Raw genomic sequence first — 57671 nt, 5'->3', positions numbered from 1 at the left:
TCGGGCCAGCAGCGGGCCAACCAGCATGATGGAACCCCGAAGGCTCCGTCCGTCGGTCTTAAAGGCATCGCTCTGGAGGTAGTCCAGGTTGATGTCGTCGGCACGGAAGGTAAAGGAACCCTTGCCTTTTTTCTGGATTTTGACGCCCAGGTCTTCCAGGATGGCAATGAGTTTGTTGACATCGACGATGTCCGGGATATTGTGGATGGTAACGGGTTCAGCAGTCAGCAATACGGCGCAGAGTATCTGCAGGGCCTCGTTTTTGGCCCCCTGGGGGGTTATTTCGCCCTGCAGGCGGTGCCCTCCTTCAATTCTGAATGTTCCCATAGGATTTAGTAGCGCTTTTTGCCGCGGTTGCCGCGTGAACCCTTCTTGCCGGAATTGCTTCGCCCTCCCGATTTGGTGGTGCGAGGCTGCTGCTGCTTCAGGAACTGGCCGCTCTCGGTGAGGTTCTCCCCATCTGAGGCAAGGTCGATCTGCCCGTCACTCAGTTCAAAAAGGTGGTTGAATATCACCTTGTCGTCAACGGTGTCCTTGTTCCAGTTCAGGTAGCACTTTTTCATGTGGTTGGCAATGGCATACTCCAGGCCGTCACGCTTGTCGCCTTTTTCCCATTGTACCGCCTGGTCGATCATCCTTTTGATATTGTTTCCGTAGAACCGGTATTTCGGGTGGTTCTGCGGATAATCCAGGGGTTCGGGGCGCTGCTGGAGCGTTTCCTTGGGCGTGATCGGGAAGGGGGAGTCCACATCCAGTTTAAAATCGGACATGATAAAGAGCTGGTCCCATAGTTTATGCTGGAAATCCGGGACATCCCTCAGGTGGGGCTGCATGTTGCCCATCACGCTGATAATGGCCTGGGCGATCCGGTTCCGTTCGTCCCGGTCTTCGATGCTGACGCAATAGTCAACCATCTTCTGGAAATGTCGCCCGTATTCCGGGATATGAAGTTGCGGGCGTTCTGTATTGTATTCGAGTTGATCTACTTGATTCAAGGGGATAGAGGCTAATTAAATGAATAGGACGTTTCCCGGGAAGTTCCGGAGGGTGCAAATTACTGAAATATTATGAGAATACCATATTCAGAGTGAAATGACCCCAGGGATCTCCCCTACCCGGCGATAAAAAGAAATGACTGCATCCGGATCCCTGAGGTTCACGGTGACTGAAAGGCTCGTGTACTTGCCCTTGCGGGACTGCCTGGATTCGATCACAGCTCCGGTGTTGTCGAACACGGCCTGGATGCGATTGATCTTTTCGGGGTCGGACGGGACGATGAACTTGTACAGGTAATCGGAGGGCCAGGTGGTGGATTTTAGCAATTCCTCCCTGAGGCGGTCGTAAAATGCTGCGCTATCGTTCTTGTCCATGCCGCTTTTTTTGCAAATATAAGGCTCCTGGGGCATTTCCCGCTCCCGGTGGGAATACGTACTTTTGTTTGAGGCTGTAGTTGCCCTTTATGAAAAAGAGAATCGTAATAACAGGCGGCCCCGGCACGGGGAAGACTGCTTTGGTCCGGAGGCTCGAAGAACTCGGGCATACGTGTTTCCACGAGGTCATCCGGGAAATGACCCTGAAGGCCCGGCAGGAAGAACCGGATGCCGGACACCGGACCAACCCGCTGGCTTTTGTGCAGGACCCCCTGGCATTCAACCAGAAAATCCTGGAAGGCCGTATGGAACAATTCCGGGCTGCATCGGACTTACAGGCCTCCCTGGTATTTTACGACCGGGGGCTCCCTGACATCATCGCCTACATGGATTATTTCGACCAGCCCTATGATGGCCAGTTCACGGATCCCTGTGACGAACTGCGCTACGATATGGCGGTTGTGCTGCCACCCTGGAAGGAAATTTACCGACAGGACCACGAACGCCTGGAAAGTTTTGAGGAAGCATGTGAAATCCACCGGCATTTGGAACGGAGCTACCAGGAATGCGGGTACAGGATCAAGGCGCTGCCGCCGGGTCCGGTGGATACGCGGATCAGGGATTTACTGGATATGATCGAAAAGGGGACATGACGGAATTATCGGGCATCCTGGAGAAGTACTGGGGCTTTTCGGAATTCCGGGGGTCTCAAAAGGAGATCATCCAGGCCGTGCTGGAAGGCCGGGACGTGGTGGGCCTGATGCCGACCGGTGGGGGCAAATCGCTTTGCTACCAGGTCCCCTCCCTGATCAGGGAGGGGGTATGCATCGTCGTCTCCCCCCTTATCGCCCTGATGGAAGACCAGCTGGCCTCGCTGAAGGCGCGTGGCATCAAAGCCATGGGGCTCTATGGAAGGCTTTCGGAGGAAGACCTGCTAAGGAGGCTGGACAATGCCGCCTTCGGAAGTTATCAATTCCTATACCTGTCCCCGGAACGCCTGCAACAGGAGCTGGTACGACAACACCTGGAACGCCTTCCGGTTTCCCTCATCGCCATAGACGAAGCGCACTGCATTTCCCAGTGGGGTTTCGATTTCCGGCCTGCCTACCTGGATTGCATCCGGCTGCGGGAAATGCACCCGGGGGTACCGTTGATTGCGCTGACCGCCACGGCCACCCCGGAGGTCCTGGACGACATCACCACCCACCTCGGGCTTGAAAACGCGAGGGTTTTCCGGGATTCCATCCGGCGGGGAAACATCGCCTATTCCGTCAGGCAGACCGAGGACAAGGCCTACCGGCTGCGGGCGCATCTCGAAGCGGTTCCCGGAAGCGCCATTGTCTACGTGCGCACCCGGCGGGCCACTGCCGCCCTTGCCGCTTACCTGAACAAACATGGCATCCAGGCGGGCGCCTTCCACGGCGGTATGCCGCAGGAAGCCAAATCCAAAGCCCTTGGTTCCTGGCAGGCAGGCAGTTTACGGGTGATGGTAGCCACCAATGCGTTCGGCATGGGCATCGACAAGGCGGATGTGCGCACGGTCATCCATTACGAAATACCGGAAACCCTTGAACAGTATTACCAGGAGGCCGGGAGGGCCGGGAGGGATGGAAAACCGGCGTCCGCCCTCCTGCTGGTCAGCCCCGGCGACCAGAAAAAAACGACCGATTATTTCCTGGGCAACCAGCCGGCCATCGAAGACCTGATCCGGGTGTATCGAAAACTCAATGCCTATTTCGGCATCCCGTTCGGGGAACTGCCGGAAGCCCCGCTTCCCTTCAGTTTTGAGCTTTTTTGCGAAACCTACAAGCTGCCGGCAGCAAAAACGTACAACGCCCTGGAGGTACTGGACCGGCAAGGGGTCATTTCCCTGCTCAAAGTATTCAAGACCACCCTTAAAATGCGCCTTACCTGCACCAAGGCAGCCTTGTGGCAATACCTGGGGACCTACCCGGAATTGCAAGCTACAATCCAGCTGCTGCTGCGCACCTATGGGGGGCTTTTTGACTACGAAACCCCGGTGGGCATGCGGCTCCTTTCCCTGAAGATAGGGGTTTCCGAATCCGAATTGCTCAAACGGTTGCAGCGGTTGGAAAAGGACGGCCTGGCGGAGTTGCAGGTGCGGCAGGGAGATATGGAGGTACATTTCCTGGTGCCCAGGGAGGATGCGCGCACCATCCATGCATTTGCCAAGGCATTTGACCGGCGTATGGAAGTCCGCAGCCGGAAACTGGGGCAAATGCTGGATTATGTGCGGAATGAGGAGGAATGCCGGCAGGCAACCCTGATGCGTTATTTCGGGGAGAAACCCCAGGCGCCATGCGGTCAGTGCGATGTATGCCTCTCCACAGCGGCCTCCCCGGTTGCCGGGATCCGCGAAAAGGTCCTGGCCGAGCTGCAGATGGGCCCCAGGACATCCAGGGAATTAACCATGGCCGGTTGCCGGCCGGAAGCACAACTTTTGCGTTGCCTGCAATACCTGCTCGAAGAAGGTCGGCTGCGCCTGGACAATAAAAACCAATACCAGTTGACATGAAAGACTTGCGCATCGCCTTTATGGGTACCCCGGACTTTGCAGTAGCCTCCCTGCAGGCCCTGATACAGGAAGGGTTTGCAGTGGTAGCTGCGGTAACAGCCCCCGACCGGCCTGCCGGCAGGGGGCAGAAACTAAAAGCCCCGGCAGTGAAAACCTTTGCCGAGGCCAACGGCATCCCCGTGTTGCAGCCGGCCAACCTGAAGGATCCGGAGTTTGCACAGCAACTGCGTTCCCTGGGCGTAAACCTGCAGGTGGTCGTGGCATTCCGCATGCTGCCCCGGCAGGTGTGGGCCCTGCCCGAATACGGCACCTTCAACCTCCATGCCTCCCTCCTGCCCGATTACCGGGGCGCCGCCCCCATAAACTGGGCCCTGATCAGGGGGGAGACCCAAACCGGGGTTACGACTTTCTTCATAGACGAACACATTGATACGGGAAATATCATCCTGCAGGAAAGCCTGGAAATCGGGCCGGAGGAAAATGCCGGTCAGCTCCACGACCGGCTGATGGCCCTTGGGGCAAAACTGGTGGTGGAAACCGTGAATCGGATAGCCAAGGGTTCCGTCGAAACAACGGCCCAGCCGGAGCCGGATCCGGACAAACAGGCCCCCAAGCTCTTCCGTGAAGATTGCCGGATCGAGTGGAATACCAAAGCCTCCCGGGTCTTCAACCTGATCCGCGGGCTCAGTCCCTACCCTGCGGCATGGACCATACTGCATTCAGGCGCCGGGGAATCCACCTGTAAGATCTACGCTTCCCGGCTTACTGACAGGCCATCTGACGGCCAGCCCGGCCACCTTAAGGTCCAGGACCGGGAACTCTTTGTGAGCACGACGGATTTACAGCTGCAGATCACCGAAATCCAACCTGAGGGGAAACGCCGGATGAGTGTTTCGGACTGGTTGAACGGCACAGTGCTTGAACAAAATGATCAGTTTCGCTGAAGCCCCGTAAACGCGGGGCTCCCGAAATGGGCAATGAATTTTCTCACTTTATTAACAAAGCTCCGAAGTTATCAACAAAAACGCGGATTTCCCCCGAATTTACTTGCGTCGACGGCAAATCCGTATAATTTTGTTTGCGCTTTGCAATATGTATAACATCATTTAACGTACTAACATTATGAACAAAACAGAATTAATCGATGCCATGGCAGCTGATGCCGGAATCACTAAAGCTGCTGCCAAGAAGGCGCTGGAATCCTTTCTTGGAAATGTAGAGAAATCTCTTAAAAAAGGAAATCGCGTTTCTTTGGTTGGATTCGGCTCTTGGTCTGTCTCCAGAAGGAATGCCCGCGAAGGCCGCAACCCATCTACCGGGAAAACCATCCACATCCCGGCTAAAAACGTCGTTAAGTTTAAAGCAGGTTCCGAACTGGGAGATGCGGTAAACTAAGCCGGACGAACGTTCCGAACTATAAATTATTCAGCCCCGGCCATCGTGCCGGGGCTGGTTTTTTTCAGGCCTTTTGATAATTGGGGGAATTGTCCTATTTTTAAAATTAAGGTAACCTTCCGCTTATGTTAGGTCTCAAACCAAAGAAAGGTAAACTGCTCATCGCAGAGCCTGCGCTTACCGGCGATGTTTCTTTTAACCGGTCCGTGGTACTGCTGGCAGAGCACAACCAGGAAGGTTCCGTGGGCTTTATCCTTAACAAGCCCCTTAACTACAGCATGAGCGACCTGGTAGAAGAAATCCAGGTGCCGTTCCCCGTTTACAATGGCGGCCCGGTAGAACAGGATAACCTCTACTTCATCCACAAGGTCCCTGAGCTGATCTCCAATTCGGTGGAAATATCCGATGGCATTTTCTGGGGTGGCGATTTTGACGCAACCGTAGCCCTGATCAACGACCGGAAGATCAACCAAAGTGATATCCGCTTTTTCCTGGGTTATTCCGGATGGGCCTCCCTGCAGCTGGACCAGGAACTCCTTTCAAAATCCTGGATTGTGGTCACCAATAAATACGAGAGCGACATCATCCGGAAATCCACTCAGGCCTTTTGGCGAGAAAAAATGATGGAACTGGGCGGGGATTACCTGCTCTGGTCTAATGCGCCTGAAAACCCCAGCCTGAACTGATTCTGGTCCAATGCCACTGACCACCCCGGCCTGAATTGATACTATTCCAAAGCCCCCGATAACCCCAGCCTGAAGGGATTACGCAGCGTCCCTGGTGCCCCAGCGCATTACTTAAGTGCCCCTACGGCCGCCAGGTTCAGTTTCCCGGTCAAATATTTTGCCGCCTCCGTTTTGAACGACGCCTTCCTGTAAGCTGTGATCGGCCGGATGCCCACAATTGCATTGGTATAAAACATTTCGTCGGCCTGCTGGAGTTCAAAGGGGGAAATCGAATCGGTTTCCACCTGGTAGCGATCCGGGCTTTTGCCCAGCCTGAGGAGTTGTTTACGCAGGATGCCATCCAGGCAACCGCTTTCGATCGGAGGGGTCCGTATCCGGTCGCCTTTGCGGATGAACAGGTTGCCGCTAAGGGCCCCGGTGACCTCTTTTTTGTCATTCAGCAAGATACAGGTCTGCAGGTCGTTTTCTGCCGCGTAGATGCTCCCCAAAACCTGGATGAGCCGGTTGGAATGCTTGATTCCCGAAAGGCGATCAGCCTGAACAAAATAGTCCCTGAACAGGTCGGCCCGGCAGGCGTCGACAGGCACCGAAAATCCCGGAGATTCCAACGGCTCGCTCTCGATGATGTAGCCGATTTCCAGGCTGTCGGGCCCATACCTCCCGCCGGCATCCCGGAATACGGTAATCCGGATGCGGGAAGGCCTTTCCGCCTGCCCGCCGGCAACCAGCGTTTTGCGAATTTCTTCCTCCAGGAATTCCATGTTGAACGCCATGGGAATTTCCATACGAAGCTGCCGCATGGAGGCCATCAGCCGGAAATAGTGGTCCTCCCAGAAGAACAATTGCTTCCCGTTGTACCGGAGGGTTTCAAAGAGTGCGTCCCCGTAGCGAAGGCCGCGGTTGGTATGGTTTAAAAAATGCGCCGATTCGGGAAGGAGATCCCCGTTGAAGTTAATCATTTGACTTGCCTTGAAATTCGGGGCAAAGATACGATTTCCCCTCCTGGCTTCAGGTAGACCCCAGGACCTGCTTCAAATCGGCAACCTGATTGTGCCACAGCATTTTAGCTTCCTCCAGCTCATCTTCTTCCGCAAAGTCGGAGATGAAAAGGGAAACGTCCTTGGTTATCTCGTCAACGATGATGCGCATCTCAAAATAGGTGTCATCCTCATTGTATTCCCAGGCAAAGCGAACGAATTCGTCCGTTTTCCGCTTGAGCAAACGCGCCACTTCCTCGGCGCCGTCCCAGATAAACGTAAATCGTTCGCCCCGGGAATTCACATTGTCTGCAAACCATTCGGACAACCCGGAAGGCGTTGCGAGGTACTGGAACAGCAGCTGAGGGGAAGATTGTATGACAAATTCAATCTCAAACTTTGTTTTCTCGTCCATTCCGGGGTGGTATTTACTTATTTTCCCAACCAATTATATGCATTGGGGCCGCGGGCAATATATCGAAATATAGATGATAAAAAAATAATTCCAAAAAACTTTTTGGCCCGTCGATATTGACTGTACGGGAATTAAAAACTATATTTGCAGCCGTTTTAAAATGAGTCGGCGAGGTAGCTCAGGTGGTTAGAGCGCAGGATTCATAACCCTGAGGTCGGGAGTTCAAGTCTCCCTCTCGCTACGCGGCCGAAAGGCCTTTTCCACAACGGTTTGTGCATGCACAAACCGTTTTTTTATTCCTGCTTCGCGGCCCCTTCATCGGTCCCTGTTTGGGACCCGGTGCGGTTACCTGCCACTATCTTTTTTTTGTACTTTGTCTGACCAATGCAACGCGGGATGATACGCAAGCTACTATTTTACCTTTGTCCGTTCTGTATCTGCTGCCTGTCCGGCTGTGGCGAAAAAAAGGAATCCGAAGCCGCCGTGGCAGACCTGCAACTGGCAGCATACCATACCGACGAATTTTCAATCCAAAGCGGGATGGCCCTTTTCAACACCCATTGCGCCGGTTGCCATAATTTCCAGCAGCAGGAGATTGGCCCCAACCTCTCGGGCATTACCCTGGAGGCGGATAAGGAGTGGCTCAGTGCCTTCATTCGCAATCCCGCGGGAATGATAGAGAGCGGGGACGGGCGCGCAACGGAAAGTTTCGAAAAATACGGGATCTACATGCCTGCTTTCAGCTTCCTGGAGGACGAGGAGATGGAGCAACTCCTCGGGTTTATCCACGTCTTTTCCAAGGCAGAAAAACGGAACACCAGCAACCGGACAGGGGGATTACTGAACCCGGTTCCCGAAAAAATCCCGGAATCCGGGCTGACCCTGGTCATCGAGGACGCCTATCTCATACCTGCGACTGCGGACAACCCGCCCCTAACCCGGATCAATAAAATGGAACCCCAGGCTTCCCGGGGCTCCCAGCGGGTATTCGTATCAGACCTCCGAGGCATGCTGTATCGCCTGGAACGGGATTCCGTATTTCCTTATCTGGATGTAGGCGGCCGGTTCCCTGATTTTATAGACCGGCCCGGGTTGGGTACCGGGTTCGGAAGTTTTGCCTTTCACCCCGCTTTTGAAGAAAACGGCCTCCTGTACACCACCCATACCGAATCCGCAGGATCGGCCCTGGCGGATTTCAGGATGCCGGACAGTGTGGGAACAGCGCTGCAATGGGTCCTTAGCGAATGGCAAACCAAAAACCCCCACTCGGACACTTTTCAGGGAACCCAGCGGGAGGTCTTGCGGATCGATATGCACTCAGCAGTCCACGGGGTACAGGAAATCAAGTTCAACCCAAACGCAAAACCGGGGCAACCAGACTATGGCTTGCTCTATATCGGCGTGGGTGACGGGGGTACCGGCCAAACCGACAAGAACTATCTCGCCTCCAGCCATGAATGGGTTTGGGGATCCGTCCTCAGGATCGACCCGCTGGGAACCAGCAGCCGGAACGGAAAATATGGGATCCCCCCGGATAATCCACTGGTGGAAACACCGGGGGCGCTTCCGGAGGTCTGGTGCCGGGGCTTCCGCAACCCCCACCGTTTTAGCTGGGATACCTCGGGGTCCGGGAAAATGTTTATCTCCAATATTGGTCAGCACAGCGTGGAAGAGATCAACCTGGGCAAAGCGGGTGCCGATTATGGGTGGCCCCGGCGGGAAGGCACGTTGCTTTTCGACCCGGCGGCCAACACGGAGCTGGTGTACCCCCTGCCCGCCGATGACCAGGGGTTCACCTACCCGGTGGCCCAATACGACCACGACGAAGGCAATGCCGTTTGCGGGGGATATGTCTACACCCGGGATGATATCCCCCTCCTGAAGGGAAAATATATCTTCGGGGATATCCCGAGGGGTTCCCTGTTTTTCGCCAACCTGGCCGAAATGCAGGAAGGCTCCCAGGCCCCGGTGTTCAGGTTCGGCCTGGAATACCAGGGACGGCCCGTGAAACTGGTTGACCTGGTGCCCGGGCAACGGGTGGACCTCAGGCTCGGACTGGGCCCCGGAAGGGCACTTTACCTCTTTACCAAGGCGGATGGCAGGATCTATCGGGTCAACGGATGCAAAAAAATGCAAGAGGCCGTAACTGCCCCTTAAGTCGTACATTTATTGGAAAAACCTGTGCATGAGCAACCGTATTTCAGAGCGGGTCGCTGATTTCCTGAGGCAGTATCCGCCTTTCGATGAATTGACGGACAAGGACCTGCAGTCCCTGTCCCTGGAAGTAGATATCCTCTACCGGGAAAAGGGCAGTGTCATTTTCCGGGAAGGCGAGGAAACCCACCCGGTATTCTATGTGGTCCACAAGGGGGCGGTTGACCTGCGGGAAGCCACCGGGGGCGAATTGATCGATATCTGTGACGAGGGTGACATCTTCGGACTCCGGCCGCTCATGGCGGGGGAAGCCTACAAGCTGGAGGCCAAGACCCGGGAGGAATCCCTCCTGTATGCCATCCCCATTTCCGTATTCCGGCCATTTGTGGAATCGTACAGCGAAGTCGGGAATTTCCTGTTGGAAAGTTTTGCCTCCAATACCCGCAACCCTTACACCAAGGGACAGGAAGGGAAACTGGTCTCCGCCCCCAGGTCCGAGGCATCCCAGACGGGCCGCGGGTTGCGGTACAACGAAGTTATCCCGGTAAGCCCCGGGAAGCGGGTGGTCAGTTGTTCCCGGGATACGCCGGCCAGGGACATCGCCCGGCTGATGACCGAAAAGCGGGTGGGTTCCGTACTGGTACTCCATGAGGAATTGCCCGTGGGGATCATCACCGACAAGGACCTGCGCAACAAGGTCGCGACCGGTCAATTCCCGATTACTGCGCCTGCATCTGAGATCATGTCGTCCCCGGTAATCACCTATCCGCCCAGGCTGAGCCTCACCCAGGCACAACTCGCCATGATGAAAAACGATATCAGCCACCTCTGCCTGACGGAAGACGGGACTTCGGATACCCCTGTGGTAGGTGTGCTCTCCAAATACGACCTGGTACTGGCCATGGGCAACAACCCTGAGGTATTGATGCGTGCCATTAAGCGCACCCGCAAGACCACGCGCCTGAAGGCAATCAGGGCCCGGGTGATGGAACTGTTGCGGAGTTACCTGGATGCCAATATCCCCATGTCCATTACCATGAGGCTCATTGCCGAACTGAACGACGCCTGTGCCAAACGGGTCATCGAACTGGCCGTGAAAAAGGCCGGGGAACCCCCGGTTTCCTTTGCCTGGCTGGCCATGGGCAGCCAGGGCCGGGGCGAACAGCTCCTGCAAACCGACCAGGACAATGCCCTGGTCTTCGCAGACGTGCCCGAAGAACGACTCCCCGAAACGTTCGGGTATTTCCGGGAACTTGCGGAGCGGGTGAACCGCAACCTGAAACGCATCGGTTACGAGTATTGTCCTGCAGAGATGATGGCCTCCAACCCGGATTGGTGCCTGAGTCTGAGCGAATGGAAACACCGGGTCTCCCAGTGGATTATCAACCCGGGAAAGAACGAGGTGCTGCTCTCCTCCATATTCTTTGATTACAACCGGACATTTGGCAGCGCGGAACTCGCAAACAAGCTCTCAGAACATATTTTTGAAAATGTGCGGAAATACCCTATGTTTTTCTACCACCTTGCCGCGGGGGCCCTCCAGAACCCCTCACCTACCGGCTTTTTCAGGCAATTCCTGGTAGAACAGGACGGCAAGCACAAGGATTTTTTTGACCTGAAGCTTCGCGCCCTGATGCCCCTGACCGATGCGGCCCGGGTGTTGATACTTTCCCACGAAATCAAATCCATCAACAATACGGCCGAACGCTTTGCCAAGCTCGCCGAACTGGAACCCAACAACCGGGAGCTATTCCTCTCCTGCGGGTATGCCACCAAGGCGCTATTGAAGTTCCGTGCCAAACAGGGGCTGCTCCATGGAGACAGCGGTCGGTACATCGCTTTGGACAGCCTCACCAAGGAAGAAAAGATCAAATTGAAACGCACCTTCAAGACCATCAAGGAGGTGCAGGAACTGATCGCTGTCCGGTTCAAGGTATCGAACCTGCTGGTATGAGCGGCCTGACAAACATAGGTGACAGGATTCTGGAATGGCTCAGCCCGGAAAGGCGGTTTGCCATGAAGCTGCCCGAGGATTTGGAAGAGGTGCCCTTTGTGGTGCTGGATACGGAAACGACGGGCCTGAACCCCATCCGTGACCGGATACTCAGTATTGGCGCCCTGCGTTTGCTGGGCGGGCGGATCCGCGTGAATGAAAGCGTGGAGTATTTCCTGGCTCAGGACCATTTTGACCGGCTTTCCGTCCCGATACACGGGATACTCAAAACCGGGAGCAGTCCCAGGATGGACGAGAAGGAGGGACTGAAGTCCATACTGGAATATATCGGGGATTCCCCCGTAGTCGGGCACCATATCTCCTTTGACCGCACCATGATTCAAAATGCCTGTGACCGCCACGGCCTTGGGAAGTTTCGAAACCCGCTCCTGGACACCGGAACGCTGTACCGGAAAAGCCTCATCAAAAGCCCGCTGCTCCGCAAAAAAGACCAGTATTCCCTGGACGACCTGGCCCGCAAATACGACCTGTCCTGCAAGGACCGGCATACAGCCCTGGGGGATGCCTATATCACCGCGATGGCCTTCCTGCACATACTGGAACAACTCACAAGCAAGGGACCCCTGACCACCCGGCAACTGCTCAAATTGGGAAAACCCGGGGCAGGAAATTGAATTCGATGTATTTCATCGAAAATAACATGCCTTTTGTCGGTATTCCAACCAGCCTGTGTATTTTAGGTATCCCCAATCTTACGTTGCTTGCAGTACCTGGTTGGTTGCTGCAAATAAGGCAGCCGCCCCGATCGTCGATCGCTGGCGGCTGTTTTTTGTAGTTGCAGGCCCAAGGATTCCGCCATGCCGGTTCATGGGTGCCTTCCAGGTTAAAGGCCCTTTAAGTAGGCAAGTACGTTTTGCCGGATCCGGCCGGGAATATCCGAGGTGTCGGCTTTCTCAAAGGTAGCGCCGGTAATGTTCTCGTATAGCTCAATATACCGGTTGGAAACCGATTCGATGTACGCGTCGGTCATATGGGGTACCTGTTGTCCGGGTTTCCCCTGGAACCCCTCGGAGATCAACCACTGGCGGACGAATTCCTTGGAGAGTTGTTTCTGGGGTTGCCCTTGCTCCTGGCGGGCCTTATAGCCGTCGGCATAAAAATAGCGGGAAGAATCCGGGGTGTGGATCTCGTCGATCAATACGATCCTGCCGTCCGGCGTTTTGCCGAATTCGTATTTGGTATCCACCAGAAGCAACCCCCGCCCGGAAGCGAGTTCGGATCCCCTTTTGAACAATTTTCGCGTGTAATCTTCGAGTATCGCATAATCTTCCGGACTTACCAGCCCGCGCTGAAGGATCCCCGCTTTGGAAATATCTTCATCGTGGTCACCCTTTTCGGCTTTGGTGGCCGGGGTGATGATCGGTTCGGGGAAGGGATCATTTTCCCGCATGCCCTCCGGAAGGGAGACCCCGCACAGTTCCCGTTTCCCGGCCTTGTATTCGCGTGCCGCATGGCCGGCCAGGTAGCCCCGGATCACCATTTCCACCTTAAACGGCTCGCACCGCACGCCTACGGCCACGTTCGGGTCCGGCGTGGCCACCAGCCAGTTGGGGACCAGGTCCCGGGTGGCCTCCATCATACGGGTGGCAATCTGGTTCAGGATCTGCCCCTTGTAGGGGATGCCCCTGGGCATCACCACATCAAAGGCCGACAAGCGGTCGGTGGCGATCATCACCAGCAGGTCGTTCTCCAGGTAATACACCTCCCGGACCTTTCCCTTATATACGCGTTGTTGCCCGGGGAAACTGAAATCGGTATCTGTAAGGGTGCGTACCATCCTAGTTCTGGTGTTCAATGGTTTTGTAGGCATCGATGACTTTCTTCACCAACTGGTGGCGGATCACGTCCTTGTCGTCCAGGTAGATGATCTGGATCCCCTTGACGTTCTTGAGGATCAGCAGGGCTTCCTTCAACCCGGATATGACCCTGCGCGGCAGGTCGATCTGCCCGGGGTCGCCGGTGAGCAGGAACTTGGCATTCTTGCCCATACGGGTAAGGAACATTTTCATCTGGGCATGGGTGGTATTCTGCGCCTCGTCCAGGATGACGAACGCATTGTCCAGGGTGCGTCCCCGCATAAAGGCCATGGGGGCTATCTGTATGGTGCCGTCTTCCAGGAATTTGGCAAGTCGTTCCGCGGGGATCATATCCCGCAGCGCATCGTAAAGCGGCTGCATATACGGGTCGAGCTTTTCCTTCAGGTCGCCCGGGAGGAACCCCAGGTTTTCCCCTGCCTCCACCGCAGGTCGGGTCAGGATGATCCTGCGGACCTGTTTCTCCTTCAGGGCCTTGACGGCCAGGGCTACGCCTGTGTAGGTCTTTCCGGTTCCCGCAGGGCCGATGGCAAAGACCATGTCGTGACGGGCCATGGCATCCACCAGGCGGCGCTGGTTTACCGTTTGTGCCTTTACCAGGCGGCCATTGACCCCGTGAACAAGCACATCCCCGCTGTTTTCCGGTGATGCGTAGTCCTTGGAATCATTGCTGTCGAGGATCCTCTCGATGACGTTTTCGTCCAGTTTGTTGAATTTGGTGTAGTGCTCGGTGAGCATGCCGAAGCGCCTCTCGAATTCCTCGAGCTGGGTGGGCTCCCCATATACCTTGATGCGGCTGCCGCGTGCGACGATCTTAAGTTTCGGAAAGGATTTTTTAAGCAGTTCAATATTGGAATTCCGTTCCCCGAAAAAATCCCTGGGGCTTATATCCGTTAGTTCCAGGCTGAGTTCGTTCAAAAAGCAGGTGTTTGAAAATGAGGTTGCAAAGACGGATTGCCTCCGCTGTTTTTTTGCTTAATTTTGTCTGACAAACTTACGTAAAATTCAGTTTGGACTGCTAAAAAAAATATCAACAGCACCGGATGCCAATCATAACCCTGACTACAGATTTTGGCCTGAAAGACCATTTTGTAGGGACTATCAAAGGAACCATCTATAAGGAGCTCAGGGAGGCTGTTATCGTGGATATATCCCACCAGGTCAATCCCTTTCACATACAGGAGTGCGCCTACCTCCTCAAGAACGCCTACAAGGCGTTCCCGGAAGGCACCATCCACATCGTGGGCGTGGATTCAGAACGAACACCTGAAAACACCCACCTGGCAGTCAAGGTGGACGGGCACTATTTTATAACTGCCGACAACGGGGTGGTCAGCCTGATCGTAGAGGAGGTGAAGCCAGAAAAGGTAGTGGAAATCAGTCTGCCCGGGTCCGTGCAGGATGCCTTCCCGGTACTGAGTGTTTTTGTGCCGGCCGCATGCCACCTGGCGCGTGGCGGGACCCTCGAGGTGATCGGGAAACCCTTCGCCCGGCTGCGCCATTACAAGGAATTCGCACCCCGGGTGGCCAATGACGGAGACACGATCATCGGGAGCGTCATTTACCTCGACAATTACGGCAATGTGGTGACCAATATTGAGCGGGGGCTTTTTGATGCCTACCGGAAGGGCCGTAAGTTTACGCTGGAAGCGCGCAACCAAAAGGTCAGCGCCATCTATGACCGCTACAGCGGCTTTATCAATTTTGACCTGGAAAGGTCCCAAAGGCGTGGCCCGGGTGACCTGGTCGCCCTGTTCAATTCGTCGGGCTACCTGGAACTGGCCATTTACAAAAGCAACCTGAACACGGTTGGGGGTGCTGCAACCCTCCTGGGCCTCGACTACCGGGATACCGTTTTAATCAATTTTCACTGAATGCTGACGCGAATCGTGCAAATGACCTTCAAAACCGAAAATATTGCTAGTTTTGAGCGTATTTTCAAAGCATCCTCCGAAAGGATCCGCGCAACCAAGGGTTGCAGGCACCTGGAACTATACCGAGATATGAACCACCCCAATGTGTTTTTCACATACAGCATCTGGGAAACCGGAGAGGATCTGGAAAATTACCGGGCCTCGGATTTCTTCCATCAGGTATGGAGTGAAACACGAAAACTATTTGCAGACAAGCCCAGGGCATGGAGTTTGCAGAAACACGCTGTCCTTTAAACCCCCGGCGAATGTTCGCGATCTTCAGAAAAGAGTTTTCTTCCTTTTTTTCCTCCCCGGTTGGCTACCTGGTGGCGGGGATTTTCCTCGTGCTCACTGGCCTCTTCCTCTGGGTATTCCGAGGGCCCTACAACATCATCGATTACGGCTTTGCCGACCTGAGCCTGTTTTTTTTGCTGGTCCCCTGGGTGTTCTTGTTGCTGATCCCGGCGGTTTGCATGAAAACCTTTGCCGAAGAGCGGAAACTGGGCACCCTGGAATTGCTCCTGAGCAAACCCATTCCGTTGAACCAACTGGTCCTGGGAAAATTCTTGGGGGTCTGCGCCCTTATCGGGGCCACCCTCCTCCCCACCCTCCTGTACGTATGGGCCATCCATGACCTCGGAGCCACAGCGGGCAACCTGGACTCCGGGCTTGTTTGGGGTTCCTATATTGGCCTGGCCCTGTTGATGTGCGTTTACGCAGCCGTCAGCTTGTTTGCCTCCAGCCTGACGGACAACCAGATTGTAGCTTTTATGCTGTCGGTGGTGGCCTGTTTCCTGCTATACCAGGGGCCCGAAAGCCTGGCTACGCTCATCCTTGATGGGGATATGGCACTTTTTGTTAGGGAACTGGGGGCCCGGGCCCATTATGAAACAATCGGCCAGGGCATCCTGGACAGCCGGGACCTCATCTATTTTATCGGGCTTACTGCATTCTTCCTCTTCCTGGCGGCCAGCCGGTTAAAGCTATACCGCCAATGAAGAAGCCAAACCTGCTACGCAGTGCCCTGATCGGCCTTGCTCTGCTGATCCTGCTCAACCTGGCGGCCAGCCTGGCCTTTACCCGGTGGGACCTGACCGAAGACGGCAGGTTTACCCTGGCCCCGGAAAGCGTGGCGGCTGTAAGCGGCCTGGAAGGAACCGTCGTCATCGATATCCTGCTCGATGGGGATCTGCCGCCTGAATTCGTGCGCCTCAGGCGGGAAACCGGATTGCTCCTGGAACAATTTGCCTCCAAAAACCCGGGGCTGCGCTTTGATTTTGTCGATCCCCTTGAGGGGGGCGATGCCGGTCCGGAAATATTGGACCAACTCCAACAGTTCGGCCTCAAACCGGCGAGCGTGACCACGGAGGAAAACGGCCGGGTTTCCCAGGAAGTCGTCTTCCCTTGGGCCGTTGTCAACTTCGGGGAGCGGTCCGAGAAGGTTGCCCTCCTCCGAAATCAATTGGGAGCAAGTACCCAGGACCGCGTCAACCGGTCCATTCAGAACCTGGAATACGCCTTTGCCGATGCCTTTGCCAAACTGGGCACCACCCAGCCCAGGCAACTGGCTGTCCTCAAAGGGAACGGGGAATTGCCGGACAACCGCCTGGCGGACCTGCTGGGGGCCCTGGGCAGCTACTACCGCATCGCCCCCTTTACGCTGGATTCGGTTGCCTCCGACCCTTCCGGGACGCTCAGCGACCTGCAAAAATTCCAGGCAGCCCTCATTGTAAAGCCCACGGAGCCCTTTACCGAAGCGGAAAAACTGGTGCTGGACCAGTACATGGTGGGCGGCGGCCGTACCCTTTGGCTGATAGACCCCGTGGCAATGCAATTGGACAGCCTGCAGAATGAGGACGGACAGGGAGTCGCCATCGCGCGCGACCTGAACCTGGATGACCTGCTCTTCCGCTATGGGATCCGGGTCAACGCAGACCTGGTTGCCGACATGTATTGCACCCAGATCGTACTTGCGACCGGCAGCGGTTCCGGTTCCGAATACAACCCGGTACCCTGGATTTACCACCCCATGGTGTTCTCGCGGGATGACCACCCTATCAACATGAATCTGGAAGCCCTGCGGATGCAGTTTGCCAGTTCCATCGATACCCTGGAAAACGCCTATCGCAAAACCGTCCTGTACCAGTCATCCCCCCGTTCCCGGGCAGAGGGCACCCCGAAGCTCATCAGCCTGGATATCGTGCGGGAGGCGCCCAACCCCGAGCGCTTTGCCCCGGGGAATTTCCCGCTCGCCGTACTGGTGGAAGGCGACTTTACCTCGGCCTACCGGAACCGTATCCGCCCTGTGGAATTAACGGGATACCGGGAGCAGGGACCCGAAAACCGGATGATCGTTGTCGCAGACGGCGACCTGGCCACCAACCAATTGCAAAACGGACGCCCGCTGGAACTGGGGTACGACCAATGGACGAACAATTTTTACGGGAACAAGGAATTCCTGGTCAATGCGGTGAATTACCTCCTGGAAGACGACGGACTTATAAACATCCGCAACAAGCAGGTGGCCATCCCCCTGCTGGACCCCCAAAAAGCCGCTGAAAGCAAAACCCGATGGCAACTCCTGAATATCGGGCTTCCGGTACTGCTATTACTGGTGGCAGGCGGCTTGTTCGGCCTGGTGCGGAGGCGCAGATTCCGCTGATTCCTGTTAATAAGTTTGTTTTCCTTCGACCTACATTTGGGATATATTTGTCAGAACACCCAGAATAGCCAAACCTCCCGGGATTCCCGGCGTTTTAAAGCATTTGATTCATGAAATTTATAGTTTCAAGCACGTATTTACTGAAGCAGCTCCAGGTTCTCGGGGGCGTAATCAGCAACAGCAATACGCTGCCCATACTCGATAATTTCCTTTTTGACCTGGACAAGGGCAAACTCACTGTTTCCGCTTCTGACCTGGAGACCACCATGAGCTCCGAACTCGAAGTGGATTCGGAGGATAAGGGGGCCATTGCCGTTCCCGCCCGTTTGCTGCTGGATACCCTCAAAACCTTCCCGGAACAGCCGCTGACCTTCGTGGTGGAAGACAACAATACGGTGGAAATCAGTTCGAGCCACGGCAAATACGCCCTGGCGTACGCAGACGGGGCCGAATTTCCAAAGGCTGTTGAGCTACCCGACCCGAGCAAGACCGAGATCATGGGGGATATCCTGGCCACGGCCATCGACAAGACCCTTTTTGCCGCCGGGAATGACGATTTGCGGCCCGTGATGAGCGGGGTATTCTTCCAGTTTTCGCCCGAGGGCCTCACCTTTGTTGCCACGGATGCCCATAAACTGGTTAAATACCAAAGGACGGACGTCCAGGCCTCTGAGGTTGCGGAATTCATCATGCCCAAAAAGCCACTGAACCTGCTGAAGGGGATCCTGGCAGGCAGCGAGGAATCCGTGACCGTTGCCTACAATGACAGCAATGCGAAATTCCTGTTCGCCAAGACCGTACTGGTATGCCGCCTGATCGACGGGAAATACCCGAACTACGAAGCGGTGATCCCCAAGGAAAACCCCAACAAACTGGTCATTCAGCGGGGGCAGCTCCTGAGCTCCGTCCGCCGCGTCTCCATTTTCTCGAACAAAACAACCCACCAGATCCGACTGAAGATCGCCGGGGCCGAGCTGAATATTTCTGCAGAGGATGTGGATTACAGCAACAAGGCGGAAGAACGGCTTACCTGTTCCTACCAGGGGGACGACATGCAGATCGGCTTTAATTCCCGCTTCCTCGTGGAAATGCTGGGCAACCTCGATTCGGACGATATCTCCCTTGAATTGAGCCTGCCAAACCGCGCCGGTATCCTGACCCCGGCCGACGGCCTGGACGACGGGGAATCCATTACCATGCTCGTGATGCCGGTGATGCTTAATTCCTGATATTCAAATAATTAATTTCGAATACCAGGGGTTGGACAACTCTTTTAGCCGTATGTCGGTCAATGCATAAAGTTGATCGACATTATTAAAATTTAATGGATTAATTGGGTAATTTTAACTGTTAATCAAAACACAACCCCAATTATGAAAAAATTAATTCTCGGAGCGGCGGCCTTCACGCTCCTTTTCTCGTTAGCCTCCTGTGAAACAGAACCCATTTCAGAGGAGAACCTCTTTGCCGTTGATGGTAAGACCAGAGTAAATTCAGATAAAGAAGAAGATGACAACGGATGCGAAACCGCTTATGGCCGGATCTGTGATTGTGCGGAATTCAATTCATGCTTTACCGACTTCGGGAATTTCGGCAGCAACAACTGGGGATGGTCCGTTCGACTTCCAGAACCCGGTTCAGGACCCTTCAACCTCTTTGCAGGGGCTGGCCAATGCCAGATGGAAAAGGGTACCTATGTGGGCTATGTGAATGTAACCTATCATGATGATGGAAGTTTGACGTATGGAGATGTTATGCTGATAGATGGTTACGAGTTGGAGGATTTCCATTTCTATTCCGGCGATTTGCCTATGCCGATGAAAAAGAATGGAACGTATTCAGCGGCTCCAGGGCAGTACACGAATGAAGGCAGCACCGATGGCAATCCTGAGGTTTATGTCATTGTACATGCATCAGTCTGTAAAATAGATAGTTAGTTTGTCCAATACAAATTCAGCCAAAAGGGGGTGGTCTAAAAAGATCACCCCCTTTTGATTGAAAACATGATCATGATTTATGTAAAAAACCGGATGGTCAGGAACTGGCTTGGGGCTTCCCCGTTGCTGGCCCGGACCGCATTGACTATCGGCATCACAAAGCCCAGCACCGCCGTGGCCACCAGGATGAGGATCCCAAGCCCCAGCAAAAGGATGGCAGGGATTCCGACAATGATATAGACGATCAGGCTCAACTGCAGGTTCATGATCGCCTTCCCGTGGGCATCCATGTCCAGGACGGTATTGCGGGAGGTCAACCAGATGATCAGCGGCACAATGAGGCTGCCAAAGCCGACCAGGTACCCCAGCAACTGAGTCAGATGGGTGATGGTGAGGAGCTGCCGGTCCTCCCGTAGCGAATGTTGCGAAACGATTTCCATTTTTTGCTTTGATTGAGGATTCATTAAATAGGTCGTGAAATCCTTCAGTTTGTTACACAGCCAGCTGACCGCCGGGGAACACCCGGAAAGGACGGAGCAACCCGTATGTAAAGGAAACCCCGAAATGCATCATTAATCGTATTTTTGTCGGGGCTGGCGGAAAAGTATTCCGCAGCTCCCGAGTATATGATGGAAAAGGACACCATAATTGCACTGGCAACCCCGGCGGGCTCAGGGGCTATTGCCGTCCTGCGGCTTTCAGGCGCGGAGGCGATTGCTATCGCGGCAGAAAAGTTTCAGGCCGCCAGCGGCAATTTGCTGTCCGAATGCCCGGGGCATACCGTGCACCTCGGAACCATCAACAAAGGCGGTCGCATCCTGGACCAGGTGCTTGCTACGGTGTTCCGTTCACCCCGTTCCTACACGGGGGAAGACGTGGTGGAGATTTCCTGCCACGGATCCATATACATCCAACGGGAAATCCTCAATCTCTTTTTGGATTCCGGTTGCAGGATGGCGAAACCCGGGGAATTTACCTTGCGGGCTTTCATTAATGGGAAAATGGACCTCAGCCAGGCGGAGGCAGTTGCCGACCTGATCGCTTCCGAAAACAAAGCCAGCCACCAGATAGCACTCCAGCAGATGCGGGGCGGGTACAGTACTGAAATTGCCAGGCTGCGGGAGGAACTACTGAATTTCGCCTCCCTGATTACCCTGGAACTCGACTTCTCGGGAGAAGATGTGGAGTTTGCGGATCGCGGGGCCTTTTATGAGCTGCTGGACCGGCTGGGGGAACTGCTGAAGGACCTGATCGACAGTTTTGCCCTGGGGAATGTCCTGAAGAAGGGGATCCCCGTAGCTATTGCCGGGGCCCCCAACGTGGGGAAATCCACCCTGCTCAATGCCTTGCTAAAGGAAGAACGCGCCATTGTCAGTGAAATCGCCGGGACCACCCGGGACGCGATCGAAGACGAGATCGTGCTGGAGGGCATCGGTTTTCGTTTTATCGATACGGCAGGCATACGGGAAACCTCCGATCAGGTGGAACACATTGGCATCCAAAAGACCTTTGAAAAGATGGAAACCGCCCGGGTGATCATCTATATGGTGGACGGAAGCCGGACCGACCCTGCCCATTTCGCTTCTTGGAAAGCAGAGACAGATACGCTACGGGAACGCCACCCGGACAAACCCATCATCCATTTGATCAATAAAACGGACCAGCTGGGTGACCAGGCGCGGAAGCAACTGGCGGAGGCCTTCCCCAATGCCCTGGGTATATCGGCCCGAACCGGCGAAGGCCTGGAACAGCTGCAGGCAGCCCTACTCGGTTTGGTCAACCGGGGACTGCTGGAAAACAACGACCCGGTTGTGAGCAATTCCCGCCACTACCAGGCGCTGGTAAAAGCCCAGGAGGCCATCGGTAACGTGCGGGAAGGCATGGAATCCGACGTTCCGTCCGACCTGGTTTCCGTGGATATCAATGAGGCGCTGCACCACCTGGGGGAGATCACCGGTCAGATCAGCACGGATGACCTGCTCGGGAACATCTTTTCGAATTTCTGCATCGGGAAATAATTTCGCTGTTTCCGGATCTCATTCCCTCCCATTCAATTCTTCATCGATCAGTCCGATGACGCGGTCAATTTCTGAAAGCGCCTGGCTGTAAACAGAATCTTTCCAGGAGGAAAGGCCGATAATCTCAAAGAAGATGTTCTGTAATTCCACGCCGTAGAGCCTCTCAGGTTTAATCACCTCGAAGTCTGTGTAGTTGATGACCCCTTTCAATTCCGGGGAGACCTCGTCGGTGATCAGCTCCCAATGCATCGTTTCCAGTTGGTTGGCAAAATTATAAGTGGTTTCTAATTGCTGAATGGCGCTGGTAATTTCCGTGTTTTTTAAAATTTTCAGTTCCCCACTACTGGCGAGGGTTACGTAAATAGTGCCGCTGCGGTGAAAGTCTGAAAATTGCGATAGCATCATAGCGAAATAGGCCAGTGAATCCGTTTTGACCCGGTCACCGGAGGAGATGATTTTACTCGCGTATTTGTAAACCTCTGAATAATAAGAGTTGAAGTCCTTTACCTTAACCAGTTCTTTTCGGTCGTCCAGAAGCTGCTGGCGAATATTCCCGTAGGAAATCTGCTCCTCTTTTCGTTCCTTTCGTTCGTCGTTCCAATTGTTGATCTGCAGGGCGATCAGGATCCCCACAACAACAAGGAAAATCTCACCAACGGCATATACCAGGTACCTGCCCATGTTGTTTTCGGCTAACAGGCGCCTTCTCAAACGCCTGAGCAGGGTCAGGCCGAAGGCCCTCTTATTTTCTTCTGTTCCCGATGTCATTGGCACACCGCATCAAATTAGCGCCTTCAAGTTAGCCAAGCTACCCAACGGAGGAAATGACGGTTATCATGATTGATCGATTCCTACCCTTGAATGCCCCTCGGTGACGTGGATCATGTTTTTCGATTCTGATTCTCATTACCTTTTGGGTCAAAACATGGTCGGTCACCAACCATAACCGGGCTGCAATCAAACCCGGACTGCAACCAGAAATTAGCGGAGTCTCCTGAATGGAACTGCTTCGCCCAACTGGCAAAGGTCTGAATGTTATAATTTTACCCATGAAAATCATCCTATTTGTTTTTGCAATCTCTCTGTTACTGGGGATAACAGCCTGTACCCCCTGCAATTCCAGCTTCCGCTATTCCCAACCGGAGAATATCGGGGATGGCTTCAATACCGGGAATCTCGAGGAGGTCGGGATCGACACAGCCCTGATTTCAGAGGCAATCCGGGAAATCCATTGCGGCCGCTTCAATGAAATTCACTCCATGCTGATTTACAGGGACAGCCTCCTGGTTCTTGAGCAGTATTTCGAAGGGTATAAGTACCAGTGGGATGCACCCGGTTACAGGGGCGAACAGGTCCAGTGGGAAAAGGACATGCTACACCCCACCATGTCCTGCACCAAGAGCTTTGTTTCGGCGTGTATCGGTATGGCAATTAACCAGGGGTATATAAAAGATATTAAAGAACCCATCTTTAACTACCTGCCGGACCATCAACAGTACAAAACCGGCGGGAAGGAACATATTACCATCGCGCATCTTTTGACGATGACCTCGGGTTTGGCGTGGGATGAATGGGGGGCGGCCCATGGAACGTCCGCCAATGATATCGACCGCCTTTATTTTGATTGTTCCAATGACCCGATAACCTGTGTATTGGAAAGAGACCTGGTTCACAAACCTGGTGCCGTATTCAACTACAACGGGGGTGGCGTGGTCTTGCTGGGGGAAATCCTGAAAAACGCTACTCAAAGAGATTTCGCAGCCTTCTCCAAAGCGGAATTATTCGAGCCCCTGGAAATTGATTCGGTGGCCTGGTATCAATTCAACAATGGGGTCTACGCAACTGATGGGTCCATGTACCTGACACCCAGAAGCATGCTTAAATTTGGCGTACTCTATCAGAATGGAGGAAAGTGGCGTGGCAAGAATATCATCCCGGAAACCTGGATAGAAAAAAGCACAGCCGTATTCGGGAACAACAGGGATATCCGGATACCCATTGAGGACTCGGGAAAAAATGACTACGGGTACCTTTGGTGGATAAGCCATTTGGCTCACAAGGGAAAGCAGGTAAATATGTACCGCGCGAACGGCTGGGGCGGTCAAACCATCATGGTGTTTCCGGAACTCAATATGACCGTCGAATTCACCAGCGGCAACTATGCCACCGGTTCCAGGCTTTTCCGGTTGGTGGAAAACTATGTGCTGCCTGCCGTGGAATAACGTTCCCGGGGGACTTCGGACCGACCTTTGGCGGCCGCATATTAAATAAAGCTTATTGCTGCCTCAGCCTCAGGTTGAGTTGTACTTCGATCTGATCATCTACCTTAATCATCCCCAACACCTTGCTTGGGGGCTCCAGGTCAAAATCACTGAGCTGCATGGGAAAGTTTCCATAGATGCACAGGTCCGGGTCGAAATTGCAGATCACATCGGTTTCAAAGTCGCGCGTCACGCCGGCGAGCGTTATCCGAATGCCTGCCCGAACGGCTTCTGAAAGGTCTTCCGGCACCTGAGCATATAGCAATTCAAGATGCACCTGTGGATAAGCCTCAGATCGGAGGAGCTCCCTGAAATCCCGGTTGATCCCCCTGCCCCCGCAGTCAAAACAGGAATTTTGCAGCAGGAGCTGCGCCCTGCTGAAGATGTATTTAGCCCCCGTTTTTTCATAGACCACATGTACCGGGGATGTTTTTTCCTCGAGGTTGTATCGGCAGTTGAAGGAATTCAGGTTGGTCGTTCCCGAAATAATTACCTCACTGTCCGGGTGGATGCGCACCAAGGTTTCCCGCACCGGCACATCCCCCTTCCAGGTCATCCCGAACAGGGCGACAAAGGAAAAGGCTTTCGTGAGATTGGTGATTGATAGAAACATGATTTTAATTTAATAAACCCCGGGGCAAGCTCCAAATTTTAAGCAGGCCCCGGGGTTTCAGGTTACTTTTCCTTTTAGAAGCTGATCACAGCTTCCATCATGACTCCTTTGAAAGCACCTTCGTTGAAGATACTCGTCGTGTCATATCCGTCGTACTGCTGGTTCACATACTCCAATTTAAGCAGGATGTTTTTGGTCATGAAGGCACCTGCACCCAACTGGAACCGGTCGATGGTGATATCCGATCCGGAGGGATCTTCGCTATCCACTGTATTGTAGCGGGTTCCGACATAGAAATTCTCGTTAGAACCAAACCGGTAGATGATTTCCCCGGCCAACTGGGTAGCTACCCGGCTGTCCGCCTCTGTATCTGCCTTGCCCCTGGCACTTTCAATGGTGCCGAAGAATTCCAGCCCCTTATATTTCAGGAAAGGGTTGAACATGAAGGCCGTGATTTCATTCCGCATGCCGGGGTCGTATCGGCCGGACCGGAAATTGCCTGAGGTTGTAGCCTCGGTATCTTCCATGACCAGATAATACCTGGACCCGGTACGGTCTGCGCTGTAGAGGTAGACCCTTCCGGATTTTCCCGTGGTATACAGGGATCCTGTCAGGCGCAGGCGAAAGTCCTCGTTGAGTTGCTTGTCATACCCGACTTTGGCCAGTACGGAAGCGCCTGTTGTGCCGGGGTTGGTCACCGCCTGGTTGAGCTTGCCATTGGAAAGCCCGAACATCCCCATGAACCCGTTGCTCCGATAATATACCTCACCCCCCACTTCCGTGGTAAAGGCATCCATGATCAGGTTGCCGACAAACGGGTTGTAGATGGTCTGGGCATTATCGCTGCGTCGGAAGTGCGCGTCCCCGTAATTGTTCTCCATGTGGCCGAGCTTCACGGTAAGGTGTTTCATGGCCTCTTCGAGTAAGCCGGGACTGATGAAGTCCAGGTTGTCGATTTGCAGGTAACCCCCTTTTACATAGGGTTCCGGGTGGTGCCTGGAGGAGAGGTAGGTCCTGAGGTGCATCCGAACTCCCTTGGCCAGGGCCACGTCCAGGTCGAGGTTGGCCGTTGCCAGGTTGAAATTATCGCCAATCTCGATCAGCTCCACAGCACCGGAATTCTCGTGATTTACAGCTTGGAACTGTAGTGTGGATGCTCCCCCCACCCGTACCTTGATACCGTCAAAGGTATAGATAGTATCCTTTGGGCTTTCAAATTGGTTGATCCCATTCTTGTCAGGAGGCCTGAAATTATCAAGGTTCCTGTTCTGTGCGTATGCTGACAGGCTCGTCAGGGCTATCATTGCGAATACCAGGATGTTTGCAATCGTTCTCATCAGTATAAAATTTAGATTAATTATTAAGTATTAGCGTTTCCAGTGGGTGTTGAAATGGATCTCCACGTCGTCACCGGTTTTAATGGTCCCCAGAAGGGCTTTTGGCGGGTCAATGCCATATTCGGTCATTTTAAGGGGTTCTTTTCCTTTCAGGCTTGCCCTTCCCTCCCCCAGCGTGAGTACGCACTCCAGGTCGATCCGTTTGGTCTTCCCTGCTATGGTCAGGTCACCTTCCAGCAGCGCCTTGTAGCGTTTCTCAGAGGAAACCACGGGTTTGATTTCCTTCACCTTTACCATCCTGAAAACAATTTGTTCGTATTTATCGGTTTCCAGGGCTTTATAGGTGTTTTTATCCATGCTTTCCTTGCCGCTTTTCAGACTTTCCGACACCACGCTGAAATGGAGGTTCTTCAAGTTTGGGAGTTCCCCGGTGGCATCGACCTGCAGGCTTCCTGCCGGATCTTCAGCTACGATTTCCCAGTCGTGCAGCGTGGATGTGCCGGTGATCAGCAATTCACTGCCTTCCTTGGTCAGGCGGTACTCCTGTGCAATTGCTTCCCAGGTACAACCGGGCAAGATCAACAGAAAAACGAGTATCCGAATCCAGCGTCGAAATGGAAATGGTTTTGATTTCATGGCTTCTTGATTTTGTACAGCAAAGTTCCATCGAACAGACAAACAAAAAAGATGATAAATATCAGATTATTTTATAACTATTTGATTACCTGTTATTTAAATATAAAAAAATACAAAAATAAAACTCGGGGCCATGTCAGGACCCGGGTTCGAGGCCACCCCGTTTGCAAAGCATGACTAATATCATATTCCCTGCAATGGGAAGCCGGTAACTTAGCGCTGTAAACTGACCGAATAGCCCCTGTTGTATATAGGTCAGGGTAAATGATTCCATTATGAAAACAATCACAGAAAAAAAACAAGGCGTTTACACCTTTGGTGCCAAAACGGCCGACGGTAACCGAAACATGAAAAACCTGCTGGGGGGCAAAGGTGCCAACCTTGCCGAAATGAGCCGGATCGGTATCCCGGTACCCCCGGGTTTCACGATTACCACGGAAGTCTGCACACAGTACAACCAGGAGGGGAAAAAAGCAACTATCGCACGGATTGAGGAGGAAGTGCGTGCGGCCATTGCCGGGATTGAGGCCACAATGGGTACCACCTTCGGGGATAACCAGAACCCCCTGCTGTTATCGGTGCGGTCCGGGGCCCGGGTTTCCATGCCCGGGATGATGGACACGGTGCTCAACCTGGGGCTGAACGACGATTCCCTTCAGGGCATTATCCAGATGACCGGCAATGAGCGCTTTGCCTGGGATTCATACCGTCGCTTCATTCAGATGTACAGCGGGGTAGTCCTCGGTTTGAAGCCCGAGACCAAACAGGATTTGGACCCCTTTGAGGAAATCATCGACCACCTCAAAGACAAGCGCGGCATCCTCCATGATACGCAGTTCAGCGTACAGGACCTGAAGGACCTGGTGTACGACTTTAAGGATATCGTGCGAAAACGGTCGGGTCAGGAGTTCCCGACCGATCCATGGGATCAACTATGGCGGGCCATCCTGGCGGTTTTTGACAGCTGGAACGGGGAACGGGCGGTGTACTACCGCAAAATGAACGGATACCCGGAGGACTGGGGGACTGCCGTCAACGTACAGGCCATGGTTTTCGGGAATATGGGGGAAGACTCCGGTACCGGGGTTTGCTTTACCCGGGATGCCGGAAGCGGTGAAAACAAATTCAACGGCGAATACCTGATCAATGCCCAGGGAGAAGACGTGGTGGCCGGGGTCCGGACCCCCCAGCAAATTACACTGCTGGGTTCCAAGCGCTGGGCGCAGCTTGCCCAGGTGACCGAAGAGGAGCGGAAGGAAAAGTACCCGTCCCTCGAAGAGCTTATGCCGGTGAGCTACAGGGAACTCTTCGAATACCAGCGCATCCTGGAAAACCATTACCAGGATATGCAGGATATGGAATTTACCATCCAAAAGGGTAAGCTCTGGATCCTGCAGACCCGCAATGGGAAACGCACGGGTTTCGCCATGGTAAAAATCGCCATGGACCTGCTCAAGGAAGGCCTTATCGACAAGGAAACAGCCCTGTTGCGCATCGACCCCCCGAAGCTCGACGAACTCCTGCACCCGGTATTTGACCCCGAAGCCCTGAAGGAAGCCGAGGTGGTAGCCCAGGGGCTGCCGGCCTCCCCGGGAGCGGCTACCGGGCAGATCGTCTTTTTCGCGGACGAGGCCGCAAAGTACAAATACAGCATCCTGGTCCGGGTAGAAACCTCCCCGGAAGATGTGGAGGGGATGCACCTCGCAAAGGGCATCGTCACGGCACGGGGCGGGATGACCTCACATGCCGCGGTAGTGGCACGTGGCATGGGGAAATGCTGCGTGTCCGGGGCCGGCGCGCTGAAAATCGATTACAAGAACCGGACCCTCTACGCCGGAGGCCATGAGTACCACGAAGGAGACTGGATTTCCATCAACGGATCCACCGGGAATATCCTCGACGGCAAAGTGGCTACCCGGGAACCGGAGCTGAGTGGTGAGTTCGCTGAAGTCATGGAGCTGGCAGATTCCTTTGCCCGGATGGAGGTACGAACCAATGCGGACAACCCCAGGGATGCGGCCGTGGCAAGGAGTTTTGGCGCCCGGGGTATCGGCCTTACCCGGACCGAACACATGTTCTTTGAGGTGGACCGGATCAAGGCCATGCGGGAAATGATCCTGGCGGATACCGTCAAGGGACGCAAACAAGCGCTCAGGGAACTGCTTCCCATGCAGCGGTCCGATTTCGAGGGCATCTTCCGCGCCATGGAAGGCCTCCCGGTCACCATCCGTTTGCTGGACCCACCCCTCCATGAATTCGTACCCCACCAGCTGGCCACGCAGAAGGAGCTTGCCGAGGATTTGCACATATCCCTCGCCTCGGTGAAAAGCAAGGTGGCCGAACTCGAGGAATTCAATCCCATGCTCGGGCACCGGGGTTGCCGGCTCGGGAACACGTACCCGGAAATTACGGAAATGCAGACACGGGCGATCCTGGAAGCTGCGCTCAACCTGAAAAAAGAAGGGATTACCACACGGCCTGAGATCATGATCCCCCTGGTGGGCACGGTGGAAGAATTCACCCAGCAGAAAGCGATTATCGACCAGACGGCCAGCGATGTGTTCAAGCGTCGGAAAGACACGGTGGAATACCTGGTGGGTACCATGGTGGAAGTGCCCAGGGCAGCGCTCCTGGCAGACCGTATTGCCGAACACGCCGAATTCTTTTCCTTTGGCACCAACGACCTGACCCAGATGACATTCGGGTATTCCCGGGATGATTCCGGTAAATTCCTGCCTGTCTACCTGGCCAAAGGCATCCTTAAGGAAGATCCCTTCGAGGTCCTCGACCAGGAGGGCGTCGGCCAGCTCGTTAAAATGGGCACGGAGCGCGGACGCCAAACCCGGTCCCACCTCAAGGTGGGTATCTGCGGGGAACACGGGGGAGAACCATCTTCTGTGGAATTCTGCCACCGTATCGGGCTGGATTATGTAAGTTGTTCGCCCTACCGGGTACCGATTGCGCGGGTCGCTGCCGCCCAGGCGGTTATCCGGGGTTAGGGCGGATCGTCCGGGGCTTTTGGACCCCGTTTCAAACAGACAAACCCCGGCCAGAAATGGCCGGGGTTTTCATTTTTACGGGAAGGTAACGCGGTATCTTCCGCAACCTCCCGTAGCACTTAATCAGCCGTTTTATACGCGGACGTGTCCGTCCCCGTAAACAAAGTATTTGTTGGTCACCAGTTCATTGAGGCCCAGGGGCCCGCGGTGGTGCAGTTTGTCCGTGCTGATGGCCAGTTCGGCCCCAACCCCCATCTGCCCGCCATCCGTAAAACGGGTGGAGGCGTTGCGGTACACGGCCGCACTGTCGACCTGCTGCATGAACTGTTCGGCTCGCCCGTCGTCCCGGGTCATAATGGTCGCCGAATGCCCGCCGGAATAGGTGTTGATGGCACCGATGGCATCATCCATGGAGTCTACCAAACCGATGCAACATTTCATGGCCAGGAACTCCTGGTACCAGACCGAATCATCTTCAATGACTTCTTCTTCCGGCAGGATGGTCCCCACCCGTTCAGAAACCAGGATGCTGACCTCATGGGATTTGAGCACCTTCTGCAACTGCTTGAGTTTGTCCTCATAATCGGGGATCCCGGAGCTGATCAAGATCTTATCCAATGCATTGCATGCCGAAATTTTATCCGTTTTGGCATTGAGGATCACTTTCAGGCTCTGGTCCCAGTCGGCGTCATCCGCTACATACAGGAAATTGTTCCCCCGTCCGCTGACAAGTACGGCACAGGTTGCGTGCTCCTTGACAAAGGCAATCAAACGTTCGCCCCCGCGCGGGACGATCAGGTCAATGGGCTCCGGCGGGTTCATGAGGAACTCCCGGGTGGCCATGCGGTCGAGCTTCAGCAAGCGGATCCAGTCCGGGGAAAGATCGTTTTCCTTAAGCGCCTTGTGCCAGCAGGCTACCAGGGCCACATTGCTGTGGTAGGCTTCCTTCCCGCCCTTGAGCAGGATTTTGTTGTTGGATTTGAAGGCCAGCACGGCCGCCTCCACGGTTACGTCGGGCCGGGATTCGTAAATGATCAGGATGGTGCCGAAAGGCGCCGTCCGGTTGATCACTTCAAGGCCTTCGGAAACGGTCCGCCGGCTGATTTCCCGGTTGACCGGGTCCTGCTGCTCCAGCACCTCCCCCACCGACCGGATCATCCCGTCTATTTTGGCGGAATCCATGACCAGCCGGTCATACAGCGCCTGGTCGTCCTTATCAAAGGCCTCCAGGTCCTTTTTATTGGCCTCCAGCAATGCCTCCCGGTCTTCTTCCAGGATGCGCATCATGGATTTTAATACATTGTTTTTAAGCTTGGTATCTAGTAATTGCATTTTTTAGTTGAGTGTGATTTTGGTTCCTACGTTCTTTCCTTCGATAATGTCGAGTATGACATTCGGCTTCTTGCCGTTGGCGATGAATGTCGGGATGTTCTTGGCCGCCGTCTTCTGGGCAAAGTCCAGCTTGGAGCCCATTCCCCCGCGGCCTTCAGCCTCTCCCTTGCCGTTTTCCTTGATAAACTTATCCACGTCGTCATTGGACGTAACATGCTTGATAAGTTCGGTGCCCGCATCGTCCGGGTGTCCGGTATACAGCCCATCCGTATCGGTGAGCAGGATGAGCTTGTCCACGTTGAGCAGCTCGGCCACGAGCCCGGCGAGCTCGTCGTTGTCCGAGAACATCGACATGGTGACGGAGACGGCATCGTCCTCGTTGGCGATCGGGATCACCCCCTCGGAAAGCAGCCCCTCATAGCAATTGATCATGTTCTCCCGGTGGATACCCGGGTTGAAATCGCGTTTGGTAGGCAGTACCTGTGCGCATTTCATCCCGAAGTCGTGGAAGATGTTGTAATACAACCGCATCATCCGGGGCTGGCCAATGGCCGAATATACCTGCCGCCTCTGGGTTTTATCCTTGATCTGGGACTTGCCCAGCACTTCCCGGCCGGCAATTACCGACCCGGAGGAAACCAGGGTGGTAATGATATCCCGTTCGTACAATTCCGCTACCTGGGAAACCAGGTTCCTCAGGACGGGGCGGACGATCCGGTTGTCCCGGTTGGTCATCACATTGGTGCCGACTTTAACGACTATTCGCTGTTTGTATTTCATACGTGTGCTTCTCCCAGTTCCACGGCCCGGTTAAACGCCGAGAAGGCCGCCTCCTTGATTAGTTCGTTTACCTTGTTGTCCTCCATGGAATCCAGGGCTGCCTGGGTGGTCCCCCCTTTGGAGGCCACCTTTTTCATCCAGCCGTCCGGCGAAAGGTCGGACTGGTTGAACAGTTCGATGGCTCCTTCGAAGGTCTGGCTGACCAGTACCTTGGAGTCATTGGCGGAGAAACCCATTTGAAGGGCTGCCTCCATCATGCTCTGCATGAAATAGAAGACGTAGGCAGGGCCGCTTCCGGATATCCCGGTGGAGGCATCGATGTATTTTTCCTTGCTGACCAGGATGGATTTCCCGGTGGTGTTCAGCAGTTCCTCGATGGTCAGGCCCTCGATACGGGAAACCTCCTCCGAGGCGATATAGGAGGTAAGGCCCTTCCCTACCTGGGCGGGCAGGTTGGGCATGGCCCGGACGATTTTTGTGAGCCCGGTGGCCTTGCGGATAAAATCGATGGATACCCCTGCCATGATGGAGATGATGATCTGGCCCTTTTTGGTCAGGCCTGCCATATCCTCGAACAACCCCTTGCTGTGATGGGGTTTGACCGCCACAAAGATCATGTCTGCCTGGGGCACACAATCCTCGAGTTTGTCAAACGCGTCGAAGTGCGCCATTTTATTGAGCTGTTCCACTTTTTCCTCGGCGCTGTCGAGGATCATGATGTTGCGCTTTTTCAGAATTCTGGATTTGGACATGGCCTGCGCGTACGTCAGTCCCATGTTTCCGGCTCCAATAACCAGTATTTTCATACTTTAAGTTTCAGGTTTATGTTTACTACAATGTTGTATTATAACATTCTGCCTGTCTTAAACAAATCCTGTGGGAGAAATAGCCCTTTGATAACATTTTATAACATTTGGGGCTGGGTATCGGGGTTTCTTTAGGGGTTTGTTAACAGTTCGGGGGTCTGAGAAAAAGGGAAGGCCCCCAAAGTGAAAACGGTCAGAAGTCTGCTGCCTCCGACATGTGTACCCCCATGGTCGGGTGAACCCATACGGAAACCAGATTCGACCGATCAACGGAGTTTTCCAAATTGAGAAACGCTATTTTTGTAGGAACTTTGCAGTATGTTCAGTTTTTTTGAAAAAAAGCGATACCTGGTAGACCACCTGGAAGATTTTGTGGATATCCACAACCATATCCTTCCGGGCATCGACGACGGTGCTGCCGATCTGGAAGCGTCCCTTGGGCTCGTCCGGGAGTTCGGGGAACTGGGTATCCACCGCTTTATAGCTACCCCCCATATCCTGCAACCACTTCATCCCAACAACAGGGAAACCATCGAGGCTGCCCACGATCAACTGATGGATGCGCTCATGGACCATAAAATGAACGACGTGGCTGTTGAACCCGCCGCGGAACACATGATTGACGATACATTTGAACTCCTGCTGAAGGAAGATGGGGTCATGCCCCTGCGCAACCGCTACCTGCTCGTGGAGATGTCGTACCTGCAGCCTTCCTTGAATTTCGATGAATGCATCGTAGAAATTTCACGCAAGGGCTTTACGCCCATCCTCGCTCACCCGGAGCGGTATATGTACCTCCACAAACAGAAGGGCCATTATCGCAAGTATGCCCAAAAGGGCACCCTGTTTCAACTGAACTTCCTCAGCCTGGGCGATTACTACGGGAGTGAGGTGCAGAAAATGGCGTTTGAGCTACTGGACGAGGAACTTGTTGACTTTGTCGCCTCCGATGCCCACGGCATCAAACACCTTCATGCACTCAAGGAAATCCGGCTGTCCCGAAAACGGATGCAGCAGGTTGAAATCGTAATTCAACATACTATCGAAGCTTTTTACTAAACGTCAATTGTACTTCAGGCCGTGGGCCAAGATATTTTGTGATTGTCAAAAAACGTGACCGACAAAAAAAAAAGACCCGCCTCAGCGGGTCTTTTTGTTATTGGCAATCGCTATTTAATTGGTAATAAGAACCTTTAACAATATAACCTCTCCGGTATTAAATTCGAGGGTTACATAGTAAAGGCCTACACCAACCGCGGCCACATCCAAGTTATAAACCTGGTCAGTTAACCCATTTGTTTCAGGATTGAACTCCCGGACCAGTTTGCCCGTGTAATCGTGCAGGAATATATCTGTGATATTTTTATCGGCTGGCATATTCCTGACCTCGATTTCAACCAAACCATTGCGGGAAGGGTTTATGACGATTGCGCTCATGGAGTCTTCTCCTCCGGGGATGCCTTCTGTGACTACAATGGTCAGCGTAGCGGTATCGGTGAGCCCATCCGCGTCGGTAACCGTGAGGACCACCGTGTATTCTCCCGGTTCTTCAAAAATATGCTCCGGATCCACCTCCGTGGATGTATTGCCGTCGTCAAAGTTCCACAGGAAACTGGTAATTCCGAAATCGTCTGTCGAGTTGCGCCCGGTGAATTGGACTATCAGTGGCGCATCCCCGCTTGCAGGGGTGGCACTGGCAACAGCATTCGGTGCCACGTTTCCGGGTGTTCCCTCCTGAACGGTAACCGAAACCTCGTCAAACCCGGTTTGGCCGTCATCGTCTGTGACAGTCAGTCGGAATATATAGGTCCCGAGAACCAGGTCCGCCGCAGTCAGGTCCGCACTGCCGCTGCCGCTTAAGGTAGCCGCTGCGGGCCCACTTTCCTGCGTCCAGAGGTAGGTCACTATAGCTCCACCATCGGGGTCTGTGGCCGTACTGGAAAGGAGTACGGAGTTCACCGGCAACACGATATTCTGGTCCGGTCCTGCGTCCACAACCGGGGCCTGCAGCTGCGGCAGGACGGTCACAGTGACTTCGTCAAAGCCGGTAGCATCTTCGTCATCCGTAGCTGTCAGCCTGAAAACATAGGAACCTTCCACAAGTCCACCGGCAGTCAGTTCCGGGGTATCCGCCCCACTCAGGGTAGCTGTTGAAGGCCCGCTCTCCTGTGTCCAGAGGTAGGTCACTATGGCTCCCCCATCCGGGTCGGAGGCCGAACCTGGAAGTATTACGCTGTTGGTCGGGAGGGTGATTTCCTGGTCGGCACCGGCATTAACCACCGGGGGAAGCAAGGTGTTCTCCGGCAACACGTTGACGGTAACCTCATCAAAGCCGGTGTCCCCTTCATCGTCCGTAGCGGTCAGGCGAAATACATAGGTGCCTTCGACCAAAGCGCTGGCTGTCAGTTCGGGTGTATCAACCCCATTAAGGGGGGCAGTTGCCGGGCCACTCTCCTGTGTCCAGAGGTAGGTAACAATAGTCCCGCCATCCGGATCTGTGGCCGAACCTGGCAACACGGCCGTATTGACTGGCAGCACAATATCCTGGTCGGCTCCCGCAGCGACAACCGGAGGAAACAGCTGTGGCAATACCGTGACGGTGACCTCATCAAAACCGGTCTCCGCTTCATCATCCGTGGCCGTCAGGCGGAATACATAAGTACCTACTACCAAGTCGCTGGCAGTCAGTTCCGGCGTATTTGCCCCACTGAGGGTGGCAGTGCCCGGACCGCTTTCCTGTGTCCACAGGTAAGAGGCAATCGCGCCTCCGTCGGGATCCGTGGCCGAACCTGGCAACACCACATTATTGACAGGGATGGTGATTTCCTGGTCAGGTCCCGCATCCACAAGGGGCGGCTGGGAGTCAAAGAGGACCGTTACCGTGACCTCATCAAAGCCGGTCTCCGCTTCATCATCCGTAACCGTCAGGCGGAACACATAATTTCCTTCTATCAGGTCACCGGCAGTGAGCACCGCCGAATCCGCACCACTGAGAGTAGCGGTTGAAGGTCCACTCTGTTGTGTCCATAAAAAGTCGGTGATGACTCCCCCGTCCGGATCGGTCGCGGATCCGGAAAGGACCACGCTATTGGTGGGCAGGGTGATCTCCTGGTCAACACCGGCATCAGCAACAGGGGGTTGGCTCGGACCTGCAACAACCTCTATGGTAATACTGTTCGTATCTGAATTGCTGTCCCCGTCCGTGACGGTCAGATCCACCACATAGGTGCCCGGGGTATTGAAGGTATATTGCGGGTCTGCCTCATTGGAAGTCCCCCCATCTTTGAAGTCCCAGGCATAGGATACCACGCCCACGTCATCCAGGGAGTTGCTGCCTGTGAACTGCACGGTCAACGGAGCTTCACCGCTTACCGGATCCGCCTCCGGAACTGCAATCAAGTCGCCATTGGCGCCGATGATCCACTGGAAATCCACCGTAGTTTCCTCCGCGGTTACATCGTCTGTCACCGTTACCTGTACGTCGTATGGACTGTTGGCCGAAGCACCCGGGCCGCTTCCAGTCGGGGATTCCGGAAGGGCATCCAACTGGGCCCCGCTAAAATTGTAGTCATCTTTTTTGTATAACACAATTTTATCTATAGCATGTCCCAGGGAACGCTCCGAAATCTCCATGGTATACGTGCCAGGGTTCACGAACCACACGTAGATGTTGTGGTTGTCATTGTCGCTGGTCCAGGCTTCCCATTCGTAAACTTCCGGGGAACCACCCGATTTATAAATCTTGAAGAACCCGTTGCTGGTGCTCCCATTGGGCGTGGTTGCAGCACTTTCACGGATGCTTCCAACCGGAAAGAGCACTTCATTCTGGGCGCCCTGCAGGTTGGCAATCATCTGGGCTTCCGTACCCGGGTCCCCGGCCGAATTGTCTGTCGCAAAGAACCAGGTATTACTGTCATTCGCAAAGCGCAGCCAGGCATCATTCTCTTCGGTCGGGTCAGCCCCACTGTAAAAGCTGTTCCAGATCACCCGATAAACGCCCGGGGTGGTGATATTTATCTGATACGGGATCGTACCGCCATTCTGGTTGTTGAAGCTATTGGTGCCGGCAATGATCCCCGTTTCTCCGTCCGCATTGGTCGTGGACCAGTTGGGGACTAGCGTACCGGATTCGGCCTCAATGGCGACCACCCCGTTCTGTTCGGTGAAACCACTTCCGCCTCCGCTGCCGTTGGAAATGGTCCCGGAAATCACGCCGGTATCCGGATCGATGGAGAGGTTGGGCGGTAAACCGGTTGCCGCATAGGTCAGACTATTCGGGCCACTGGCTATAACCGGGAGGCTGATCACATCCCCTTCATAGTTAAACTGGTTTCCGGGGTTGGTCACGTCCACGGTCAGGGCTGCGTTGTTGGTGAGCGCAATGCTGACGGATGACGCTGCACCGTATTCGATCAGGAGCGCGGCTACACGATCCGCACCGGTACCCGATAGGGATACCGAAACGGTCTGCGATTCCCCTGCTCCCAGCAACGCATTGGCTAATTCGCCCGAGTCGATGCTAAAGTCTGCTGCGTCCGGCCCGGTCAGGGTCATGGAACGGATAAAGATGCCCTGATTCCCGTCTGTAAGATCCAATTGGATATCCTCGGAAGTACCATCGGCAATCACCACCGATGCAGGGGCTGCTAACGTACTGGCGACACTCGGGGTGCCCTGAGGGGCATCCTGTCCGAGCACTTCCATGTTCAGCTGATTTCCGCCTCCCAGGTTCGGGGAGCCGGCCGTAACATAGAGCCCGCTTCCGGAGACAATGGCCTGTGTCCCGTGCCTTTGGAAATTCAGGTCGTCCAAACGCGTCCAGGTGCCGGATGCAGGGTCATATTCCTCTGTAACCTGCAGGGCGCCTGAGGTATTTACGCCATACACCAATTCGTTGGATACTTCACCACCCGCCACGATCAGCTTTCCATTGAAATTGGCAACAGCAGGCGCGCCCCTGGGAGTTGGCAGGTTCTGGCCCGCCGGCAAGGAACTCCAGGTCCCGGAAGTAAAGTTGTACACGTCTACCTCAGGGATTACCGGTTTGTAGACACCCTGGGTACCCCCGGACAGGCGGCCCCCGACAGCGTAGAGGTTATCCCCAATTACAGCCGCATGGAAGTGGTCCCGGGCCCTCGGCGCATCGGCAAGTGGTGTCCAGGTACCTGTGGCCGGGTCGTATTCGTCAAACCAGGCGACGTAGCCCCCATCGTGCCCGTCGGTATTCCCGGCCAGCACATAGAATTTATCATTGTAAACTACCAGGCCTGCGGACCCGCGCTTACGGGCCTGTGGGATTTCAGGACCCTGTATCCATTCCTCATTGGCCGGATCGAACATCCAGATAAAGTCGGCCGGGGACTCGTTGGGAAACAAGTTATCCTTGAAGGCGCCGATCACCCAGATAAGACCTTGATATTCGATTGCCTGGTAGTGGTTGAATTCAACCGGTGCCGAATCCGTCAGGGAAGACCAGGTATTGGTTGCATAGTCGTATACATCCAGGGTCTGCGCATTCTCCCGGCCGCCCATCAGGTAGAATTTATCGCCGGCCTGAACAAAAGAACACTCATGCCTTGCGGTATAGTTCTCATCTTCATTTTTATCCGTCCAAAGCAATGTCTGGGATACCGTCCACGTAAATACCTGGGTTGCGGGTGCTGATCCCGGGCGCATGACCGTAACCCGGGTAGTATGTACCCCGTCAGCATTGGGGCCGCCGAAACCGGCTTCAAAAGCCACTGTACCTGAAATCTGCCCGGTGTTGGGGTCAATACCAATACCCTGAGGCTGTCCGGAGATATAAAATGTACTCGAAGCACCGGGATCTCCGCCGCTGGCGTTTGCCGAGAAACTGACGCTTTCCCCCCCGCCATTGTTCCGGTCACTGATTGGGTTCAAGGTCAGGTCAGAGAAATCATTGACAAAAACCTCAATTGCGCGTATAGCCGGGTTTTCTACCACATGGCCAAAGCGGATATTCAGCACATCGTCCGAAACGGTTACAGGGAAACTCAGAACCCCGCCGACCAGGTGTCCGAAAGTGGTAATCATATCAAAGTCGTCCGCCACCAACACATCTTCAAGGAAGATATCAAACAGGCGTTGTCCGGGTTGGCTTGCCTCGGCAAAGTCGTTGCCTACATATAGGTTTACTACATAGTCCCCATTTCCTATCGGTAGGGTGTACTCCATTTCAGGGGCCACCGGGCCATCATAGCGTTCTTCCGCATACAAGGCATTGAAAGTAGCCGCGTCGATATAGGCAGGAACCGAAACATCGCGTTGATCATAGGATAGTCCCCCAATTAATGACCTGAGGCCGGTATTTACGGAATAATTGCCCCCGCTCTGGGATCCGGAGGAACTGTTGTCTTCCCAATCCAGATAAATATCTGTGCTTGCCACAGAGGTGCCCGCCGCATTGATCCTATAACCTGCAGCTTCAATTACGGTCCACTCAAAGTTGATGGTTACCGCATCACTGGTCAGGCCGTCGTTGTCGTCCACTGTGATAGAGACATTGTAAGGGCTTCCGGCCGTGGCAGAGGGGTCGATGGTTCCCCCAATCTGCCCGTTGGTCGGTTCTATAGTCAGGCCGGTGGGCAGACCCGTGGCGGTGTAATTCAGGTTCCCATCCCCACCGATGGCGTTTACACCGAGGCTACCGCCCAGTTGCTGCCCGGTATTCCCGATCTGATCGGCTATCGGGTTAACATAGATCGGGGTTTCGTTATCCGGGGCATCCAGGATTTCGATTGCATTGATCAATGGGTTCTCGATGGCGCCGTGGATGAAGGAAATATCAATAGCCCCGTCCGTTACATTCAGGATATGGGTAATCACTGTGCCTACCTGGTGCCCATACGTGCCCGAAAGGTCGATATCGTTGAGCAACGGGAGCGTGGCGCCTTCAATGGTAACGTCAAATATACGTTCCCCGGGCTGGGAGGTCTCTGCAAAACTATTGCCCATATAAAGGCGTACTTCGTAATTGCCCTCCAGGGCTACCGGGAAGGAATAGGTCATATTCGGAGGTCCTGGATTCAGGTCGTAGCGTTCCGTGGCATAAATCTCCAAAGGAGTGGTCGTCTGGTTGACGGAGCCATCTACCGGCATGGTTGAGGAATTGAAAACCCTGTTGGTTGCCGGCTCTACAAGGTACTGGGAGTTCTGGGAATTCAGGTCCACCTCCCAGTCTAAGCCGCCGTCAATGGCGGTAAGTGCCGGCCCCCCGGTATTGACGCGGTACAGGACAATGGGAGCATCCGTAATGGTGACCGTAAAGGTCTGCTCTACAAAAAAGCCATCGAGGTCCGTAGCGCGGACGGTAATATCGGCTATTTCGGGAGTAGCCGGGTAACTCAAGGTTAAAATATTTCCGCTTATCACCGCCCCAATTGCCGGGTTGCTATTGGATTCCACGGTATATGTCAGGTTGGCATCGCCTCCATCGTCTTCGAAAAAGGCATCAAGGTCATTATCTTCGTCCGCTGTGCTGATCACCCGCGTTATATCCGGGATTTGCTGCTCGATGGTCGGCACCTCCCCGATGACATTCAAAAAGTCCCAGGTGCCTTCCAGTTCAACGCCGGGCGTCCCTGAAGTACCTGTAAATCCAACCGCCAGGTCCGTATTGGCATCCTGAATCGCCGTTAGGATACTACCCTGGGCGGTAATCGTCCCTATAGAAGTTCGCGCCCCGCCGTCAATGGCGTATTCAAGGTCCACTTCTCCTGTGGCCGGATCGATCACAAAATAAAACTGGATATCACTTGAAGGCCTTGCACCCACTGCAATCGGGATATTGATCGGAGTTTGGGGTACATCGTTAATTTCCTGCAAGGCGGTAATACCGTCTACTGTCAGGACTACCTTGATGTAATTGCTCTGGGTACCGTCCCCGATGAAATGTCCCAGCTCGCCGCCAACGGCGGCCGAGTTCCCATAAAGGCGCAAGGGGCCGGTCAGTCCCACCAGGTTCCCAATCACGGTGGTAATCCCGGTATTCTGATCGATCTGTATGCCATACTGGTACCCTTTCTCCTGGGTATTGGTGGCTCCGAAACATGTACCTGAGGTCATATGCGAAGTCATCAGCCCGGGAGCCCCGCCCAATACGTCGTTTGGATTCGGATCGTTCGGGTCGTCCCTGCGGTCCAGCCAGTCGAGCCAGTTGGCACCCGTATCCCCGTTGTTCATCAGGCCGGTCATCCCCAGGCCAAAGATCCCGCCCAATCCCTGTTGGTCATTGAACAGGTCGTTCTGAACCGGGAGTTCAAAGGCGTCGCTTCCCCCCGTGGCCGGGTCACCCAGCTGGAAGGGGTCCAAAGCGTCTGCAATCCCATCAGCGTCATCGTCTGCATCATTTAAATCGGAAACCAATGGATCGCCGGCCACCTTGTCCCAGTCACCGGGCTGAGAACCGCCGTTACAGGGGTCGGTCCCGTTGTCCTCTTCGTCCTGGTTGGTATAACCATCGGAATCGTTGTCCGCATTCGGGTCATATCCGGGTTCACCGGGGCCAATACACTCGACAAAGTCCTGGGGTTCAAATATCTGAATCACGCCATTGAGCGTACCTACCCAAATGGTTCCCGGGAAAATCTGGGCGTCCGAATTACAGGTGAGCCCCAGCGGGTTCCCTGCCAAACCTGGCAGGAAACTGGAAGTAAGATTCTGAAGTGAACCATTAGGATTAAGCTCTACCCTTCGAAGAACATGAGGATTTCCACTTGCCCCGGCAATTAGATTCCCCTGCATTATGCCGCCAAAATTGGAAGCGGTATACTCAGCAATAGCATTGGTATTTGTACCCCAGTTGGTTACCGGGTTGTCATCCGGGCCATCCGGGTTGAAAATCCCCGGACCGCGCCAGTCCCCTTCCACGCCGTTAGCGTTTTGCACAGGCGGCCAGTTGGCTGGGAGGGCAATGCTGGGGTCTGTGGTATAGCCAGCCCCGCGGGAACCGTCCGGATCGTAGATCAGCGTACGGAAAACAGCCCCGGACAAGCCGCTTGCCGCAGGGGCCGTAAACAAACCTGCACCATTCGGGTTGGCCCGGGTCGGGTTGGGGTGCCCCCCGTAATACGTCCCGGCGCTGTAATTCTGAATGTCCGTCGTCACCAGTTGCAGATGGTCTTTGTTATTAATCTGCTCGCCACCGGAAGCAGACTGGCTGCCGGGTTCCAACGGGTCGTAATTATTGGTAACGCTGGCGGTTCCTTCATTTTCGGGGAATCCTCCCCACCCTTGGTTCGCGCCGTTGTCGGTTACGTACAGGGCACCGCTTTCGGTAACTACGAGGTCATAAGCATTCCGGTAACCCGGGGAATAGATTTGTACCGGCCCGCCGGGAACGACGATGGCCTGGTTAAGGCCGTCATTGCCCCCGAAGGGATCGTTTACATCCACCCCGTTGTATCCGGGCGAATCCGGATCCGTGATACCATTCGCATTGGCCCGGGTCGGGTCGTCCAGGGTAGGCAGGTCATAGATATAATTACGCCCATTGCCGTCTGTGTTGATCGGCATGGATTCCAGCATGTCCAGGTTGATGGAAAGCACGGCGCCTGACAACGCATATTCGCACGTATAAACAAAATTTGTCGAAGGGGCGCCCCCATTGGTGATCCCTCCGGAAGCGACAATCAGGAAGTCTGTCCCATTGATATTCACCAGTTCCAGGCCATTCGTGGCGTGGTTCTCCTCGGACCGGGGCAGTCCCCGAACCATATCCACCACATCCCAGGAACTCCCGTTCCAGGAGAACCGGGTAATGATGCCCGAATTCGTATCCAGGTCCACATCCCCATTTCCCCCGCCGGCACCTGCACCGATCCGGAAATCACTTGAACTAACGTAGATCACTGGGTTCTGGACCGTACCGCCCACGGTAAGGCCGGTGGTTTCCCGGCTACTACAATCCCCGCTGGCACCGCTGCAGGGCGTACCATCATCGTCATGGTTTACGATATCCTTCACCCCTGTCAGGGTTTCCATCGCTATGACCGAATAGCTCGTAGGTCCAGATCGTTCAATAGTAGCCACCTTTATGGTTCCTGGATATTCTGCGATATATAAGCGGCCGTCCGGGCCAAATTCCAGAGCAGTAACCCCGGAAGACACATTTGCGAAACTGCCAAAGGAGAGTTGGCTCTCTGCAAAATTGATCTGAGAATATCCTTCCTGGGCAACCAGGAAGAGGACAGGAAGAAGGAAAAGTGATTTTAAACCGTTAAAGAGGCTCGGGTAATTTTTTTTCATTTCAACAACTGTTAGTGCGCAATTTTTTTTCGGTAAACCCCCAATGTCCAAAGATAAACCATGACCCGGGCCCTATGAAAAAGGCCCGGCTAAAATCGATTAAGCGGGAGGGTTCTTCGGTAAACGACACGGCCAGATGCTAGCCGCTGATTTCCAACAAATAAATGGGGTTTTTAAACTTTCATTAAAGGCCCGCTACTTAAAAAAGAGCATCCTCAAAATCTGGAATCGGGCTCAGATTTTCAACAAAGGACCTCAGCCCAGTTTCCACCATTTTTTCATGGTCTTTCCATACCCATAGCCGTATTTGCCCCCATACCCCAGGTTGGATTCCTTGACATTGTTCACGATAAAGGCAAGGCTTGGGAGCTTGCCCTCCTTTCTGAGCTTCATCGGAAAGTCCAGCACTTTCAACTGGGTCATCCCCGCACGCATCACATAGAGGACAATATCCGCGTACTGGCTGATTAACAGCGTGTCGGAGACCACCATGAGCGGGGCTGTATCCACTATTACGTAATCGTATTTTTCCGACGCTTCTTCCAACAGGTGGTGCATCCGCTCGCTCATCAGCAATTCTGCCGGGTTCGGTGGGATCCGCCCGGAGTAGATCACATCGATTTCCTGTTCATTGGCCAGCAGCGTGTTGATTATCTGCCTGGAGGTCAGCGAGCGGTCGATAAGGAATTCAGTAAGTCCCTGTATATCAGTTGATCGTCTGGGTCGGTTCAGTTGGTCCACATTCTTGCCCGAGTAGAACTGATAGATCTTTGGGTTCCGGATATCCGCCCCGATCAGCAGGACCTTCTTGCCCGTGTTCGCATAGATCATGGCCAGGTTCGAAGAAATCAGCGTTTTCCCTTCACCCGGTACGCTGGAGGTCACGTAGATCAGGTTGTGTTTCCGGGAGCCGGCGCCGCGTTTGGCGCGAATAAGGTAGTCCAGGTTGGTCCGGAGGATCCGCAGGGATTCGGCCAGCACGGTCCGTTCGCCCGTTTTTACGAGGGTACTCTCCTTTTTCCCAAGTTTTGGGAGCTCCGCGAGTACCGGGATAGACCCCGTGATCTTTTCGATCTGCACCTTGTTGTGTACCTTGTCGTCTAGTAATTGCCCTATATAAATTAAACCAAAAGGAATAAGCATCCCAAAAATGAAGGCTGCCAAATAGATAATGGGCTTTTTGGGGGATACCGGGAATTCGCTTACCCCATAGGCCCTGTCCACGATTTTGGATTTTGGTGCCGCAGAAGCAAAAGCAATCTGGGATTCCTCCCGCTTCTGCAAGAGATAGAGATACAGAGATTCCGTGGTTTGCTGCTGACGGGCAATGTCCCTAAGGGCGCGCTCGTTACCGGGGGCGGAATATATGCGGGAATTGATCCGGGACAACTGACCGCTCAGGTTATTTACCTGTAGAGTCAGGTTGTTGGTCATGCTGTTCAGGCTGGATTGCAGGTTGCGTTTCAGGCCTTCAATCTGTTGATCCAGGTTTACGATTATAGGGTTCCGCTCATTGGAACTCTTCAGCAGCCGCTGACGCTCCAAAACCAATTCATTATAGCGCGCCGTAGTCGTTGCAATCGTTGGGTCGTCAATACCGATATTCGAAGGCAGCAATTCGTAACCCTCCTGGTCATCGACGATATCCTGCATAGAAACAGCCATATTCAGCTGCATACTGGCATTGTCCAATTGTTGTCTACTTGTGGCACCCATATTCAGGTTGATACTTGATTGGGATGCCAAATCCGCTATACCCCTATCGGACTTATATTCTTCGGCTGTCTGATCCACGGTGGATAGGTCCCCGTAAATATCGCTAATCCGCTCGTTGATAAACTGGGAAGTGCGGTCTGCAATGGCCTTCTTGTCTGAAATAGCATTTTGATTATACGTATTGATAAGCGCATTCAGGATATCGATCCCTTTTTGCTCCACCGGGTCGTTCAACATTATGGAAACGATGTTCGAGTATTCGTCTGTAAGGGAAATCTGAATGTTTGCTTTTAGGGCCTGTGCCACGTCCCCGATCGGGTTGATATTAACAATGTACTCCCGCCCCATGAACTTGTTCATATCCATATCGTTGGGCAACAGGACGATGTCGCCCACCGGGGATTCAATGGTATTCCCGAAACTGTAGCGTTTAGCCGGTGAATCCTCGTCGGCCGTCAGATCAAATTCGGTTTCCGATACAATATCCACGACAAAACTGTCCTTGGCGAGGAAGATCAGAGAATCCGGTATCAGGTAATTGACCCGGAAAGGCGGATCTTTATAAATCAGGGTGTTGTGAATATTCCCTTTGGTGAAAATTTTGATGTTCAGTCCGAGCTGTTTTACCACCTCGATCAGATTGCTCCTGGAACTTAAAATTTCAACCTCGTCCTGTACCTGGGTATTCCCCCCCATAAAAAGGTCCAGGTCCCGGAAGGCCGTCATCTCAGTGGTGCCATTCTGGTCCTGGATAATCTGGATCTTGGCGTTTACGGCATACTGGGGTGTTGAATAGCGGATCAACAGGTATCCCAGGGCAAGGGCTACCACAACGCAGAAAGCGAACCACTTCCATCGCCTCATATAAGGGTTGAGGAGTTCCTTGTAATTTAGTGATTTGCCATTGCCGGCAGTAGGTACGTCCATAGACAGGGTGGGAAAATGAAATTTATATCAATTCGTACGTGTAATAATCAGTACTGTGGAGGTTATCAAAAGCGAAAACAATGACACATAGATACCGGCCCTTTGGTCAAGGTTCGTGGATTTGATACCCGAATTGTTGGGCTCCACATAAACCACATCGTTCTGGGTAAGATAATAGACCGGTGACTTCGTCATATCCTTGGATGTCATGTCGATGCGGTTATAGACTTTTGTGCCGTTGAAATCCCGGATTACCAGCACATTGGTCCGCACTGCGCGAAGCGATAGGTCGCCAGCCAGGCCAAGTGCTTCCAAAATGGTGATCTGTTCCCCGTTGACCGGATAGGTCCCCGGCCGGTTTACTTCCCCAAGCACGGTCACCGTAAAATTCCGCAGCCGGATGTTGATGATTGGGTCCTTCAGGTATTCGGACAGGCGTTCCCGGAGCAGGCTTCTCAACTCATCCGGGGACAATCCCTCGATTTTGACTTTCCCGATAACCGGGAAATCAATCATACCATCCTGGTCTACAAGATAGTCCACCTGTTCCGCACGAAAACCGCCCTCACTCTGCCCCCTATACAAGTTGAACGGGGCACTCGCCTCCGGATCCAAAGAAGACACATGAATGGAAACCAGGTCATCCACCTTGAATTTCGTACTAGTTTTTTGGTTATCTACAATGGTTTCAAAGCTTCCGGTATCCTGGAAATAAACCACATCCTTGCGGGAGGCACAGGAGCTGACGAATAGGGCCAGGAGGCCCAGGCATAGATAATTACTCAGATTGCATGTTCTCATGGTTGGATATTTGTTGGCGAATATAAGGGATAACTGCTCATATACTGAGATGACGGGGGGAGGACGGTTCTTTTTCGTTTTCGGGCTTCTCTTTTTCCCCGGGCTCGTCCAGCTTGCAGAATTCGGAATTCTTGGAAACGTATTCCGGGACGATCTTCTTCATGAGCCTCACCGTATCCCCACTGAAGAACATATTAGAGATACACAATTCGTCTATCATGGATCGCACATCGGTGTAATCCAGCTCCCGGACCTTGCTGATCATAATCTTTTTATGGTAGGTAGGCAGCGTATTTTCCCCGGATGCCAGCAATTCTTCATAGAGTTTTTCCCCCGGCCGCAGGCCCGTAATCTTGATATCGATATCCTCCGGATACCGCAGGCCGGAAAGCTTGATCATATTTTTGGCCAAATCAAAGATCTTTACGGACTCGCCCATGTCAAAGATGAAGATCTCACCGCCCTCGCCCATTGAAGCGGCCTCCAGTACCAACTGGGAAGCCTCGGGGATGGTCATGAAATAGCGCGTGATATCCTTGTGGGTAACTGTAAGCGGCCCCCCTTTTTCAATCTGCTTCCTAAACAATGGGATTACCGATCCGTTGGACCCGAGTACATTGCCGAAACGGGTGGTGATGAATTTGGTTTTTTGTTCCTGGTGCATACAGCTGATGTACATCTCCGCTATGCGTTTTGTCGCCCCCATGACATTGGTCGGGTTCACCGCCTTGTCGGTGGATACGAACACAAACTTTTCCACGCCATGGCTCAGGGACAGGTCTACCAAAGATTTGGTTCCTGCCACGTTGATTTTTATCGCCTCATAGGCATTGTATTCCATCAGGGGAACATGCTTGTAGGCCGCGGCATGGAATACGATATCCGGCTTGTGTTCCTGGAAATACACATTCATCCGGTTCTTGTCGCGGATATCCGCCACAACCGGGATGAAATTGTGGAAATTATTCTGTTTGAGCTCCATCTGAAGGTCATACAGGGCCGATTCTGCCTGGTCCAGTATAACCAGGGATTTATATTTGTAGTGGATGATTTGCCGGACAATTTCGCTGCCGATGGATCCGGCACCCCCGGTAACCAGAATGCTCTTGCCGTTCAGCTCATTCATGATCTTTGGGCTGCGGATGTCAATGGGCACACGGTTGAGGAGGTCCTCGATCTGCACCTGTTTGATCTGAGAAACTTTCAGTTCGCCGTTGATCCAGTTTTCCACAGGGGGGACGATCTTCACCTGTATCGGGAATTCCACCAGTTCTTCCACCAGTTCTTTCAGGAACCGGCTGTCTTCCCCGTGGATACTGACAATGATCTCGGCAATATTCTTTTTGTCGATGAAAAAAGCATTCAGTTCCTCCCTGCCATAAACGCGCACCCCGTTAATGATTTTCCCAACTTTCATCGGGTCGTCATCGATATAACCGATTACCTTGGAAGTGCTACCCGAATGCCCGGTAAGGGCATTATAGGTGACGATCCCGGCTTCCCCTGCCCCATAGATGAGCACATTTTTGGTAGGCTTAAACTGCTTGATCAGGTTAAAGAACATCGCCTTAAAAACATAGCGAGAGGCGGTGAGCGCAATAAAACTGATCAGGCTGTGGATGATGATGATGGATAGCGGGATGGTAAAACCTTCCAGGACGCCCATCTTCCTGTTGAAAATGACCATTGTAATGGCGAGGATGCTCGAGAGGCAGATGGCATTGAAAATGTTATAGACGTCCCGAACCCCTGTATGACGAACCACACCCTTATAGGATCCGGTGAGCAGGAACGCAATCAGGGCCACTCCACAGATTACCGGCAATTGCAGCAACAGGTTTTCCGTGGCAAAGTTCAGGGTGAGATTAAAACGGATCAGGTACGACAGGATGAATGAGACAAATACCAGACCGATGTCGATAGCCAGAACCAGCCATTTGGAGGCATAGCGGTGTGCGTTGTTGACAAGGTAGTTCTTAATCATTCTGTAGTGTTTTCGTTATAGTACCGACCACGCGATCCAGGTCTTCCCCAGAAAGGTTCGAACCGCTAGGCAGGCAAAGCCCCCGGTCAAACAAGTCCTCGCTAACCCCATTTAGATAATTCGGTGAATTTTCAAACACCGGCTGCAGGTGGAGGGGTTTCCAAAGTGGCCTGGATTCAATGTTTTCTTCCAATAGCGCCTTCCTGATTTTTTCACGGACCTCATATGAGGGTGTGAGCATACAGGTGAGCCAGCGGTTTGAATAATAGCCCTGTGGTTCTGCAAGGAACTCGATCCCGGGAATGCCCCCAAGGAAATTCCTGTAAAAGTCAAAATTCCTCCGGCGGGCTGTGACCCGATCATCCAGGACTTCCATCTGCCCACGGCCGATACCGGCCAGTACGTTGCTCATGCGGTAGTTATACCCCACGGTGGAATGCTGGTAGTGCGGGGCGTCATCGCGGGCCTGGGTGGCCAGGTAGACCGCACGTTCCTTCCATTCCTTCCTCGAGGTCACAAGCGCCCCGCCCCCCGAGGTGGTTATTATCTTATTCCCATTAAAGGATAAAATGGCGATATCCCCAAGGGTCCCGCAAGCTACCCCATTGTAGGTGCTTCCAAGGGACTCCGCACTGTCCTCCAGTACAGGAATACCATATTCCTGAGCCACCAAACCTATTGCTTCGGCGTTGTAGGGCATGCCATAAAGGTGTACGGCTACAATAGCCTTAGGTTTTTTGCCGGCGCGCATCCGGTCTTCTATTGCGTTTGCCAATAGGTTGGCATCCAGGTTCCAGGTATCCCGTTCACTGTCCACAAAAACGGGTCGGGCCCCCAAATAGCAAATGGGGTTGGCAGATGCAGAAAAAGTAAAACTCTGGCAAATTACCTCATCTCCCGGCTTGACCCCCAAAATTTCCAGACCCAGGTGCAGCGCCCCGGTACCGGAACTCAAGGCTGCTACCTCGACGGTTCCACCCAGTTGCAAGGCAATTGCCTCTTCAAAGCGGTCCACATTGGGTCCCAAAGGTGCAATCCAATTCGAGTCAAAAGCTTCATTCACGAAAGATTGCTCGCGTCCACCCATGTGGGGCGATGAAAGCCAGATTCTAGTTTTTGTAATGGTTTCCAATCAGATAGGTTCAGATTATTCGTTGCTCCCCGCAGGGAACAAGCACAAAAGGCAGCATAAAAGTAGCATCAAATTTGAGTTCGAACCCAAGATTTGGCAACTATTCGCCCAAATCTTTTAAACTCTCGATTAACTGTTTCCACGATGGTTTTTAAACTGCTGTTACCGGGGGATCGGACCTTATTCCCTCATCATTGGTTTTTTTGATAATTGATTATTTAGGAATAACTTGAAACATCTGCCCCGCAGGCACAGCCATTTTAGAAACACGCGTAAAATTCGCTAATTAAGATACGAAATTAGGCCCCGGGAAGGGGTGATTTATTCACTTTATCGAGAGTTTTTCCACAATTGAATAAAATAAAAGGCCATTCCGGATTATTTAACGGAATTTCGCTGCTGATTTGAATACATATAAACCACGTCCATGAAGATTTTGGTTACCGGTGCTGCCGGATTTATCGGATTTTATGTAAGTAAGGCCTTGCTGGAACGAGGACACCAGGTGGTCGGGCTGGATAATATCAACGACTATTACGATCCCGATCTGAAGTTTGCCCGCCTTGACGAACTGGGCATCGACAGGGACGATGCCGAAAATTTCGGAATGCATTGTAGCAGCGCAACTTTTGAGGCATTCAATTTTATTCGCTTGAACCTGGAAGACCGGGAGAATTTGCGCCAGCTCTTTAAGGATACACAGTTCGACGTGGTCTGCCACCTCGCAGCCCAGGCAGGTGTCCGATACAGCCTGGAAAATCCGGAAGCCTACATTGACAGTAATATCGTGGGCTTTTTAAATATCCTGGAGAATTGCCGGCACTTTGGAATCAAACACCTGGTCTATGCGAGTAGTTCGAGCGTTTACGGGACCAATTCCAAGGTGCCCTTTGAAACGACGGATCGTGTCGACCACCCTATCAGCCTGTATGCCGCCTCCAAGAAGAGCAACGAACTAATGGCATTCACCTATAGCCACCTTTATGGGTTCCCGACTACCGGCCTGCGGTTTTTCACGGTTTATGGACCCTGGGGACGACCCGACATGGCGCTTTTCCTGTTTACCGACGCCATTGTCAATGACCGCCCGATCAAAGTCTTCAACCACGGAAAGATGGAACGGGACTTCACCTATATTGACGATATAACCGAAGGAGTGGTCCGCGTGGTGGAGACGCCCTTTGGGAAACGACAGGAAAAAGCCGACCGCTACCGGGTTTACAATATCGGCAACAACCGGAGCGAAAAGCTGCTGGATTTCATCCAGGCGATCGAAAACAGCCTCGGGAAAAAGGCTTCCCGGCAGATGCTGCCCATGCAGCCAGGGGATGTGGAACGGACCTGGGCGGATGTCAATGATTTGATCCGGGATTACGATTACCGGCCCAATACTCCCATTAAAGAGGGTGTTGAACGGTTTGTTTCGTGGTATCGGTCATACTACAAATAGCTTCACGGATTTGCTCTTCCAATTACTAGCCACCTCACCAGATTTCCTACCTTTGTAATACTCTTTTCTACACATTTTTGAACATCAATAGACGTTTTGATGGATTTTACATACCTGAGACTCAACAGTGATCTCAAAATTCTCGTTTCCGGAGGTGCTGGTTTTATAGGAAGCAACTTGTGCCAGGCCTTGCTGGCAAATGGTAACCATGTTCGCTGCCTGGATAATTTTGCAACCGGTAAAAAAGCGAATATAGAACCCTTTCTGGGGCTCGAATCTTTTGAGTTCATGGAGGGAGATATCCGGGAACTGGAGGTTTGCCAACAGGCTTGCTCAGGCATGGACTTCGTTTTGCACCAGGCAGCCCTTGGTTCTGTGCCGCGATCAATCAAAGACCCGATTACCAGCAATGAAGTGAACGTAAACGGCTTTCTCAATATGCTGGTGGCCTCAAGAGATCAGCAGATTCGGCGCTTCATTTATGCCGCAAGTTCTTCCACTTATGGGGATTCCAAGGAATTGCCCAAAGTTGAAGAGCACATCGGTAAACCGCTCTCACCCTATGCGATCACCAAGTATGTCAATTAATTATACGCGGATATCTTTTCCAAAACCTATGGACTGGAGACTATCGGACTACGCTATTTTAACGTGTTCGGCCGCAGACAAGATCCGAATGGCGCGTATGCGGCCGTAATACCCAAGTTCGTGATGCAACTCATGAACCACGAATCACCCACCATCAATGGTAAAGGGGACTATTCCAGGGATTTTACCTACATCGACAATGTGGTGGAAATGAATTTGAGAAGTATCATTGTGAGTACCCAGGAGGCACTAAATTCCGTTTACAATGTAGCTTACGGTGATCGAACCAGTCTGGCTGAGTTGTATTTTCTGTTGCGGGAATTCCTTTCTGAGTACGACCCGGCAATTGGTGCCATAGAACCTGTATACGGGCCTGAGCGGCTTGGGGACATCCCGCATTCGCTGGCATCGATTGACAAAGCAAGGAACCTACTGGGTTATGACCCTCAATTCGATATTCGATCCGGCCTCCTGGAAGCCGTCAAATGGTACTGGGAAAATTTGGAGCGGCAACCAAGCGCTTAAGTAAAATGTTAAAAATAAATCACTTATGAAAATTGGCATCATCGGATTGGGATCTGTTGGACTACCCCTCGCCAGATTGCTGGCAACCAAATATCACGTTGTCGGATTTGATATTAACAGCGAGCGAATAACTGAATTACAAAAAGGGCATGATAGCACCCTTGAGGTAGAAGAAGCTCTCCTGAAGGCAGTACTGAAGGATAACCGGGAATTCGAAACGGGCCTCTATTGTACGGACAATCTCGATGCTCTCGAGGATTGCACATTTTATATCGTAACAGTCCCAACACCAGTGGACAGTACCAATCGACCGATCCTTATCCCCCTGTTCAAGGCAAGCGAAACCGTTGGCCGTGTTTTAAAGGAAGGTGATATTGTAGTTTATGAAAGTACCGTATATCCGGGACTGACTGAAGAAGAATGTGTCCCCATTTTGGAAAGAACGAGCGGCTTGACATTTAACCGTGACTTCTATGTGGGTTATTCACCCGAACGAATCAACCCGGGTGATAAAAAACATACGGTGGAAAAAATATTAAAGGTAACGTCCGGTTCCACCCCGGAAGCTGCGAGAAAAATAGACGAAGTCTATGCTTCCGTAATTGAGGCAGGCACCTATCTCGCCCCAAGTATCAAAGTGGCCGAAGCAGCCAAGGTAATTGAGAACTCTCAGAGGGACATCAACATTGCTTTTGTCAATGAATTGGCTAAAATCTTCAATCTCATGGATATTGACACCAATGAAGTATTAAAAGCTGCTGGAACAAAATGGAATTTTCTTCCCTTCAAACCTGGCCTTGTGGCGGTCATTGTATTGGGGTGGATCCTTATTATCTGGCGCAAAAGGCCCAGCAGTACGGATACCACCCGGAGATTATCCTGGCCGGCCGCCGGATGAATGATACCATGGGTGGATACGTGGCTTCCGAGGTTGTAAAACTCATGGTTCAGAAGGATATCAAAATTAAGGGAAGTAAAATCCTTGTGCTGGGGATTACCTTCAAGGAAAATTGCCCGGATGTGAGGAACACAAAGGCCATAAACGTTGTTCGAAACCTCGAAAGCTATGGCGCCAATGTCACCGTATACGATCCCTGGGCCTCCGAGCAAGAGGTAAAACATGAATATGGATTGGAACTCGAATCTCAACCACCGCAAGGGAGGTTTGATGCGGTTGTGCTAACAGTTGCACACGAAAGCTTTCTTTCGATGGATCTGGTCAAGCTTCAGAAGGAGCCTAATGGCGTTCTGTACGATGTAAAAAGCGTTCTGTCCATCTAAACCGATGGTAGACTTTAAATTCCCACAGCAGTCGAAGATTTAAATCACCGATTTCTAAGCCCATTTAAAATGCCGGACTTATTCCGGCATTTTGCTTTACAAAAACGATCCGATTATTAATGGAGGTTTCATTAAAAGGCATTCGGGTACTTGCGGGTAGATCAAAATAATCCAGCTCAAAATAGCATCAAATCTTAATAAGCTGTTAAAAAAAAATGCCGTTTATCGAATAACTTCATTTCTAAAATCCAAACTTCCCCTAGTCACGTAAGCAGTTAAGTTTGTGTCAAATAGTGCACTTCATCGAATAAATTCTTGTTTTTATCGATGATTCCAACAATTTAAATATTTTTACTAAACCCAAATTGGTTTACCTAAGAAACTTAACCCTAAATTGCGCATGAAATACCGAATCCCCACTTCACCCCGCATGATTGTGCTATGTTTTTTCATAACCCTCCTGATCGGCTGTAGTAAAGATTCCGATCTGCTTTACGACTATGTTGTTGATAATGGATCCTCTTCTGTAGATAAAAAGAAGAATGATGATTCTGTTGAGAATGAGACACAGAATTCGGAAACGACTTCTTCGGAACCCGTTCCAGATTCAAATCCCGAATCTTTCAAACAGTCAAACGGACCCTTAAAAGCATTTCCTTCAGCATTTGGCGGTGGTTCTATTGCGTCAGGTGGCCGTGGTAAGGCCTTGGCGATTATAACTTCACTTAATAAAAATGAGCCTTTGGAATATCATCCGTCTTCTGGTGCTAACGATGAATATTATACCGGAGGGTTTTATGAAGCGCTTCGAAATGATCAGGTCGGTTATATTGTTTTCAATGTCTCTGGAAATATTGACCTTGGCAAAGGTGGAGTAACTTCCGAATTTGGCTTTGATGGAATTACTGAAATTAACAACAAGACCGTTTTTGGTCAGTCAGCCCCAAGAGGTGGTATCACCCTGACCGGTGGAACATTTCGTTTAAATGGAAGGTATGGTGACAACCAAAATCTAATAATAAGGTATCTCAGAAGTCGGCCTATTTATAACAGAGATGGGGTTTTGGATACCTCTGACGATGCTTTTACTTGGGCCTTTCTTTTTTACGGAGGTAAGAATCTGATTATGGACCATTGCTCAGCTTCGTTTGCCCAAGACAAGGCAATGGGTGCTTTTATTCGGTCTCAACATGTTCCCGCGTATCCCATGACTAATTTCACATTCAGCAACAATCTCATAGCGGATTCAGGTACAGGATCTTATACCGAAATAAACCCTAACCAAGATGGCTCCCCAGAAAAATATGTTGATTTAATTTCTTGGATTAACAATGTTTCTGTTTCGGTTAATCGAACCCCGAATATGGCATTTGATGGTAGAGGGGAAAAAATCAATAACATAATTCATGATACCCCAAGCAAACAGACTTCAGTCTATCATGACATATTGGTTAATGAGATTGGGAATTATTACAGCGGGTCCTCATCTAGGAATAAGGTGAGAGAAGATATTGATAGTAATCCACGTATATATACTTCAAATAACTATTTCGAGGGTCTTTATAGCGGTTCTGAAGGAAATAACGCTGGAATCTGGACTCTTCGAGATGAGATTACTATGGCCCCTTCTTCTTATTTTATGAGTTCTCCAACAAATGGATTCCCTAATCCTGCTGCGCCCAAAAGTCCTCAGAATGCATTTCAGGACTTGGTGATACTAGGAGATGTAGGAGCATATAAATATTTGGATGATTTTGGTAAAGTTCAGATTTATAGAGATGAGTTTGACAGCAACCAACTTAGCATTGTTCGGAATAATCAAAATTATGATCAAGGAAATGCCTCAAAATGGATTCTTCCTGAAATTCCACATAATAGCAGACCAGCTGATTTTGACACTGATAACGATGGAATGTCAGATGCATGGGAGATAATTCATTTTGGCTCATTGAATGAAAGTTATCGGGGAGATTTTGACGGTGATGGTTATGAAAATATTGAAGAATACATGAACCAAGTGGATTTCGAATAGGGTAAGGGTTATACAACTCTTAATGTGTTTAAAATTCCTTTGTGATTATATTATCCAGTAAGAAACATTCGTTATCTCCTCTTGCCGCCACCCATATCATTCCTTAGACAAAGAGTCGGTTGACTCGGCCGGTACATATTCTAACTGACTTTGCAGCTTTCTTATCTTTCTTTCCGTCCCTAAGATTTCTTAGGACAATCCCCTTATATGTTGCTTCATACCTTAGGGCTTAATTAGTCTTAAGATGCCAACCCATTTTTTAAATCGATCATAATTCAAAAATGGTTTCCAGTAACTGGTCTAATTTTGAAGCAGTATATCAAATTAAATACCGTTTGCTTAAATAGCGATTGATATTTGTGTTAAGTAAAAACCGAATTTCACCTGTTATAGGTATTCAATTGCTTTTTATACTTTCAATTAACTACACTTTTCAAAAATGAGTGAGAACAAATCAAAAAAGCCTCTTAAATTCTTGGTTTTAACGACTCAACGTACCGGATCCACATGGCTGATCGACCGATTAAATCACCAAAGTGAAGTAGAAGGGCATGAAGAATTATTTTATGCAAAAAAAAGGATTTCTCCGGCCATGGCAGGTTGCGATGAATATCCAAGATTTGTAGATAAGTATGAACGTATCGGAATTACCAGGCCAATTAAGGTGTTCTCATATTTGAACGGTCTTTATAAACGAAGTGGGACAGTTGGCTTTAAATTAATGTATTCTCAACTTAAGGCATTTCCTGAAATCCTCGCTTATATAAATATCCGTCCTTTACGGATTATTCATTTAGTGAGAAAAAATCATTTGGACGTAATCATTTCTTCTGAAGCAGCCAAAAGCACAGGACTTTTCCATGTTTCTGCTCATGAAGGTAAAACAGAAAAAGTTCAACTTAACCTTAATACTGATACATTGATAAGCAGTATCCGTAGACTTGAAAAGAATGTTAAGAAAGCCAAAATCATATTGAGGTTAAACCCCTGTCCGGTTCTGGAAGTCGCATATGAAGATCTTCGAAGGAATGACGAGGAATTTAATAAAGTATGCCGATTCCTGGGAGTTTGCACCAATGACCTAAATCTGGAATCAAATTTGAAAAAACGTATTAGTAAAAAGCAATCAGAAGTAGTTTCAAATTACACTGAAGTAGCAGAAATACTCTTAAATGCCGGATATGAAAGTCTGCTTACCGGTTAAATAAAAACAATGTTTTTAAGACTGCATTTCAAAACAATACATTTGAATGCCTAATAGCAAACGGAAACTGCAATGTCAAATGAAAAAATCGCCTTTCTCTTACCTTCTCTTGGCTCAGGTGGAGCAGAAAGAGTTGTAACGATATTGGCGAATGAATTGGTGAAAGAACGTCCAGTTACTATTATAACATATTCAACAGGCAATCCATATTATCAATTAAGTCCGGAAATAAAACTTTTTCACTGCACGGACAGCATTAATCCTAGTAGCTCCCTTTTAGAAGCAATAAAAACAAACATTAAGATTCTAAAAGCATTGGTAAACATACTCAAAGAACAAAAAATAAATCTGATTATCGGGTTTTTGACTAGCGCGAATGTTTTATCGATAATCGCAGCAAAAATCTGTTCGATAAAAGCAATTATATCTATTAGAAATAATCCTGACAAAGACCGACCCACTAAGTTTTGGTCAATTTTAACCCGACTTACTTATCCGTTCGCTAATCACGTCACTGTCCAGACATCACCAATAAAAAAAATTCTATCCAACTACGTAAGCAACAACAAAATTTCGATTTTACCCAATCCACTAAATCCTGATTTTGCAAATAAGAGAAATAAAGATACCCCGAAACAGAAAATCATTCTTTCGGTAGGTCGTTTTACTGATCAAAAAAATCATGAAATGTTAATACGGTCATTCGGCAAAATCCCAATTGGGGATTGGAGGTTAATTATTGTAGGTGATGGAGAAAAACGTATTGAATATGAGCAACTTATAAAAGAACTTAAACTGCAGAATAGTGTAGATTTACCTGGAAGAAAGAAGGATATTTACGAATATTATAATTCTGCATCCATCTTCGCCTTCAGCTCAATATTTGAAGGCTTTCCTAATGCACTTTTGGAGGCCATGTATTTCGGTTTACCATGTATTTCCACGAATTGCCCTACCGGGCCTTCTGAGCTCATTTCGAATGAAGTAAATGGCTTCCTTGTCGATGTTAATGACACTGAAGCTTTTTCTGTCGGACTTCAGAAATTGATAGATAGTCCTGATTTGAGAAGTGAGTTTGGAAATAACGCCTCTAAATCTGTTGAAAAGTAT

At 52.0% G+C, this 57671-nt stretch carries 42 protein-coding genes, 1 tRNA gene and 2 pseudogenes (2 of these 45 only partly in view); 25 read left to right on the top strand and 20 right to left on the bottom strand.

Annotation, left to right across the window (positions count from 1 at the left end; translation table 11 throughout):
* The 3 genes from murA to H7F20_RS13610 all read right to left on the bottom strand — a co-directional run.
* Positions 1–327: the 5' portion of a UDP-N-acetylglucosamine 1-carboxyvinyltransferase gene (murA, locus tag H7F20_RS13620; RefSeq protein WP_185786717.1), read on the bottom strand. It extends 981 nt beyond the left edge of the window; the window shows 327 of its 1308 coding nt (coding positions 1–327); the start codon lies at positions 325–327; its stop codon lies beyond the left edge, outside the window.
* Between the two features lie 5 nt (positions 328–332).
* Complete coding sequence (locus H7F20_RS13615; RefSeq protein ID WP_185786716.1) at positions 333–995, bottom strand: DUF4290 domain-containing protein; 663 nt, start codon at positions 993–995, stop codon at positions 333–335.
* An 87-nt stretch (positions 996–1082) separates the two neighbouring features.
* Complete coding sequence (locus tag H7F20_RS13610) at positions 1083–1370, bottom strand: DUF493 family protein (RefSeq protein ID WP_185786715.1); 288 nt, start codon at positions 1368–1370, stop codon at positions 1083–1085.
* Between the two features lie 89 nt (positions 1371–1459).
* Between H7F20_RS13610 and H7F20_RS13605 the strand changes: the two genes are divergently transcribed.
* The 5 genes from H7F20_RS13605 to H7F20_RS13585 all read left to right on the top strand — a co-directional run bounded on the left by H7F20_RS13605 (position 1460) and on the right by H7F20_RS13585 (position 5987).
* A complete protein-coding gene (locus H7F20_RS13605) occupies positions 1460–2023 on the top strand; it encodes an AAA family ATPase (RefSeq protein ID WP_185786714.1) in 564 nt (187 codons plus the stop codon).
* Positions 2020–3906, top strand: a complete 1887-nt coding sequence (locus tag H7F20_RS13600; RefSeq protein ID WP_185786713.1) for an ATP-dependent DNA helicase RecQ — start codon at positions 2020–2022, stop codon at positions 3904–3906. The genes H7F20_RS13605 and H7F20_RS13600 overlap by 4 nt, the downstream gene beginning before the upstream one ends.
* Positions 3903–4850, top strand: a complete 948-nt coding sequence (fmt, locus tag H7F20_RS13595) for a methionyl-tRNA formyltransferase (RefSeq protein ID WP_185786712.1) — start codon at positions 3903–3905, stop codon at positions 4848–4850. The genes H7F20_RS13600 and fmt overlap by 4 nt, the downstream gene beginning before the upstream one ends.
* A 178-nt stretch (positions 4851–5028) precedes the next feature.
* Positions 5029–5301 carry an HU family DNA-binding protein gene (locus tag H7F20_RS13590; RefSeq protein WP_185786711.1) on the top strand — a complete coding sequence of 91 codons (273 nt, stop codon included), beginning with the start codon at positions 5029–5031 and terminating at the stop codon, positions 5299–5301.
* 125 nt (positions 5302–5426) lie between these two features.
* Positions 5427–5987 carry a YqgE/AlgH family protein gene (locus H7F20_RS13585; RefSeq protein WP_185786710.1) on the top strand — a complete coding sequence of 187 codons (561 nt, stop codon included), beginning with the start codon at positions 5427–5429 and terminating at the stop codon, positions 5985–5987.
* Between the two features lie 107 nt (positions 5988–6094).
* Here H7F20_RS13585 and H7F20_RS13580 read toward each other — a convergent pair whose 3' ends face one another.
* Together H7F20_RS13580 and H7F20_RS13575 are read right to left on the bottom strand one after the other, a co-directional pair.
* A complete protein-coding gene (locus H7F20_RS13580; RefSeq protein WP_185786709.1) occupies positions 6095–6946 on the bottom strand; it encodes an aminotransferase class IV in 852 nt (283 codons plus the stop codon).
* A gap of 49 nt (positions 6947–6995) precedes the next feature.
* The gene (locus tag H7F20_RS13575) at positions 6996–7379 is read right to left on the bottom strand and encodes an START-like domain-containing protein (protein WP_185786708.1); all 384 of its coding nucleotides are present in this window, start codon (positions 7377–7379) and stop codon (positions 6996–6998) included.
* A 167-nt stretch (positions 7380–7546) separates the two neighbouring features.
* Between H7F20_RS13575 and H7F20_RS13570 the strand changes: the two genes are divergently transcribed.
* The 4 genes from H7F20_RS13570 (at position 7547) to H7F20_RS13555 (ending at position 12161) form a co-directional block, all read left to right on the top strand.
* Positions 7547–7620: transfer RNA gene (locus H7F20_RS13570), tRNA-Met, on the top strand.
* A 155-nt stretch (positions 7621–7775) separates the two neighbouring features.
* Positions 7776–9536, top strand: coding sequence for a PQQ-dependent sugar dehydrogenase (locus tag H7F20_RS13565; protein WP_185786707.1), 1761 nt, complete (start codon positions 7776–7778; stop codon positions 9534–9536).
* Positions 9537–9564: 28 nt separating this feature from the next.
* On the top strand, positions 9565–11487 hold the full coding sequence (locus H7F20_RS13560; protein WP_185786706.1) for a DUF294 nucleotidyltransferase-like domain-containing protein: 1923 nt from the start codon (positions 9565–9567) through the stop codon (positions 11485–11487).
* Positions 11484–12161, top strand: coding sequence for a PolC-type DNA polymerase III (locus H7F20_RS13555; RefSeq protein WP_185786705.1), 678 nt, complete (start codon positions 11484–11486; stop codon positions 12159–12161). The genes H7F20_RS13560 and H7F20_RS13555 overlap by 4 nt, the downstream gene beginning before the upstream one ends.
* A 209-nt stretch (positions 12162–12370) precedes the next feature.
* On the opposite strand, the gene H7F20_RS13550 is transcribed toward H7F20_RS13555, so the two are convergent.
* Entirely contained in the window at positions 12371–13324 is a 954-nt protein-coding gene (locus tag H7F20_RS13550) for a phosphoribosylaminoimidazolesuccinocarboxamide synthase (RefSeq protein WP_185787168.1), read from the bottom strand.
* A gap of 1 nt (position 13325) precedes the next feature.
* Entirely contained in the window at positions 13326–14279 is a 954-nt protein-coding gene (locus H7F20_RS13545; RefSeq protein ID WP_185786704.1) for a PhoH family protein, read from the bottom strand.
* A gap of 125 nt (positions 14280–14404) precedes the next feature.
* On the opposite strand from H7F20_RS13545, the gene H7F20_RS13540 reads away from it, so the two are divergent.
* From H7F20_RS13540 to H7F20_RS13515, 6 genes are all read left to right on the top strand, one after another.
* Positions 14405–15235, top strand: coding sequence for an S-adenosyl-l-methionine hydroxide adenosyltransferase family protein (locus H7F20_RS13540; RefSeq protein ID WP_185786703.1), 831 nt, complete (start codon positions 14405–14407; stop codon positions 15233–15235).
* Positions 15236–15529 (top strand): putative quinol monooxygenase, encoded by a 294-nt coding sequence (locus tag H7F20_RS13535; protein WP_185786702.1) that lies wholly within the window; start codon positions 15236–15238, stop codon positions 15527–15529. It abuts the gene before it with no gap.
* A gap of 11 nt (positions 15530–15540) precedes the next feature.
* Positions 15541–16272, top strand: coding sequence for a gliding motility-associated ABC transporter permease subunit GldF (gldF, locus tag H7F20_RS13530; protein ID WP_185786701.1), 732 nt, complete (start codon positions 15541–15543; stop codon positions 16270–16272).
* Positions 16269–17936 carry a gliding motility-associated ABC transporter substrate-binding protein GldG gene (gene gldG / locus H7F20_RS13525; protein WP_185786700.1) on the top strand — a complete coding sequence of 556 codons (1668 nt, stop codon included), beginning with the start codon at positions 16269–16271 and terminating at the stop codon, positions 17934–17936. Before gldF ends, gldG begins: the two co-directional genes overlap by 4 nt.
* Before the next feature lie 110 nt (positions 17937–18046).
* Positions 18047–19165, top strand: a complete 1119-nt coding sequence (dnaN, locus tag H7F20_RS13520; RefSeq protein ID WP_185786699.1) for a DNA polymerase III subunit beta — start codon at positions 18047–18049, stop codon at positions 19163–19165.
* 144 nt (positions 19166–19309) lie between these two features.
* Positions 19310–19873: a hypothetical protein gene (locus H7F20_RS13515; protein ID WP_185786698.1), complete on the top strand. Its 564-nt coding sequence runs from the start codon at positions 19310–19312 to the stop codon at positions 19871–19873.
* Between the two features lie 77 nt (positions 19874–19950).
* Here H7F20_RS13515 and H7F20_RS13510 read toward each other — a convergent pair whose 3' ends face one another.
* The gene (locus tag H7F20_RS13510; protein ID WP_185786697.1) at positions 19951–20313 is read right to left on the bottom strand and encodes a DUF4870 domain-containing protein; all 363 of its coding nucleotides are present in this window, start codon (positions 20311–20313) and stop codon (positions 19951–19953) included.
* A 186-nt stretch (positions 20314–20499) separates the two neighbouring features.
* On the opposite strand from H7F20_RS13510, the gene mnmE reads away from it, so the two are divergent.
* Positions 20500–21891: a tRNA uridine-5-carboxymethylaminomethyl(34) synthesis GTPase MnmE gene (mnmE, locus tag H7F20_RS13505; RefSeq protein WP_185786696.1), complete on the top strand. Its 1392-nt coding sequence runs from the start codon at positions 20500–20502 to the stop codon at positions 21889–21891.
* A gap of 18 nt (positions 21892–21909) precedes the next feature.
* On the opposite strand, the gene H7F20_RS13500 is transcribed toward mnmE, so the two are convergent.
* Positions 21910–22659 (bottom strand): DUF6090 family protein, encoded by a 750-nt coding sequence (locus H7F20_RS13500; RefSeq protein ID WP_185786695.1) that lies wholly within the window; start codon positions 22657–22659, stop codon positions 21910–21912.
* Between the two features lie 281 nt (positions 22660–22940).
* Between H7F20_RS13500 and H7F20_RS13495 the strand changes: the two genes are divergently transcribed.
* Positions 22941–24113: a serine hydrolase gene (locus tag H7F20_RS13495; protein ID WP_185786694.1), complete on the top strand. Its 1173-nt coding sequence runs from the start codon at positions 22941–22943 to the stop codon at positions 24111–24113.
* Between the two features lie 52 nt (positions 24114–24165).
* Here the strand turns inward: H7F20_RS13495 and H7F20_RS13490 are convergent, their stop codons facing one another.
* The 3 genes from H7F20_RS13490 to H7F20_RS13480 form a co-directional block, all read right to left on the bottom strand.
* Positions 24166–24765 (bottom strand): YceI family protein, encoded by a 600-nt coding sequence (locus tag H7F20_RS13490; RefSeq protein ID WP_185786693.1) that lies wholly within the window; start codon positions 24763–24765, stop codon positions 24166–24168.
* 74 nt (positions 24766–24839) lie between these two features.
* Positions 24840–26102: a hypothetical protein gene (locus H7F20_RS13485; protein WP_185786692.1), complete on the bottom strand. Its 1263-nt coding sequence runs from the start codon at positions 26100–26102 to the stop codon at positions 24840–24842.
* A gap of 30 nt (positions 26103–26132) precedes the next feature.
* Positions 26133–26738 carry a YceI family protein gene (locus H7F20_RS13480; RefSeq protein WP_185786691.1) on the bottom strand — a complete coding sequence of 202 codons (606 nt, stop codon included), beginning with the start codon at positions 26736–26738 and terminating at the stop codon, positions 26133–26135.
* Positions 26739–27013: 275 nt separating this feature from the next.
* Here H7F20_RS13480 and ppdK point away from each other — a divergent pair, with 275 nt between their 5' ends.
* Entirely contained in the window at positions 27014–29737 is a 2724-nt protein-coding gene (ppdK, locus tag H7F20_RS13475) for a pyruvate, phosphate dikinase (RefSeq protein ID WP_185786690.1), read from the top strand.
* Between the two features lie 132 nt (positions 29738–29869).
* Here ppdK and H7F20_RS13470 read toward each other — a convergent pair whose 3' ends face one another.
* Genes H7F20_RS13470 through proC form a run of 3 tightly spaced genes read right to left on the bottom strand, consistent with a single transcriptional unit; the run spans position 29870 to position 32655 of the window.
* Positions 29870–31069 (bottom strand): glutamate-5-semialdehyde dehydrogenase, encoded by a 1200-nt coding sequence (locus H7F20_RS13470; protein WP_185786689.1) that lies wholly within the window; start codon positions 31067–31069, stop codon positions 29870–29872.
* Positions 31070–31072: 3 nt separating this feature from the next.
* On the bottom strand, positions 31073–31849 hold the full coding sequence (gene proB, locus H7F20_RS13465) for a glutamate 5-kinase (protein WP_185786688.1): 777 nt from the start codon (positions 31847–31849) through the stop codon (positions 31073–31075).
* Positions 31846–32655: a pyrroline-5-carboxylate reductase gene (gene proC / locus H7F20_RS13460; protein WP_185786687.1), complete on the bottom strand. Its 810-nt coding sequence runs from the start codon at positions 32653–32655 to the stop codon at positions 31846–31848. The genes proB and proC overlap by 4 nt, the downstream gene beginning before the upstream one ends.
* A gap of 318 nt (positions 32656–32973) precedes the next feature.
* On the opposite strand from proC, the gene H7F20_RS13455 reads away from it, so the two are divergent.
* A complete protein-coding gene (locus H7F20_RS13455; protein ID WP_185786686.1) occupies positions 32974–33714 on the top strand; it encodes a tyrosine-protein phosphatase in 741 nt (246 codons plus the stop codon).
* Between the two features lie 114 nt (positions 33715–33828).
* Here H7F20_RS13455 and H7F20_RS13450 read toward each other — a convergent pair whose 3' ends face one another.
* The 5 genes from H7F20_RS13450 to H7F20_RS13430 all read right to left on the bottom strand — a co-directional run bounded on the left by H7F20_RS13450 (position 33829) and on the right by H7F20_RS13430 (position 49436).
* Complete coding sequence (locus H7F20_RS13450; RefSeq protein ID WP_185786685.1) at positions 33829–42921, bottom strand: PKD domain-containing protein; 9093 nt, start codon at positions 42919–42921, stop codon at positions 33829–33831.
* Positions 42922–43176: 255 nt separating this feature from the next.
* Positions 43177–45564, bottom strand: a complete 2388-nt coding sequence (locus tag H7F20_RS13445) for a polysaccharide biosynthesis tyrosine autokinase (RefSeq protein WP_185786684.1) — start codon at positions 45562–45564, stop codon at positions 43177–43179.
* 27 nt (positions 45565–45591) lie between these two features.
* Positions 45592–46365, bottom strand: coding sequence for a polysaccharide biosynthesis/export family protein (locus tag H7F20_RS13440; RefSeq protein ID WP_185786683.1), 774 nt, complete (start codon positions 46363–46365; stop codon positions 45592–45594).
* Between the two features lie 37 nt (positions 46366–46402).
* Positions 46403–48349 carry a nucleoside-diphosphate sugar epimerase/dehydratase gene (locus H7F20_RS13435; RefSeq protein WP_185786682.1) on the bottom strand — a complete coding sequence of 649 codons (1947 nt, stop codon included), beginning with the start codon at positions 48347–48349 and terminating at the stop codon, positions 46403–46405.
* The gene (locus H7F20_RS13430) at positions 48342–49436 is read right to left on the bottom strand and encodes a DegT/DnrJ/EryC1/StrS aminotransferase family protein (RefSeq protein ID WP_185786681.1); all 1095 of its coding nucleotides are present in this window, start codon (positions 49434–49436) and stop codon (positions 48342–48344) included. Before H7F20_RS13430 ends, H7F20_RS13435 begins: the two co-directional genes overlap by 8 nt.
* A gap of 472 nt (positions 49437–49908) precedes the next feature.
* On the opposite strand from H7F20_RS13430, the gene H7F20_RS13425 reads away from it, so the two are divergent.
* The 6 genes and pseudogenes from H7F20_RS13425 to H7F20_RS13400 all read left to right on the top strand — a co-directional run.
* Positions 49909–50931, top strand: a complete 1023-nt coding sequence (locus H7F20_RS13425; protein ID WP_185786680.1) for an NAD-dependent epimerase — start codon at positions 49909–49911, stop codon at positions 50929–50931.
* A 99-nt stretch (positions 50932–51030) separates the two neighbouring features.
* Positions 51031–52044, top strand: a pseudogene (locus tag H7F20_RS13420) (SDR family oxidoreductase).
* Positions 52045–52069: 25 nt separating this feature from the next.
* A pseudogene (locus tag H7F20_RS13415) lies at positions 52070–53325 on the top strand (nucleotide sugar dehydrogenase).
* Positions 53326–53725: 400 nt separating this feature from the next.
* Positions 53726–55357: a hypothetical protein gene (locus tag H7F20_RS13410; RefSeq protein ID WP_185786679.1), complete on the top strand. Its 1632-nt coding sequence runs from the start codon at positions 53726–53728 to the stop codon at positions 55355–55357.
* A 439-nt stretch (positions 55358–55796) separates the two neighbouring features.
* Positions 55797–56561, top strand: coding sequence for a Stf0 family sulfotransferase (locus H7F20_RS13405; RefSeq protein WP_185786678.1), 765 nt, complete (start codon positions 55797–55799; stop codon positions 56559–56561).
* A gap of 72 nt (positions 56562–56633) precedes the next feature.
* A protein-coding gene (locus tag H7F20_RS13400) for a glycosyltransferase family 4 protein (protein WP_185786677.1) crosses the window boundary here: on the top strand, positions 56634–57671 show its 5' portion. The gene runs 69 nt beyond the window's last position; 1038 of the gene's 1107 nt are visible here — the first part of the coding sequence; its start codon is at positions 56634–56636; its stop codon lies beyond the right edge, outside the window.

The organism is Robiginitalea sp. SC105, assembly GCF_014243345.1.
Lineage (GTDB): Bacteria > Bacteroidota > Bacteroidia > Flavobacteriales > Flavobacteriaceae > Robiginitalea.
This window is presented reverse-complemented; position numbering and strand designations above follow the sequence as displayed.

Bases quoted from the DNA above. Each gene is read 5' to 3' on its own strand.
- H7F20_RS13610 (WP_185786715.1), bottom strand. From the start codon at position 1,370: ATGGACAAGAACGATAGCGCAGCATTTTACGACCGCCTCAGGGAGGAA.
- H7F20_RS13605 (WP_185786714.1), top strand. From the start codon at position 1,460: ATGAAAAAGAGAATCGTAATAACAGGCGGCCCCGGCACGGGGAAGACT.
- H7F20_RS13600 (WP_185786713.1), top strand. From the start codon at position 2,020: ATGACGGAATTATCGGGCATCCTGGAGAAGTACTGGGGCTTTTCGGAA.
- fmt (WP_185786712.1), top strand. From the start codon at position 3,903: ATGAAAGACTTGCGCATCGCCTTTATGGGTACCCCGGACTTTGCAGTA.
- H7F20_RS13590 (WP_185786711.1), top strand. From the start codon at position 5,029: ATGAACAAAACAGAATTAATCGATGCCATGGCAGCTGATGCCGGAATC.
- H7F20_RS13585 (WP_185786710.1), top strand. From the start codon at position 5,427: ATGTTAGGTCTCAAACCAAAGAAAGGTAAACTGCTCATCGCAGAGCCT.
- H7F20_RS13580 (WP_185786709.1), bottom strand. From the start codon at position 6,946: ATGATTAACTTCAACGGGGATCTCCTTCCCGAATCGGCGCATTTTTTA.
- H7F20_RS13575 (WP_185786708.1), bottom strand. From the start codon at position 7,379: ATGGACGAGAAAACAAAGTTTGAGATTGAATTTGTCATACAATCTTCC.
- H7F20_RS13565 (WP_185786707.1), top strand. From the start codon at position 7,776: ATGATACGCAAGCTACTATTTTACCTTTGTCCGTTCTGTATCTGCTGC.
- H7F20_RS13560 (WP_185786706.1), top strand. From the start codon at position 9,565: ATGAGCAACCGTATTTCAGAGCGGGTCGCTGATTTCCTGAGGCAGTAT.
- H7F20_RS13555 (WP_185786705.1), top strand. From the start codon at position 11,484: ATGAGCGGCCTGACAAACATAGGTGACAGGATTCTGGAATGGCTCAGC.
- H7F20_RS13550 (WP_185787168.1), bottom strand. From the start codon at position 13,324: ATGGTACGCACCCTTACAGATACCGATTTCAGTTTCCCCGGGCAACAA.
- H7F20_RS13540 (WP_185786703.1), top strand. From the start codon at position 14,405: ATGCCAATCATAACCCTGACTACAGATTTTGGCCTGAAAGACCATTTT.
- H7F20_RS13535 (WP_185786702.1), top strand. From the start codon at position 15,236: ATGCTGACGCGAATCGTGCAAATGACCTTCAAAACCGAAAATATTGCT.
- gldF (WP_185786701.1), top strand. From the start codon at position 15,541: ATGTTCGCGATCTTCAGAAAAGAGTTTTCTTCCTTTTTTTCCTCCCCG.
- gldG (WP_185786700.1), top strand. From the start codon at position 16,269: ATGAAGAAGCCAAACCTGCTACGCAGTGCCCTGATCGGCCTTGCTCTG.
- dnaN (WP_185786699.1), top strand. From the start codon at position 18,047: ATGAAATTTATAGTTTCAAGCACGTATTTACTGAAGCAGCTCCAGGTT.
- H7F20_RS13515 (WP_185786698.1), top strand. From the start codon at position 19,310: ATGAAAAAATTAATTCTCGGAGCGGCGGCCTTCACGCTCCTTTTCTCG.
- H7F20_RS13510 (WP_185786697.1), bottom strand. From the start codon at position 20,313: ATGGAAATCGTTTCGCAACATTCGCTACGGGAGGACCGGCAGCTCCTC.
- mnmE (WP_185786696.1), top strand. From the start codon at position 20,500: ATGATGGAAAAGGACACCATAATTGCACTGGCAACCCCGGCGGGCTCA.
- H7F20_RS13500 (WP_185786695.1), bottom strand. From the start codon at position 22,659: ATGACATCGGGAACAGAAGAAAATAAGAGGGCCTTCGGCCTGACCCTG.
- H7F20_RS13495 (WP_185786694.1), top strand. From the start codon at position 22,941: ATGAAAATCATCCTATTTGTTTTTGCAATCTCTCTGTTACTGGGGATA.
- H7F20_RS13490 (WP_185786693.1), bottom strand. From the start codon at position 24,765: ATGTTTCTATCAATCACCAATCTCACGAAAGCCTTTTCCTTTGTCGCC.
- H7F20_RS13485 (WP_185786692.1), bottom strand. From the start codon at position 26,102: ATGAGAACGATTGCAAACATCCTGGTATTCGCAATGATAGCCCTGACG.
- H7F20_RS13480 (WP_185786691.1), bottom strand. From the start codon at position 26,738: ATGAAATCAAAACCATTTCCATTTCGACGCTGGATTCGGATACTCGTT.
- ppdK (WP_185786690.1), top strand. From the start codon at position 27,014: ATGAAAACAATCACAGAAAAAAAACAAGGCGTTTACACCTTTGGTGCC.
- H7F20_RS13470 (WP_185786689.1), bottom strand. From the start codon at position 31,069: ATGCAATTACTAGATACCAAGCTTAAAAACAATGTATTAAAATCCATG.
- proB (WP_185786688.1), bottom strand. From the start codon at position 31,849: ATGAAATACAAACAGCGAATAGTCGTTAAAGTCGGCACCAATGTGATG.
- proC (WP_185786687.1), bottom strand. From the start codon at position 32,655: ATGAAAATACTGGTTATTGGAGCCGGAAACATGGGACTGACGTACGCG.
- H7F20_RS13455 (WP_185786686.1), top strand. From the start codon at position 32,974: ATGTTCAGTTTTTTTGAAAAAAAGCGATACCTGGTAGACCACCTGGAA.
- H7F20_RS13450 (WP_185786685.1), bottom strand. From the start codon at position 42,921: ATGAAAAAAAATTACCCGAGCCTCTTTAACGGTTTAAAATCACTTTTC.
- H7F20_RS13445 (WP_185786684.1), bottom strand. From the start codon at position 45,564: ATGGACGTACCTACTGCCGGCAATGGCAAATCACTAAATTACAAGGAA.
- H7F20_RS13440 (WP_185786683.1), bottom strand. From the start codon at position 46,365: ATGAGAACATGCAATCTGAGTAATTATCTATGCCTGGGCCTCCTGGCC.
- H7F20_RS13435 (WP_185786682.1), bottom strand. From the start codon at position 48,349: ATGATTAAGAACTACCTTGTCAACAACGCACACCGCTATGCCTCCAAA.
- H7F20_RS13430 (WP_185786681.1), bottom strand. From the start codon at position 49,436: ATGGGTGGACGCGAGCAATCTTTCGTGAATGAAGCTTTTGACTCGAAT.
- H7F20_RS13425 (WP_185786680.1), top strand. From the start codon at position 49,909: ATGAAGATTTTGGTTACCGGTGCTGCCGGATTTATCGGATTTTATGTA.
- H7F20_RS13410 (WP_185786679.1), top strand. From the start codon at position 53,726: ATGAAATACCGAATCCCCACTTCACCCCGCATGATTGTGCTATGTTTT.
- H7F20_RS13405 (WP_185786678.1), top strand. From the start codon at position 55,797: ATGAGTGAGAACAAATCAAAAAAGCCTCTTAAATTCTTGGTTTTAACG.